The sequence below is a fragment of the Pseudomonas sp. SBT1-2 genome (assembly GCF_028640875.1).
Taxonomy (GTDB): Bacteria; Pseudomonadota; Gammaproteobacteria; order Pseudomonadales; family Pseudomonadaceae; genus Aquipseudomonas; species Aquipseudomonas chlororaphis_I.
In genome coordinates this window covers 49,176-90,004 of record NZ_JAQZAA010000057.1, presented here as the reverse complement: position 1 = coordinate 90,004, position 40,829 = coordinate 49,176, and the positions used below count along the sequence as shown (strand labels likewise).

Here is a 40,829-nt window from a genome sequence, read left to right as displayed (position 1 = left end):
GGGTAACCCGGCAGGGATGCCGGGTTAGCCGCCCCAGGCCATGGATGGCCTGTGGCGGCGGCCCACGGATCAATGCCGGAGTGAGGGTATGCCGAGCCTTGGCGAGGCACCGAGTGGTGGGGCAAGAGCGTTTTGCTTACTTTTGCGCTTTTCAAAAGTAAGCCGCCGTAAGGGCGGAACCCTAAGCCGCCGTTACCGCAGCAACGGATATGCACCCCATCCAAAAAATGCAGCGCCAGCACGGACGCCATCGCGGGCAAGCCTCGCTCCTACAGAAGATGCGCGACCTACTGCCTCACAGTACACGCCCCCCCCCTGTAGCCGCTGCCGCAGGCTGCGATAAGGCCGCAGGCCTTCAGCGATCTCAAGATCCTGCGCCCCCTTCGGGGTCGATCGCAGCCTCGCAGGCTCGGCAGCGGCTACAGGGAGCGACTCAGCCCCAGGCCGGTCGGTAGGCCGCCGTCTTGCTTTTGATCTGAACGCCCCGTTAACCACGATGGCCGAACGCAGGCATTGAGCCGTGGGTAACCCGGCAGGGATGCCGGGTTAGCCGCCCCAGGCCATGGATGGCCTGTGGCGGCGGCCCACGGATCAATGCCGGAGTGAGGGTATACCGAGCCTAGGCGAGGCACCGAGTGGTGGGGCAAGAGCGTTTTGCTTACTTTTGCGCTTTTCAAAAGTGAGCCGCCGTAAGGGCGGAACCCTAAGCCGCCGTTACCGCAGGAATGGATATGTACACCGTCCAAAAAATGCAGCGCCAGCACGGACGCCATCGCGGGCAAGCCTCGCTCCTACAGAAGCCTGCAAACGTGCCTGCCATGACATGTACGCCATCAAAACGGCAGCGCCAAAACAGACATCATCGTGGACAATCGAGCGTCGACCGGCCGCGCCTACCCGCGACGGAGCTGGAAGGTTCAGAACGACAACGGATAGCTGACAATCACCCGAGTCTGATCAAAGTCGCTGTTAAAGCTGCGCCGATTGGTAGCGTTATTCACCCGCACACTGAGATTCTTCAGACTCCCACTCTGAAAGGTATACCCCACCTCCGTATCCCGCTCCCACTCCTTGCCATTGCTCCCGGCCTTGGTCGTGGCATTCTCGCCATGCCCATAGCGCACCATGGCCAACAACCCCGGCACGCCCAGGGCGGCAAAGTTGTAGTCATAACGCACCTGCCAGGAACGCTCGTCGGCATTGCTGAAGTTGCCGTTGAACATGTCGTTGCCCAGGGTCCGGCCGCTGCTGCCATACACCGACATCCACGGACTGTCGCCACTGACCTTCTGCAAGCCCAGGTACAGGGTATGCCCGGCGGTTGAAGCCGAGAGCAAGGCATAGGCAGTGCGGCTCCGGATCTCGCCGATGCGCGCCTGGCCGTCATCCTTGTCGATGAAATAACCAAGGTTCGCCCCCAGCACCCAGTCGCCCACCGGCTGCTTGTGCAGCAAGTTGAAGTAGCTTTGCTGATAGATGTCTTCCAGCTGCGCATGCCAGGCACCGACCAGCGTGCGCTGCTGGTTGAAGCGGTACTCGGCGCCGGCATAGGTGAAGCCGTCGGAGGTCACCCCGGGCGCGGCCCAGGCCGAGAGGTCCTGCATGTCCGAGGAGTTGCGCAGGCTCACCGAACGGTACTGCCCGGCCTGCAACCCCAGCCCGGCGATTTCCCGCGAATCGAGCATCGCCCCGCGGAAGGTCTGCGGCAGCAGCCGGCCGTCGTCGTAGCGCAGCAGCGGAATGTCCGGCAGCAACTCGCCAACCTTCAATTCAGTGGCGGAAATACGCATTTTCGCCGCCACGCCGGCGCGGCCGTAGTTGTCCGCCGCGCGCCCGTCGTCGTGCACTGGCAACAGCTCCGAACCACTGGTGCCGCGCCCGCTGTCGAGCTTGACGCCGAACATGGCGATGCCGTCCAGGCCGAACCCGACGACGCCCGGGGTGTAGCCGGAATTGAACTTGAGGATAAAACCCTGGGCCCATTCCTCGACCTTGCTCTTGGCCGCCCCCGGGTCGCGAAAGTCCCGATTGAAGTAATAGTTGCGCAGCACCAGGTCAGTCTTGGCGTCGTCGAAAAAGCCGCCTTCTTCGGCCCAGGCCGGCAGGCCCGTGCCCAGTGCCAATGAAGCCGCGGCCAGCGAGCGCGCGAGGATGCAGTGAGGGGTGTTCATTATTATTGTTCTCCGCTTTGCATAGGCGCAGCCGTTCCCCGACAGGCCGCTCCAGGCCCGCCTCCTATCGGCTGCAAGAATGCCCGGCCTTGTTCAGGGGCCGGGCGAAATCGTCAGCTCAACGCATCAGAAGGGATAACGACGCGCCGAGTGCTGCACGCTGATCCAGTGATCGCGGGTGAATTCATCGATCGCCCAGTCGCCGTTGAAGCGCCCGAGCCCCGAGTTCTTTTCCCCACCGAAGGGCGCGTTGGCCTCGTCGTTCACCGGGATATCGTTGATATGGGTCATGCCCGCGCGAATCTGCCGGGCGAAGTTCACCCCACGCTCCAGGTTGCGGCTGAACACCGCGCTGGACAGGCCGAATTCGCTGGCGTTGGCCAGCTCCAGGGCGTGGGCCTCGTCCCGCGCGCGCAGCAGGCCCACCAGCGGGCCGAAGATTTCATTGCGCGCCAGGTCCATGTCGACTGTGACCTCGCCGTAGACATGGGGCGCCAGCAGATTGCCCTGGGCCCCGCCCTCGTAGAGCGGCTCGGCGCCTTCGCGGCGGGCCAGTTCGATCTTCTCGCGCAGGCCTTGCAACTGCCGCTCGTTGATCACCGGGCCGATGACCGTCTCGATCGATTGCGGATCGCCGACCTTGAGGCCCTTGACCCGTTCGACGAAACGCTCGGCAAAGGCGTCGTAGAGGCTGTCGTCGACAATGATCCGGTTGACCGCCATGCAGATCTGCCCCTGGTGCAGGAACTTGCCGAACACTGCCGCGTTCACCGCCTGTTCGAGATCGGCGTCGGCCAGGACCACGAACGGGCTGTTGCCGCCCAGCTCCAGGGCCACATGCTTGAGGTGTGCGCCGCCGCTGGCGATACGGCCGATGCCGCGACCCACCGGGGTCGAACCGGTGAAGGTGATCAGCGAGGGAATCGGATGCTCGACAAAGGCATCGCCGATCTCGCTGCCCGCCCCCACCACCACGCTGAGCACGCCCGCCGGCAGGCCGGCCTCCTCGAAAATCTTCGCCAGCAGCAGGCCGCCGCAGACCGGCGTATCGCTGGCCGGCTTGACCACCACCGCGTTGCCCAGGGCCAGCGCCGGGGCGATGGAGCGCTGGGTCAGGTGCAGGGGGAAGTTCCACGGGCTGATGACCCCGACCACCCCCAGGGCACTGCGATAGACCCGGCTCTCCTTGCCCGGCACATCGGACTCGAGAATGCGCCCGTGAACCCGCGCCGGAAACGACGCCGACTCCAGGGCGATGGCCCGCGCCGCGCCCCACTCCAGCTGCGCCTTGAGCCGGGTGCTGCCGGACTCGCGAATGATCCAGTCGACGATTTCCTCGCGGCGCCGGTCGAACACCGCCACCACCTGATGCAATACCGCCGCTCGCGCCGACGGCCCGAGCGCCGCCCATTGCGGCTGCACCGCGGCGGCCTTGGCATAGGCGGCATCCAGGTCCGCGCGGTTGGCCTGGGCCACTTCCAGCAACAGCGCACCATCGAACGGGTTGCTCACCGCCAGTGTTTTGCCGGCGGCGCCGGCGCGCCATTCCCCGGCGATGGGTTGCAGGTGCAGATCGCTGTAGACAGCTGGGGACTCATTCATGACAAAGCTCCTCGAAGGCAGGACTCACAGGAAAGGGGGGCTCGCGACTCAGGGCGTCGAACCGGGTTTGCAGGGTTATTCATGACCGCCTCCGGTGGCCGCCCGCGCCTCGATCAGGCGCAGCAGCCCCAGCAGGGTTTCGGTGTACGGCACGGCGATGCCGGCCTGGAGCGCCCTGGCCAGGACCTCGCCATTGATCGCGCCGATTTCCGTGGGCCGTCCGGCCAGCACGTCTTGCAGCATCGACGGCTTGTGCGTCCGGTGGTGGGCGATGGCATAGGCCACCGTCTCCAGGCAGCGCTGCGCATCCGTTGCCACCCCCACCGACTGCGCGACGCTGAGCACCTCCAGCACGATGGCCCGGGCCAGCGCCACGCCTTCCGGCGCGGCATCCAGTTGCCCCACCGTGCAGCCGGTGACGGCGCACAGGCTGTTCAAGGCCGCGTTGAACGCCACCTTCTCCCAGATCGAAGTCCAGACCTGCGGGTCCACCGCGCATTGCAGCCCCGCCGCCTCCAGCACCGCAGCCACCTGGTTGCTGGCCTGGCGTTCGACACCCTCCAGCGACATCAGCCGGACCACGCCCTGGCCATGGGAGCGAACATGGGCCGGCCCGGCCATGTCGGCGGGCCAGGTGGTCATGCCGATCATCACCCGCTGCGGGGCGACATGGCGGCACAGCGCTTCGGCGTTGCCCAGGCCGTTCTGCAAAGTCAGCACCCGCGTGTGCTCGCCGATATGGCCGGCAATGCTGCGCAGCGCACTGTCGGTGTGCTGGGCCTTGGTGAAGACCAGCAGCAGGTCAGGCTGGCCCGCCACCTGCTCTGGCCGGCAGGCGCTCAGGCCGCCGATGCGCCGGTCGCCGCTGTCGGTCTCCAGGCGCAATCCCTGGCGGCGGATCGCCTCCAGGTGCGCGTCGTTGATGTCCAGCAGCGTGACCTGCTGCCCGCTTTCCGCCAGCAGGCCGCCAAACAGCGAGCCCATGGCGCCTGCTCCGAGAATGCTGATGTTCATCGAACCTCCTTATGGCTGTGAGGGTTGATCGGCAAGGTGCTGCTTGTCGGCCCGGGCTGATCCAGGCACCCGCCGGGGAATATGGCGGCGCACCAGCACCAGGGCGATCAGCGCCAAGGCCATCACCGTTCCGAGCAACGTCAGGTAAGCGTGGGCGCCGCCCTGGGTGATCACCGTGGCGCCGACGAAGGCGCTGAGGATCGCGCCCATGCGCCCGAAGGCCAGGGCCGATGCGGTGCCGGTGGCACGCACCGCGGTGGGATAGATAAAGGCGCACAGCGCATAGAGGGTGGACTGCACCGCGTTGACGAACAGCCCATGCACGCCAAAGCCGAAGATCAGCAGGCTGGTGTTCTGGTCGACGTCCACCGCCTGCATGGCGAAGGCGCTGGCCGCGCCGCCGGCGCAGCAGATCAGCAGCGGCCAGAACGAACCCCAGCGGGTCATGGCCACCGCGCAGACCAGCGCGCCGATCACCCCGCCCAGGTTGTAGGCGGTAAGGCCCGAACTGGCCAGCGCCAGCGGCAAGCCTTCGGCCAGGAGCATGGTCGGCAGCCAGCTGAAGGCGCTGTAGACAGCGGTCAGGCACATGAAGAACGCCACCCAGACCGCCACGGTATCGCGCCCGTAGCCGGGGGCGAACAAGGCACGGAAGCCGCCCTGCTGCTCGCTCTTCTGCTCCAGCGCATCGGTGTAGCGCACGCCCTCGGGCATGGGTCGGCCCATGCGTCCCAGCAGCGCGGTCAACTCGCCCCAACGCTGCGGCCGGCGCGCCAGGAAACGCGGCGACTCCGGCAAGGTCGCCAGCAGCAACAGGCCCAGCACGATGGGCAGGCTACCGCCGATAAAGAACAGCGTGCGCCAGCCATACAGCGGCAGTACGTGGGAGGCGAACAGCCCCGCCAGCATCCCGCCCAGGGGCACACAGACGATGGTCGCCGTGACCGCCAGGGTGCGGCGGCGCGCCGGGGTGAATTCGGCGGTCATGGTGGTGGCGCTGGGCAAGGCACCACCGATGCCCAGCCCGGCGATAAAGCGCAGCGCCGCCACGGTCAACGCATCCGGCGAGAGGCCGATGGCGCAGGTCGCGGTACCGAACAGGATCACGCTGGCGATGACCGCCATGCGCCGGCCGAAACGGTCGGCGAACAGCCCGGCGCAGGCACTGCCGATGCCCATGCCGATCAGCCCGGCGGCCACCGCGGGGGCGAAGGCCTCGCGGGTGATCCCCCATTCCTTGATCATCAGCGGTATGGCGAAACCGATGAGCTGACCGTCGAAACCGTCCATCACGATCGACAGCGCGGCCAGCAACACCACGATCTTCTGCATCCCGGTGTAGGGCCCGTCATCGAGCAAGGTGCCGATATCGGCACTGCCGGCAACAGGCCGCGATTGCCGGGGCGTCCCCTCCATCACTTCACTGACCGAAGTCGTGTTCATAGCCACCTCTTTTTATTGTTGTGGTGAGTGTGCGCAAGGCGCGGTTGGCATTGCCGGGCCTGCAGCCCGGCGCAAGCTCAGTCCTTGAGAATCAGGGTTCGATGGTCAGGGTCGGCACCTCGATCAGTACCGGGCGATCGCCGGCCAGGGCCGCGCTGAAGGCGGCGGCGAACTCGGCGCCGGTGGCGGCATGCACCGCCTGCACGCCGTAGCCCTGGGCGATGGCGCAGAAATCCAGGCCCGGTACGTCCAGCCCCGGCGCATCGCTGACCTGCAGCACATCGGCGAACCAGCGCAGCGCGCCGTAGGTGCCGTTCTTGAGGATGATGAACACCACCGGGATGCCGTACTGCGCGGCGGTCCACAGCGCGGTGATGCCGTAGTTGGCCGAGCCGTCGCCGATGATCGCCACCACCCGCCGCCCGGGCGTCGCCAGTTGCACGCCGACCGCGGCCGGCAAGCCGAAGCCGAGACCGCCGGCGGCGGGAAAGAAGTAACTGCCGGGCTCGCTCATCTCCACCCGCTGCCAGAACGCGCTGACGGTGGAGGTGGACTCCTTGACGTAGATCGCGTCCCGCGGCGCCAGCTGGTCGATCAGGTCGAACACCGTTTCCGGGCGCAGCAGGCCGCCCTCCTCGCGCACCGGCGCCGGCAGCGGCAAGGCGCTCGGCAGCGGCCGTTCGCTCTGTGGCAGCACCTCGACCAGGGCTTCGAGGGTCAGGGCGATATCGCCCACCAGCGCATCGCCCATGGGCGCCCGCGCCGCCTCGCCCGGGTCGCAGGTCAGGTGCACCAGCTCACAGTCCGCCGGCAGGTAATCGCCCGGGGCGTATTGGTGGTAGCGGAACACCGGGGCGCCCACCACCAGGATCAGATCGTGCTCGGCCAGGCAGCGGCTGATCCCGGCGATGGCCGCCGGCAGCACGCCACGGAAACACGGATGACGGGTGGGGAACGGGCAACGCGAAGCGGAAGGCGCGACCCAGGCCGGCATCCGCAGTTTTTCCGCCAGCTGCACCGCCAGGCCGTTGCTGCCACTGCCGTCGACATCCGGGCCGAGCACCAGCACCGGGCTACGTGCCGCCGCCAGGCGCTCGGCCAGCGCTTGCAGTTGCGCCGCCGAAGGCAGGCCGGCGTTGGCCACCTGGCGCCGCGCCAGATGCTCGACCCCGGCCGGCGCCGCGCAGGCCCAGTCGTCATAGGGAATCGACACATACACCGGCCCGCGTGGCGCCAGGCTGGCCATATGGATCGCCTGGCTCAGGGTGCGCGGCACGTCCTGGGCCGAGGCCGGCTCGTGGCTCCACTTGACCAGGGGCTTGGGCAGTTGCGCCGCATCGACGTTGGCCAGCATCGCTTCCACGCCGACCATCGAGCGCACCTGCTGCCCGGCGGTGATCACCAGCGGGCTGTGGGAGTACCAGGCATTGGTCAGCGCGCCCATGCCGTTGCCGGTACCGGCGGCGGCATGCAGGTTGACGAAGGTCGGCTTGCCAGTGGCCAGGGCATAACCGTCGGCCATGCCGACCACCGCGCCTTCGTGCAGGCCGAGGATGTAGCGGAAGTCCTCGGGAAACCCCTTGAGAAACGGCAGCTCGTTGGAGCCAGGATTGCCGAAGATGGTGGTCAGGCCTTGCTCGCGAAGAATCTCGTAGGACGCAGAGTGAACGGTTTTCATAAGGACCCTTGTTATTGGATTTCGGGTTACTCTTGCAGCCGCTACAAAATTGATCAAATCGATACTATCTCTATCAAAAATAAGACCTGTCTATATCCCAGGGGCACCATGAGCCACATCGATCTGAACCTGATCCGCACCTTCGTCACCCTCTACGAAGCCCGCAGCGTGACCCTGGCCGCCGAGCGCCTGTTCGTCACCCAGCCCTCGGTCAGCTATGGCCTGGCGCGCCTGCGCGAGCTGTTCGACGACGCCCTGTTCAGCCGCACCCGCGACGGCATCCAGCCAACCTTTGTCGCCGAGCAGTTGTACGGCCCCTTGCGCGAATCCCTGACCCGCATCGAAAGCACCGTGCAGGGCTGTCGCCACTTCGCCCCGGCGAGCACCGAGCGGCGCTTTCGCATCGCCCTCTCCGACCTCGGCGAAATCGGCTTTCTGCCGCTGATCCTCGCGCGCCTGAACCAGGACGCGCCGCTGGCCGAAGTCGAGGTCCTGCCGCTGCAGGTGGACCAGGTCGGCGAGTGGCTGACCAGCGGCAAGGTCGATGCCGCGATCTGCCGCCAGCCGGTCCCCGGCGTCCGCAGCCGGGTGCTGATGCACGAGCGTTATGTGTGCCTGCTCAGCACCGGCCACCCGCGCATCGACCAGCAGTTGAGCCTGGAACAGTTCCTCGCCGAACGGCACGTCGCCGTGACCCGCACCACCGGCCACGGCAATGTCGAAGACGTGCTGAAAAACATGAACGTGGAACGGCGCATCAGCCTGCATGTGCCGCACTTCTCGGTGCTGCCGAAAATCATTCCCGGCACCGACCTGCTGGCGGTGCTGCCGGCACAGATCGCCCGGCTGTTCATCCACGAAGGCGAGCTGAAGCTGCTCGAACTGCCGTTCCCGGTGGCCGAGTTCGCCGTGTCCCTGAACTGGCATCCCAACAGCGACAGCTCCGCCGCCTTGCGCTGGTTCTGCGACACCATCGCCGACGCCATCATCAGCGGCCAGGGCCAGAACTAGACGCCGGCCATCGCCGGCTGCGCCCGGGCCCGGGCCGGCTTGAGCAGCAACAGGCAGCCGGCGGCGATCACGAACACGCTGGCAAACACCCCGTACAGATGCAGCGGCTGCCAGCCGCCATCCAGCAGGAAGCCGGCCACGGTCGGCGAAAGGATCGCGCCGATGCGGCCGATACCGATGCCCCAACCAACGCCCGTGGCGCGCACCGAGGCGTCATAGACCACTGGCGACAGCGCATAGAGACCGGCCACGCAGCCATTGGAAAACAGCCCGATCAGCAACCCCAGGCCGAGCGCCGCGGCAATCGACGAGGCCGAGCCGACGAACAGCACCAGCAGGCCGGCGGTGATCAGCATGAACAGCGCCAGCACCCGGGCCAGCGGCCAGCGCGAGGCCAGGCCGCCGATCAGCGCCGCGCCGAAGATCCCGCCGACGCTGAGCAGCACCCCGCCGGTGATCCCCTGCTGCGCCGAGAGCCCAGCGGCCACCAGCAGTTTCGGGGTCCAGCTCATGACGAAGTAGAAACCGAACATCACCAGGAAAAACAGCAGCCAGATCAGCAAGGTGGTGCGGCGCATGGCCGGCGCCAGCAATTGGCCGAAACCGCTGGGCGCGCCGGGTTGCCTGGGCAGCTCTGGCGGCAACTGTTCAAGCTCGGGCTGCTCCAGGCGCCGGGCCAGGAGATTGACCCGAACCAGGGCATTGGCCGGGCGGCGGGCAAGCAGGAAGTCCAGGGATTCGGGCAGCCACAGCAGCACCAGGGGAATCACCAGCCAGGTCACCGCACCGCCGAACAGGAACACCGAGCGCCAGCCCCAATGGCCCAGCAACCACACCGCCAACAGCCCGCCCAGGGTGGCGCCCAGGGCATAACCGGTGGATTGCAGGCTGACCGCCAGGCCGCGCCAGCGCTTGCTGGAATACTCGCTGGCGATCACGTTGCTGCTGGCCAGGATGCCGCCGATGCCCAGCCCGGTCAGGCCGCGCAACAGCGCCAGTTGCAAGGGAGTCTGGCTCAGGGCCGAGAGCAGCATGCCGAGCCCGGACAGCGCCAGGCAGAACAGGATCAGCGGACGCCGGCCGAACCGGTCGGCCCAGGGCGCGATAAACAGCGAACCCGCCGCCATGCCGAACAATCCGGCGCTGAGCAGCAGGCCGACCTGCGCCCCGTTCAGCCCCCACTCGGCCGAGACCGAGGCCGCGGTGAAGGCCATCACCAGCACGTCGAAACCGTCGATCATGTTCAAGACAATGCAGATGCCGATGGCCAGGCACTGGAAGGCGCTCATCGGGCCGCTGTCCACGCGGCTCTTCAGGTCGAGCGTCATGACCGCACCTCCCCAGCGCATAGCGGCGACAGCGAGAGGGAAAACAGCAGCGTGCACACAGACAGACGGCGGACGGAACCCAGGCAGTTCCGCGCCCTTGATAAGCCATTCATGACGAGACCCTTCTTGTAGTTTTTATCGGGGGACGGTCGGGAGGGACCCGCCATCGCCAGGTGGCTAATCAACCATCCAATGGATCCATTAACAAGAGCTGAGATTGAACCAATCCCTGGAAAGACGACTGAAATCCATGGAGAAATACTGAGATGCTTTTATTTACTCAATAGAAATCAATCGTTTATTAAAACAATCATCTATCGATTTTTTCGGGCGATTATCGACCAGACTCAGCCGGCACAGACTGTTGATGATCTTGTAGCTGTGTGCGGCTAAAGAATCCCGATTTAGTGGATCCAATAACCTCAACGTTATGTAGGCAACCCGCACAATCCGTCATCTACCGAATGACAGTCCGCCCGAGGTGCGCGACCATGCCCATCGCTGCTCCCAGACGCATCATCCACTGAAAGGAATCTCCCGCCCCATGACTAGCCGTCCGCTGTTCGCCCTGCTGCTTGCCCTGCCCATGTTGCTGCTTGGCGGTTGCGACCGCCCCATCCGCTGGATGCACCCCGATCCGTCCAAGGAACTGCTGATCCGGGCCATGACCGAGCTCAACGGCTTTCACGCTTACAACAGTAGCGGTCATGAAGACAACAGCCTGATCACGGGTGTCGAAGCCATGCGATTGCTGGAAGACAGCACGAAAATCACTGAGAAGACCCCGGACTTCATGTTTGTCGAGATCAAGGGCCGGACCCTGACCATCATCGGCTACTCGCAGACCTACCGCCCCCAGGGCCAGGACCACCAGACCCCGATGATCTACAGCTATGTCGGCGAGCTGAAGCGGGCACGTTATGCTCTGCCCCATATGGCACCGAACATTGACGACCTGAAGTTCACCTCCAGCCCGCAAGAGAAACTCAAGGTGGCGCTGCTGCCGCTGTCCAGCGGGCGAGTGATCTATCCCGATTTCAATGGCGACCTGAACATCGGCTCCGAAGGTGGCCGCTACAGCCAGATCAGCGCCTTTACCCGCAAGGACTGGGACGTGATCTTCTGACATCCTCGGCCGGGATTGGCGAGTCGCCGCCGCAGTACCAGCCCGGGTGCCGACCAGCTGAACCCCGAACCAGCACCGTTGCCGTTACGCCCTCCTGCATCAGCAGGATGACCTCGTCCTTAGACAACCTGTAACAACTCCGGCTGGCCCCGGCACCACTTAAATGAGATGGTCCGCTGTTGATTGTTTTGGAGGCATGTCATGACTACATTTCAATTCATCGCAGGCATGGTCTTTTGTCTGGCGGGACTGGGCGTGAGGGCCTACCTGACCGTGCAGCATCCAGGGGAAGAAAAGGCCTGGCGTTCGTCCAGCGTGCGAAAGTCCGCCAAGTAAGCCTTGCCCCCTTCTTTGAATACCGCTGATGGCCTCGCCTGGACCAGGTGGAGGTTCATGGAAAATGCCCGTATCGCGCGATACGGGCATTTTTTTCGGCTCAAGAAATCAGTCATCCCGCCCGATGCTGGCCGGCAACAATGGCAAAATAGCCGCCGTCCATGCCCGAGATCGTCCCTATGCAAAGCACCCCCACCCTCACCGCCCGGGAAATCTGTCAGGTACTCAGGGAACTGGCGCTCGGCACCCGCACCCTGGGTCCATCGAGCCACCGCGTTTTGCTGGCGGACGATAGCTGGCAGGTGCGGCTCGATATCGAAGGCTGGACCCTGACCCTGGTCAACCATGGCCAGACCCTGAGCCATTGCGAGCAATGCCATTCGCCGGATGGCCGGGTCGAGACGCTCGACGCCTGGCAGCGCTACGGCACCGACCCGGTCAAGCTGCTGAGCATCTGGGAACACCAGCAGTTGCAGCGCCTGCTGCAGGCGTTGTGAACAAAGGTTCCTTCCATTACACCCAGGCCAATCCCCCGCCCGTCTGCTTAAGGAGCCAAAACCCGTGTCGTTCATCGGGATAACGGGAATCGGCCATGGCGTTTTTGCCGGGCTTCTATACTCATTTTCGCAGAGGCGCGCACCAGCACAGCGGGCCTCATGAGCGCAGTTCCGCCGTGAACATGAAGTCGCCAGCGGCAAAGGATTGCGAGGGGTGTGGCGCCACACGCGCCACCTGGCCTGATGCTGCAAGGAAGGTGCATTCATGAACACGATTCGACAGGATGTGGCAACACTCGGCTCCGGATGGGACAACAAGGTCCTGCTCAATTACGCGCTGGCCATGCGCGAACTGGACAAACTACCGATCACCAACCGCAACAGCTGGAAATTCCTCGGCGCCATCCACGGCTTCGATCGGCAGTTGTGGGTCGAGGTCAATGTCCTGGGCGATTCCGATCCGGTTCCCAAGGACCTGACCAACTTCACCTACGGCAGCCAGTGCCAGCACGGTAGCTGGTACTTCCTGTCCTGGCACCGCGGTTACCTGGCGGCCTTCGAGGCGATCGTCGCGGCCAAGGTCAAGGAACTGACGGGCGACGACTGGGCGCTTCCGTACTGGAACTACCTCAATAGCAAAAACCCGGATGCGCGGCGGGCCCCGGAGGCGTTCCTGGCGGACACCCTGCCGGACGGCAGCCCCAACCCGCTGAAGAAATACCCTCGCCGGCAGGGCTTTACCACGCTGCGGCCGAACTCCCTCGATGCCTTCAGCCTGGCGGCGATGCAGGAGAACGATTTCCAGGTCGGCAATGACGGCAGCATCGGCTTCGGTGGCGGGGTCACCGGCAATTTCGCCCAGTTCGCCCGCTGGACCGGCGACCTGGAGAACAACCCGCACAACACCGTGCATCGCCTGATCGGCGGTGGCGAAGGCTTCATGGCCGACCCGTACCTCGCCGCCCTGGACCCGATCTTCTGGTTGCACCACTGCAACGTCGACCGGCTCTGGGAAGCCTGGATGAACACTCCGGGCAAGACCATGGTCCGTGATCCGCGCTGGCTCGACGGTCCGGCCGACCGCCGTTTCATCATGCCGGCGGTCGGTGGCGGTGACCCTGGCATGAAATTCACCGGCCGCGACACGTTGAAGGATGGCAAATTGCATCCGCGTTATGCCGACTTGAGCATCGGCACGGGCGTGAAACCAGGAGTAGAGGCTGTGACACGGGTCAAGATGGGTGCGCCGGAACAACAGAACATCGAACCGATCGGCGCCAACCGATCGGTGGTCACGGTCGGCGGCTCGCCAGTACGCACCCAGGTCGACCTCGACCGCCAGGCCACCAGCACCGGCATCGCCGCGATGGGCGCGACGGACCTGGGCCAGCCGGTGACCCGGCTCTACCTGGCGCTGGAATCGGTGCGCGGCTCCGCGCCCTCGCCGCAGCTTGCGGTCTACATCAACCTGCCGAAAGACAGCGATCCGCAGCAGCATCCCGAGTGCCATGCCGGCAGCCTGACGCTGTTCGGGCTGAACGTCGCCTCGCGCCCGGACGGTGGGCACGGCGGCCACGGCCTCGGCTATACCATCGACATCACCGACCTGGCCCAGCGCCTGACCGATGCCGGCGACTTCAACCCGGACTATCTGCGGGTGACCCTGGTCCCGGGCGAGCAGGTCTCGGCGGATAAACCGGTGACCGTGGAGCGGATCAGCGTGCTCAAGCGCAGTGGTATCGTCAGCTGAGTAACGCCTCATGCAACCCGGACCGGTCTTGCTCAGCTTCACCCGGGCGCCCTGGCCGTTGCTGTTCGCGACGGCCGGGCTGGGCCTGGCCCTGTGCCTCTACACCGCCGGGCACCGCAGCCTTCCCGCCTTCTGCAGTGCTGTGGGTGGGCTGTCCATCGTCACCAGCTGGCCCACCGCGCTGAAAGCGGAACTGGCGCTGAACCCGGCGCAGCAGATGCTGGCGGACTGGGCCCTGATGCTGCTGGCGATGATGCCGCCCCTGCTGGCGATGCCGCTCCTGCATGTCTGGCACTCCAGCCTGCCGCGCCGGCGCATCCGTGCGGCGCTCGGCTTCCTGCTCGGTTACACGATCTTATGGATGGCCGCCGGGCCGCTGCTGATGGGGCTCGCCTTGCTGCTGCAACTGAGCGTCGCCGGCGCGGCACTGGCCACGGCCCTGCTGGCTGCCCTGCTGTGGAGTGCCAGCCCGTGGCAACGCACGGCGCTCAACCGTGGCCACCGCCTGCGCCGGATCGGCCTGTTCGGCTGGGCCGCCGACCGCGATTGCCTGGTGTTCGGCGCAACCCACGGGGCCTTGTGTATCGCCTCGTGCTGGGCCTGGATGCTGGTGCCGCTGCTGGGCGGGGCCTGGCACATTCCACTGATGCTGGTGGCCGGGGCCATCATGCTGGTCGAGCGCCTGGCACCGGGCGATCGGCCGCGCTGGCACTGGCCAGCGATTCTCCCTCGACTCGATCTCTGGCTCCTTATGACGCGCAAGGTGGCGCACGCCCATGACTAGACGGACCTGCCTGACGATCGGCGTGAGCACGCTGACACCGCTACCCAACCAGACACTGCGTTTCGCCTACCTGGACGGCGCCGTGCTCGCCGCCCGTTCGATCGGCGACTGGGCGTTGCGCTCGGGCTTCGGCGCCGACAACGTCAGGATCGTCGACGACGGCCCCATAGACGGCCAGGGCAATCCGGTCACCCGCGAGCGGGTGCAGCAAGCGGTGGACGAGCTGTTCCCCGCGGGCGCCGAAGTGGTCGAGCAATTGATCCTGGCGTTTTGCGGCCATGGCCTGACCGACGCGAATATCGGCTCGATCTCCTGGCTGTTCAGCGACTCACTGCGCCAGAAATACCGGGTCCTGGCCGACTCGTTCTACACCGAGTTGCTGCTGCACGGCGTGCAGCGCATCACCCTGATCACCGATGCCTGCCGCGAAGCGCCGAAGAACCTCGACCTGACGCGACTGGATGCGGTGCGCGGGATCGTCGTGCAAGGCACGCAAGTGGAAAACCCCAGGTTCGATCGCCTCGCTGCCTGCCAGGACGGGCAGCTGGGTTACATGGTGTCCGAGCCGATGTCCGGCGCTCCGGGCAAATGCGTGTTCTCCGGGGTGATCGCCGATGCGCTGTGGGGCATCGAGCCGACCGCCATCAGCAATGGCCTGATCACCACCGCGACCCTCGGCATGTGCGTGCGCTCGCGCACCACCGAGCGGGCGAAAGAATATCGCCTCAAGCTCAACCCGCAGTGCCTGGTCGATCCGGAACCGGCCGTGCTCTACAACACCGCCCAGCCGTTGCCGGGCCCCGCCGGGTTGCAGCCCTGGCCAGCCGCGGGCAACGCCGCCACCATGGGGCCGTCCCCGGCGGCCGGCCCGGTGGATTCCGCCGAGCATAACCTTGAGCGGGTCCACAGCGACGCGGCCTTTCGCGAGCGCATGCTCGGCGCCGATTTCGGGCTCAAGCAGCACGACCTGACAGTTCCCGCCGACCAGATAATCAGCATTCCCGACTCCAGCAAGGAGCTGCTGCAGGACCTGGTGGTGCTCCGCCAGCAGAGCCCGCGCTTTCCCGAGAAGAGACAGAAGGTCAAGGCGCTGGTCCAGCGCCTGGAAGCGGATGCCGCCGCCGAGATGCGCCAGTCCGCGGCCACCGAGGTTCGCCGCAGGATGAAACAGATCGGCGACCCCGGCGAGGCCAACCTGATCATCTACGGCGAGGGCGCGAAGCTCTTGTCCCGCAACCCGATCGAGCGACTGGACAGCACTTCGCTGTTCGAGACGTTCCACGCCCCCAGCGATCCCCAGGGGATGCCGGTCCTGGTGGCGCTGGCCGACGGCACCTTCACGCCGGTGGTGCCTTATGCGGGTCAGTACGCCGTGGTGATGCCCAGCCCCCTCGGCGATATTTTCCAGGCCTACGGAATGCCCAAGGCCCCCGACAGATACCTGGCGATGCTCGGCGCGATCGACGATTTCGCCGCTGGCCGGCTACAGGCCGAAGACATCGACCAGTTCGCCGCCGGCGTGTGCCATAAAAAGCATGCCGACCCCATGCTGGGGGTGATCTGCGCCTACCTGTACCGCGCCGTTGCCGACTACGACAGCATCCGGCGCCTGGCGTATTTCTATACCGCCCAGGGCCAGCCGGTGCCTTTCGACATCGCCTTGCTCGGGGCCATGCGGGTGACCCGGGAGCCAGACCGCACCCCACAGCTGCAAATACCGGCCGTCAAGGCGCGCGCGCTCCGGCCCAAGGCGGCCAAGGCCCCCGACTATATCCGGCGCGCGACACCCGCGGTGCAGGCCTGGATCGGTGGGCGTTGCCCCTGGCTGGGGCTGGGCTGGGACTATGTCAACGACCCACGGCCGGAATGGGCCGCACTGGTCGAAGGGCTTGCCGAGCATGCCAAGGCGGTGCGGCACAGCGGATCCACGGTGCTGCCAGAAAAGGCTGCCCGCAAGCTGGCAAAAGCCTGGCGCCTGCAGCCATCGGCCCGCGAAGACCTGACGCGACCCGCGGTAGCCCGCCAGGCGCCCGCCAAGGAAACGAACCGCCCCGCGCGGCGGTCTGAACAGTGATGGCATTGAGAATGGGGCAGCGCCACAAAGCCCCGACATTCACAATGGAGGTCTCGTCATGAGCGCCCTGACGATCGAAGGCTGGTGCAAGTCCAGCGATGGGCAAAAATCCATGCCGCTGGGAGAGATCCATTTCTACGTCGATGGCCCCCTGCACCTGCGCCTGGAAGAAGCCGAGGAACGCCTGCAGAAAACCCATGAACAGGAGGCCATGGTCGACGTCGACATGGACACCATGGAGCTGATCATGCCCGAGGGGTACACCCCCCTGTCCGACTGCCGGATGCGCGTCTACCTGCAGCACGGCCGTGGCCAGTTCCATCTGGTGGGGCATCGAGCCAGCGATGGCAGCCTGATCTATAGCAATGCGGTGTTGATCGACCAACTGCTGTAGACCCGACATTGCCCTGGCCTTACCGCGGAGGCGCCATGCCCTGGCGCGTCCTTGCCATTACCAGAGGCCGGGGAACAAGCGCCAGCGCACCCGTTGGCAATAGTCGGCATAACCGGGCAACTCGGCCTGCAACAGCTGGTCCTCCCATGACGTGCGCAGGACCAGCAGCGCCGCCGCCAGCGCGGCGGGAAGCAGTGCCCAGAACGATCCCAGCGCCAATGCCATGCCGAAGAACAGGCACAGCGCGGCGAGATACCCGGGATGCCGCACAAAACGGTAAGGCCCGCTATCGATGACCCGCTGCTGCCGCTCGGACTGGATCCGCACGCCCGGCTCGAAGAACGGATTCACCGCCTGCGCCCAGCCGGTCACTGCGATGCCCGCCAGCACCGCCAGATAACCCGCCAGCACCAGCCAGGCCGGAACAGCCGAGCCCTGCAGCCGCCCGGCATCGAGCGCGGCGACCGGCAGCACGGCTGCCATCGCCGGCAGGATGATCGCCAGCAGTTTTTTGTCCCAGCTTTTGGTGCCCGCCTGGAAGCGGCTGCGCGCGCGGTAGATCACCGGGTTGACCCGGGCGAGCACCAGGGCCGAAACGCCAAAGCCCAGGGTCATGACGGCGAGGAATATCCAGCCGGGCCACCAGGCGAGCGTGCCGGCCGGCAGGAAGATCAATCCCAGCAGCGCCAGCGGCAGGCCGATCGCATAGGCGATGGCTGTGCCGCGCGACATCGGGTCCGGATCCCGAGGTGTGGAAGGGGTTTGCATAGCGTTCACCCATAGGCAGAGAGATGAAGCCTGGCCCGGTAAACCTCATGGACAGGCCTGGCCTCTTCGGCCTGCGCCGAACCTGAAGCATAGACACCGGGTAAATCCCCTGCCCGATCCGGACCGAGACACGCAGCCTGCGTTCGGTCGCCCGGCCCTATCGGCAGCTTGGCAACGCGCCTTCGCATCCGTATATTCGAATAACCATATATTCAAGCCAGTGACGCCTGTTTAACCCCATGGCTCAATCCTTCTACCCGGAAGCCCCGATGAAAATCCTCTTCATGTGCACCGCCAACAGCTGCCGCAGCGTTCTTTCCGAAGCCCTGTTCAACCATCTGGCGCCGGCCGCTCATCAGGCGGTGAGTTCGGGCAGCTTCCCCAGTGGCACGCTCAACGCCCGCGCCCTGGCCACCCTGGAACAGGCCGGCGTCAGCACCAAAGGCCTGTACAGCAAAGGTTCGGAAGCCTTCGCCGACAGCCCGCCCGATATCGTCATCACCGTCTGCGACAAGGCCGGTGGCGAGCCCTGCCCGGTGTATTTCGGCCCGGCGCTGAAAAGCCACTGGGGGCTGGAGGACCCTTCGGAGGTCCAGGGCGATGAGCAGGCGATCCAGGCCGCCTTCGAGCAGACCGTGCAGAAAATCCGCCAGCGCTTGGCCGCCTTCTTCGCCCTGGACCTCGACCACCTTTCGCCCACCGAGCTGAAAAATGCCCTCGACCGCATCGGAGCGCTGTGATGAACGACGACCAGAAGCCCAGCGAAGAACAGCTGTCCGCCCTTGACCTTGAACTGCTGCAAGCCTTGGCGCCGGAGCATCTGGAAACCCCGGCAACCGCCGCGCACAAACCGCGCATCCTGCTGCTCTACGGCTCCACCCGCGAGCGCTCGTTCAGCCGCCTGCTGACCCGGGAAGCGGCGCGCATTCTCGAATTCCTCGGCGCCGAAACCTACATCTTCGACCCCAGCGGCCTGCCGCTGCCGGACGATGCGCCGGTGGATCACCCCAAGGTCCAGGAACTGCGCGAACGGGTGCTGTGGTCCGAAGGCCAGGTCTGGTGTTCGCCGGAACGTCATGGCGCGATGTCGGCGGTGTTCAAGGCGCAGATCGACTGGATCCCCCTGACCCTCGGCGCGGTACGCCCGACCCAGGGCAAGACCCTGGCGGTGATGCAGGTCTGCGGCGGCTCGCAGTCGTTCAACACGGTCAACCAGCTGCGTGTGCTGGGTCGCTGGATGCGCATGTTCACCATCCCCAACCAGTCCTCGGTGCCCAAGGCCTTTCTCGAATTCGATGACCACGACCGCATGAAGGCCTCGCCCTACTACGACCGGGTGGTGGATGTGATGGAAGAACTGATGAAGTTCACCCTGCTCCTGCGCGGCCGCGCCGACCTGTTGGTAGACCGTTATTCGGAACGCAAGGAAAGCGCCGCGGCACTGTCCAGCCGGGTCAATCAGCGTTCGATCTAGCTCAGGCAATTCCAGCGCAAGAGACCGAGTGCAGCGCCGGGCATTGCTGGTTAATCTCTGGCGACGCCCATTGCCCAGGACTTTCCATGCCCGATCCATTGCTTGAGGCCCGCGCCTTTCTGGCCGGGCTCGACCCTGACTGGGCTCGTCATGTCGAGGCGGTCGGCCCGTGCCTGCACCAGGCCAAGCCGGCCCGCGAGCCCTGCGAGGCGCTGGTGCGGGCGATTGCCTATCAGCAACTGCACGCCCGCGCTGGCGATGCGATTCTCGGGCGTTTTCTTGGCCTGTATGGCCCGGCGTCCTTCCCCTCCCCCGAACAGATCCTTGCCACCGATTTCGAGCAGTTGCGTGCCTGCGGTTTTTCCGCCGGCAAGATCGCCACCATTCGTGGTATTGCCGAGGCGACCTTGCGCGGTGTGGTGCCGGATTACGAGACGGCCCGGGCCATGGACGATGAGGCGCTGATCGAGCGCCTGACCAGCCTGCGCGGCATCGGTCGCTGGACCGTGGAGATGCTGCTGATCTACAGCCTGGAACGCCTGGACATCCTGCCCGCCGACGACTTCGGCGTGCGCGAAGGCTACCGCCGCCTGAAGGGCCTGGAGCGGCAGCCGACGCGCAAGCAGATGATCGAGATCGGCCTGTCCTTGCGCCCGCATCGCACGGTGGCGGCCTGGTATCTGTGGCGGGTGCCGGCGCGGTGAACGAGGGTTGATCGCGGCAAGCCTGGCGCCCACAGAAACGTGTCCATCTCGATTCCGCACCACGCCCCCGTAGGAGCGAGGCTTGCCCGCGATGACGATCTCAAGAACAGCATCGCTCCAGAGGCCCTCCTCGCCAGCAAGCTTGGCTCCTACAGAGACCATGTACGCCCAGCGTTTCAGTTCATCCCCAACCAGTTCGGCAGCGCCAGGGAAATGAACGGCACGTAGGTCACCAGGATCAGGAACGCCAGCAGGATCATCAGCCACGGCAGCGCCGCGCGGATGGTCTGGCCCAGGCTCAGGCCGGTCACCGCCGAGGTGACGAACAGGTTCAGGCCCACCGGCGGATGCACCAGGCCGATCTCCATGTTGACCACCATGACGATGCCCAGGTGGATCGGGTCGATGCCCAGCTTCATGGCGATCGGAAAGAAGATCGGCGCCAGGATCAGCACGATGGCCGAGGGCTCCATGAAGCTGCCCGCCACCAGCAGCACCACGTTGACCATCAGCAGGAAGCCGATGGGCGACAGCCCGGCATCCATGACGAAGGTGGTGATCTGCTGCGGGATCTGTTCGGTGGTCAGCACATGGGCGAAGAGCATGGCGTTGGCGATGATGAACATCAGCATGATCGACAGCCGGCCCGACTCCACCAGCACTTTCGGGCAGTCGCGCAGGCGCATGTCCTTGTAGATGAACAGCGCAACGAACGCTGAATACACCGCCGCCACCGCCGCCGCTTCGGTCGGGGTGAACAGGCCGCTGTAGATGCCGCCGAGGATGATCACCAGCAACAGCAGGCCCCAGAAGGCCCGGCGCGCGGTGCTCAGCCATTCGCGGAACGATACCCGCGGTTGCGCCGGCAGTTTCTTGATCCGCGCGACGATGTAGATCACCACCATCAGGATCACGCCCAGCAGCAGCCCCGGAACGACCCCGGCCATGAACAGCTTGCCCACCGAGGTTTCGGTGGCCGCCGAGTACACCACCATCACGATCGACGGCGGAATCAGGATACCCAGGGTCCCGGCGTTGCAAATGATCCCGGCGCCGAACTCCCGCGGGTAACCGGAGCGCACCATGCCCGCCACGGCGATCGAGCCCACCGCCGCCACGGTCGCCGGCGACGACCCCGACAGCGCGGCGAACAGCATGCACGCCAGCACCGCGGCAATCGCCAGGCCGCCGCGGATGTGCCCGACGCAGGCGTTGGCGAAATCGATCAGGCGCTGCGCCACGCCGCCAGTGGTCATGAAGGCCCCGGACAGCAGGAAGAACGGGATCGCCAGCAAGGTGTAGGCCTCGGAGGTTTCGAACAGCTTGATCGCCAGGGAACTCAGGGAGTCCGGGCTGAACAGCAGGATCGAGGTGGCACCGGCCAGCCCCAGGGAAATGGCGATCGGCACGCCGAGGAACATGAAGACGAACAGCATCAGAAACAGGCAGAGAATGGCCATCAGTGCTGATCCTCGTGGTGACTGGCAAGCTTGCTGGCCTCGGCCGCCTCATCGGCCAGGCCCAGGTTGATCTGCCCGCGCATGAGGATGCGCCACATGATTTCCAGGTAGCGGATCAGCACCAGGGCAAAACCGAAGGGCACGATCATCGCGATATGCGACAGGTGAATGCCGAACTGGTCCAGGTCCTCGGCTTCGATGCCGGCCTGGATCAGCGCCATCAGCCACTTGAAGCTGGCGACCATGAACAGCCCGGCGTAGACCATGCAGCACAGGCAGGCGATCACCGCCAGCAGGCGCTGGGCCGGGCGCGAGGCCAGCTTGACCAGCGCGTCCACCCCCAGGTGCCCGGCGGTGCGCACACCGTAGGAAATGCCGAAGAAGATCAGCCAGCCAAACAGCATCTTGGTCAGCGCCACGCTCCAGACCATCTCCTGGGCCAGCTCCATGAGGAAGTCGCCGATCCCCAGGAACAGCGCGCTGCCCCCTTCCCAGGCATCGCCGATGGAGTAGAACAGCGGGTAGAGGTTGTTGAGCACCACGTAGACGAAAGTCACCAGCGTCATGGCCGCCAGCAGGAAGGCGATGAACGCCTCTTCAAAATGTTCCCAGAACCGCCTCAGCCTGTGCATTGAGGTTCTCCGCGAAAGTGCCAGTGGAGTGCAGCCCGGTAGCGGCTGCCGATGGGCCGCTGCGAGCGCAGCGGCCGGGATGCAGGTCGTTATTGCGCCTGGTTGGCGGCTTCGGCGGCCTGGATCAGGTCGGCGCCGATATCGCCCTCGAATTTCTTCCACACCGGGCGCATGGCTTCGCGCCACTCGTTACGCTGCTCGGGGGTCAGGGCGACGATTTCGCTGGTCTTGGCATCGATGATCTTCTGCCGGGAGGTCTGGTTCAGGGCTTCGGCCTGCTTGTTCACCTCCACCGAGACCTCGGCCATGATTTTTTCCAGCTCGCCGCGCACATCCGGCGGCAGGCCGGTCCAGAACTTGACGTTGGTGATCACCATGTAGTCGATCAGGCCGTGGTCGGTCTCGGTGAAGTACTTCTGCACCTCGTGGACCTTCTGGCTTTCATAGTTCGACCAGGTGTTCTCGGTGCCATTGACCACGCCGGTCTGCAGGCCCTGGTAGACCTCGGCGAAGCTCATCTTGCGCGGGTTGGCGCGCACTGCCTTGAACTGCTCCTCCAGCACGCTGGAGGCCTGCACGCGGAACTTCAGGCCGCGGGCGTCCTTGGGTTCCACCAGTTTCTTGTTGGCCGACAGCTGCTTGAGGCCGTTGTGCCAATAGGCCAGGCCGAGGATGCCCTTGTCCTGCATGGCGGTCAGCAGTTGCTTGCCCTCGGCGTGCTGGAAACGGTCGACGGCAGCGAGGTTGTCGAAGAGAAATGGCAGGTCGTAGATCTGGATCTTCTTGGTGTACTGCTCGAACTTGGCCAGGGATGGCGCGAGCAACTGCACGTCGCCCAGCAGCAGCGCCTCCATTTCCTTGCCGTCGCCGAACAGCGAGGAGTTCGGGTACACCTCGACCTTGACCCGGCCCGGCAGGCGCTCCTCGGCCAGCTTCTTGAACAACAGGGCGCCCTGGCCCTTGGGGGTGTTTTCCGCCACCACGTGGGCGAACTTGATCACGATAGGGTCGGCGGCCTGCGCGAGACCGGCGCCCAGCAATGCGGCGGCACAGAACAACGCCCGGGAGAGCTTGAACATGGACTTCACCTTCTTATTGTTGTGGTTGATCGCAGAGTGCCTAAGGGCACGCGTATTGAGAATTTTGAATTTTTGATACCCGCGTTCGCCTCAGCCGAACGCCGCGCGCGCTCGGCAATCCCCCTCTGAAATTCCATTTCCCCTACGACGGAATCAGCCCCTACCCAGCCTCTTGCAGATTCCTCCTAAATCCATCGCCCGCCATTCCCGGTACGGTTTCCAGCGCCCCTTTCGCCTGAACCAGGACCACCCATGGCCAGCAACGGACCCGGGCCAATGCCCAGCCTTCTTCGGCCCGCCAACCCCAACCAGCACTCTGCTGAACGCTCCGCCGAGACCGAACAACCCAGCTACGGCGAACAGCTCTGGGCCCAATACGAGAAATACGCCAAGGAGCCCGCACCACCGCCTGAAAAGGTCCAGGTGGCGCTGCGCATCGGCGTGTTCTTTGACGGTACCGGGAATAACGCCAGCAACTCGGCCATGGGCCAGATTTGCGGGGCGCAGAATCCTATCGAAGCCAGGGATATCGATGGCAGTTGCAAGCCGTATATGAGGGATCCGGAGAGCAGTTACGGGAATGGGGTGAGCAATATAAAGCTGTTGAGAGAGCTGTATTACGCCCCCCAGAAAGCCGAGGGTGAAGGCCTGAAAAGATGCGCCTATCGCGCAATCTATATCGAAGGGATAGGCACCAAAGCAGGTGAAAAAGACAGTCTGATTACCTCTGGTACGGGCCGTGGCGACACAGGAGTCTCAGGATGTGTGCAAAGGGCATTCCGGGAGATTGAGGAACATATAAACGATGTTCAAAAAGAGAATCCCGAGAGTGAAATCACTTCACTGACCTTCGATGCTTTCGGCTTTAGCCGAGGGGCGGCGGCAGCCCGGCACTTTGCCAATGAAGTTGTACGCTGGCTCGGGCCGCTTGAGCTGATTCTGCACGACCACTCCAAGGCCTTCAGTCCCCGCTTCAACCGGCAATACGGCAACGACGTAGACATGGGCTTTATCGGTCTGTTCGACACCGTGCCGTCAGTTGCCGGGCTGAGCAATCTGGGCAACGTGCGTAGCGCCATTGCCCCTGGTATCAAGCTGCACCTCGACCGTCGCTACTTTCGCTCAGTCGTCCAACTGGTCGCTCGCGACGAGTACCGGGCTAACTTCGCCCTGAGCCGGGTCAAGCCCGACCACCTCGAGATTGCCCTGCCCGGCGCGCACTCGGATATCGGCGGCGGCTATTTGGATGAGGTACAGGAATGTGTACTGGTCAGCCCGATGCAGGCACTGGAGGTGCCAATCAATACCGAGGTAAGCCAGACCTCGATTTACCGGAATGCAGTGCAAACAAAAAAGCGCTGGATGGCCAAAGGCTGGCCCGCACAATGGCTGGAGATCGTCACGCCAGAACCGCTGTTGCTGCCGCAGGACTCACAGGACCGCCTTGGCCTGCGAAAAAAACGGGTGTATGCCGGCCTACAGCTCAAGAGACCAATGAGTAATAAGTTGGCGGGAGTGTATCTACGTGTCATGTATGAGCTAGCCAAGCAGAACGGAGTGCAGCTCGAGGAAATCCCAGAGACACCGGAGTACGCGATTCCATCGGAACTCCAAGCACTGTGTGACAGGTTTGTCACCGGTGACTACAGTACGACGCCTGAGGAGGAGACCATGCTCAAGTTGCGTTATATCCATCTCTCGGCCCACTGGAATCACCCACTAGGTAAACGGGACGGCGGCAGTCTAAAAGTCGTCTATATCAATGCCCCCACGGTGGATGCCGTGCGTGTGCAACACCCTCACGTACCTGACTGGACGCTTTGGTAATGAGAGTATTCATCACCCTTCTGGGCGTACTGCTGTTAAGCGGTTGTCACGCTGACCCGCTATCCGGAAAAAACGACCCCAAAGATCCCTGGTGGCAGCTTGGCTTTATCGAACCTTTCTATATGAAGGTCTGGGTTGAAGACAGCGCCGTTGAGGACATCAATGGCCAGCTATTCCCCCACACTGGCGGCGGCTCCACTGCGGGTGGCGACCTCGGTTACGACAAAGAGTGGGCCAGAGGCTGGGGGGATACAGTTGGAGGTAGTGGATGGTCAGTGGTAGGAGCCAACCTGCCTAAGCGCATTTACGTACGTTGGCAATCCATCGTAGAGCAGCAAACTTATCGGGCGTGGGTGAGTATTCCCGAAGAAGCCCGAAAAATCATGGTTACCTCAACGAACCGTCGTTGCCCGGAAACGCCACACCAAACTGCCCGTTTTATGGCATCGGTCTATATAGGTTTGGCTCCAGGCGGCATTGTTCAGGTGTGGGTAAGAGATGAATGCCGTAACACAATCAAAGTCACCCGCGCCCAAGCAGAAGTTGAACCATTAGGACCGAGCCAAGGCAAAACCAATAGCCGTTACGCCTACCAGATCAGTGAAGGGTCCAAACGCTACATAGAGAAATATGGCATTCCCTATGGCAGTTGGTAGACAGAGCCCTTCTGGTATCGAAGTGCGCTGCTCAACAATCACGTCCCCTCACGTACCTGACTGGACGCTTTGGTAATGAGAGTATTCATCGCCCTGCTGGGCGCACTGCTGTTGACTGGCTGTCAGGCCAGCGACCCACTTTCAGGAAAAAACGACCCCAAAAACCCTTGGTGGGAACTTGGATTTACCGAACCCTATTACATGAAAGTCTGGGTTGAAGACAGCACGGTAGAGGACATCAACGGAAAACAGTTTCACCGCACTGGTGGGACTGCTGCGGGTGGCCGCCCTGGTTACGAAAAGGAATGGGCCAGAGGCTGGGACGGAGTTGGTATTGATGGCAAATCCGTGGTGGGCGCCGACCTGCCCAAACGCATTTTCGTTCGCTGGCAATCGGTGGTTGAACCGCAAACCTATCGGGTATGGATCGACATCCCGGAAGAGGCCCGACAGATGATGCGCAAGACCACCGCCCGCCGTTGCCCAGAAACGCCGAAACAAACCGCCAGCTATATGGCCTCGGTCAATCTAGGGCTGGCACCGGGAGGCATTGTTCAGGTCTGGGTAAGAGATGAATGTCATCACCCAATCAAAGTCACCCGCGTCCAAGCCGAAGTTGAGCCTTTAGGGCCGAGCCAAGGCAAAACCAATGGCCGTTACGCCTACCAGATCAGTGAAGGGTCCAAACGCTACATAGAGAAGTACGGCATTCCCTACGGCAGTTGGTAACGCGCCGACCAGGTTGCGGCTGTCACGGGTTCAGCGCCAGCAGTCGCTGCGCTCGCAGCAATACCGGCGCATCGACCATCTGGCCGTCGATCTGGTAGGCGCCGGCGCCGTGGCTGCCGGCGTCCACCACTCGTTGCGCCCAGGCCAGGTCTTCGGCGCTGGGGGCCAGGGCCTGGTGGATCACCGGCACCTGTTTCGGGTGGATGCACAAGGCGCCGCCGAAGCCCATTTCGTAGGCGTGGCGGATGGAGTGGCGCAAACCTTCAGGATCGTCGATGGCCGGGTGCACACCATCCAGCGGTGCGACCAACCCGGCGGCGCGCGAATGCAGGATCAGCGCCAGCCGCGCCTGGTCCAGGGCGAACTGCGCCGCCGCCGAGCCGCTGCTGAGGTTGAGGTCCAGCGCCAGGTCCAGGCCGCCGAAAGACAGGCGCTGCACCGCCGCGGCCCGGGCGATTTCCGCCAGGGCCAGTAGCCCGCGAGCGCTTTCGATGATCGGCCAGATCTGCTTGCCGGTGGCCGCCACGGTCGCCACCTGGGCGGCACTTTCGACCTTGGGCAGCAGGATGCCGACGACCCCGGCGTGACGCTTGCAGAACGCCAGGTCGGCGGCATGCTCGGCATGTTCCGGGGCATTGACCCGTACCCACAGCCTGACCTGGGGCTGGCTGTTGAGGAACTGGCCGAGGTTGTCCCGGGCCTGGCGCTTGAGCGGCTCTTCCACGGCGTCCTCGAAATCGACGATCACCGCATCGGCGCCGCTGGCCAGGGCCTTGCCGAAACGCTCGGGACGACTTCCCGGCACGAACAAGGCAGAACGGACAATAAGGTTGGGCATGTTGAATTCCTTGTAATGAACACCAGGTCCACAGACCGTGTTATCGCGCCCCGGACACCAGGCCACGACAGATTCCCTTGTAGGAGCGAGCGGGCGGCGATCCGACTGGCCCGCGATGAGGCCCGCAAGATCGATGCAACCCCCAAGGGCCCCATCGCCAGCAATCGAGCGTCGACCGGCTGCTCCTACAGAAGCGATGCAAGCCTGCAGATCTCAGATCACGCCATTGGCCTGCAGCTGTTCGATGGCCTCGGTGGACAGGCCCAGTTCGGCGAGGATCGCGCCGCTGTGCTGGCCCAGCCCCGGGACGCCGTCCATGCGCGGTTCGAACGCGGCGTTGCGCGCCGGCGGCAGCAGCGACGGCAGCTTGCCGGCCGGGCTGTCCACCTCGCGCCAGCCGTCGCGGGCCTTGAGTTGCGGGTGCTGCCACACGCCCTGCATGTCGTTGACCCGGGCACTGGCGATCTGCGCCTGCTCCAGCCGCTCGATCACCGCCTCCACCGTCAGCCGGGCGAAGCTGTCGACAATGATCTGGCGCAGCGCCTCGCGATTGGCCGAGCGCTTGAAGTTGGCCGAGAAGCGCTCGTCGCCGGCCAGTTCCGGCAGCAACAGCACCTTGTCGCAGAACGCCGCCCATTCGCGCTCGTTCTGCAAGCCGAGCATCACGGTGCCGCCGTCCCCCGCCGGAAATGGCCCGTAGGGATAGATGGTCGAGTGCGCCGCGCCGGCCCGGGGCGGTGGCGGCGCGCCGTCGAAGGCGTAGTACATCGGGTAGCCCATCCACTCCACCAGGCTTTCCAGCATGCTCACGTCGATGCGGCTGCCCTGCCCGGTCCTGCCGCGCAGCAACAGCGCCGAGAGGATGCCGCTGTAGGCGTACATGCCGGCGGCGATATCGGCGATCGAGCAGCCGGCCTTGGCCAGTTGCTCCTCGCCCGGGCCGCCGGTCACCGACAGGAACCCGCCCTCGCTCTGGATCAGCAGGTCATAGGCCTTTTTCTTTTCATAGGGGCCGCCCTCGCCATAACCGGAAATGTCGCAGACGATCAGCCGCGGAAAACGTTCGTGCAGCGCCTCGAACGACAGGCCCATGCGCGCCGCCGCGCCTGGCGCGAGGTTCTGCACCAGCACGTCGGCCTGGGCCAGCAGGCTTTGCAGAATGTCGCCGGCGGCGTCCTGCTTGAGGTCCAGGGTCAGGCTTTCCTTGGAGCGGTTGGTCCAGACGAAATGCGAGGCCAGGCCGCGCACGCGCTCGTCGTAGCCGCGGGCAAAATCGCCGCTGCCGGGGCGCTCGACCTTGATCACCCGGGCGCCCAGGTCGGCCAGTTGGCGGGTGCAGAACGGCGCGGCAATGGCGTGTTCCAGGCTGACCACGGTGATGCCGTCCAGCGGCCGGGGTTGTGTTGTATTGAGTGTCATAAAGCGTCCTCGAGGCGGGCTCAGAGCAATTCATTCAGTTGCGCGGTGTCGCGCAGGTGCCACACCTGGCGGATCAGGGCCGCGCCCTGCTCCGCCGTGCGTGCGCCGGAGAAGCGCAGCAGGCGCTGGAACTTGTCTTCCAGCTCCGCCCGCGACAGGCCATTGCCCGGATCGCCCTTGGGCTCGTCGATGGCGCCATGCAGGGTGCGGCCGTCGTCGGTGCTGACCACTACCCGGCCAAGCCAGCGCTGCGGATAGGCCCGGTCGACCTCGGGGTCGAGGACCATCGACACCTTGTCGCGAAACACCGCCACCGCCGGATCGTTCAGCGCCAGCTCGTGGAACTCCGGCAGCCCGGCCTTGCCATGCACGGCGATCAGGCCGAGCACGGTGCCCATGGAAAACTTGGCCTGGTGCACGGTCTGCGGCACCGTCACCCGCCCCAGCACATCGATGGCGCCCTGGTGCACGCGGGTTTCCACCCGGGCGATCTGCCCATGGCTCAGGCCTTCGCGCTGCATCAGCGCCAGCAAGGCATCGGCGGCCGGATGGGTATGGCGGCAGGAGGCGTGGAACTTGAACGAGGTCTCCAGCAAGGCCCAACGCGAACCGAGCCGATCGGACAGCCTGCTCGGCTCGGCATCCCAGGACATGCCCGCGGCCAGGCCCTGCTCGCCTTCGAGAATATTGCGCGCGCCGGTCAGCCCGTCGCGGGTCAGGTAGGCGGCGAGCAGTCCGTCGGCCGCGGCCTTGGCCGTGTGCAGCTGCTTGGAGTCCGCGGCGTCGCGCAAAAACTCCCAGAGCCCGGCGGCCTGGGTCCCGGCGCTGCCCAGCAGGTTGATGAACTGCGCCTGGTCGAAGTCCATCAGCTTGCCCACCGCCACCGCCGCGGCGAGGGTGCCGACGGTGGCCGTGGTGTGGAAGATCCGGTAATGGGAACGGCCCATGAACTCGCCGATGCGGATCCCCGCCTCGTAGCCGGCCACTGCGGCCAGCAGCAGCTCCTGGCCGGACTTGCCCAGGTCCTGGGCCGCCGCCAGGGCCGCCGGGAACACCACGGTGGCCGGGTGCAACACCGAGCTGTTGTGCAGGTCGTCCTGCTCCACCAGATGGGAGGACGCGGCGTTCACCAGGGCGGCGAAATAGGCCGAGCTGCCGCGGCCGTTGACCAGGATCCGCGCCGGGCCATCGGCCGGGCCCATATGCCGGGCGTAACGCTCGAACAACGGAATCGGATGCGCGCCCTGGCTGGCCAGGGCGGAACCGAGCCAGTCGAGGAACAGCTCTTCGGTACGCGCCAGCACGCTGTCGGGCAGCTGCGGGTAACTCAGGCCGGCAAGGAACCCGGCCAAGGCTTGGGTATGGCTCATGCTCGGTTCCTCAGAAGCTGCGTGGCAGTTCGAGCAGGTGCTCGGCGACGTAGGACAGGATCAGGTTGGTGGAGATCGGCGCCACCTGGTACAGGCGGGTCTCGCGGAACTTGCGCTCGACGTCGTACTCATTGGCGAAACCGAAACCACCGTGGGTCTGCAGGCAGGCATTGGCCGCCTCCCACGAGGCCTTGGCCGCCAGGTACTTGGCCATGTTGGCGCTGGCCCCGGCGTTCAGGCCGCTGTCGTATTCCTCGCAAGCGCGCCAGCGCATCAGGTCGGCGGCCTCGATCTCGATATGGGCTTCGGCGATGGGGAACTGCACGCCCTGGTTCTGCCCGATCGGCCGACCGAACACCACACGGTCGCGGGCGTACTGGCTGGCCTTCTCGATAAACCAGCGACCGTCGCCGATGCACTCGGCGGCGATCAGGGTGCGTTCGGCGTTGAGGCCGTCGAGGATGTACTTGAAGCCCTTGCCTTCCTCACCGATCAGGCTGTCGGCGGGGATTTCCAGGTTGTCGAAGAACAGCTCGTTGGTCTCGTGGTTGACCATGTTGGCGATCGGCTGCACGGTCAGGCCGTGGCCGATGGCCTCGCGCAGGTCGACCAGGAAGATCGACATGCCTTCGGACTTCCTCTTGACCTCGGCCAACGGCGTGGTGCGCGCCAGCAGGATCATCAGGTCGGAATGCTGGATCCTCGAGATCCACACCTTCTGGCCGTTGATCAGGTACTTGTCGCCGCGCTTGATGGCGGTGGTCTTGATCTTGGTGGTGTCGGTGCCGGTGGTGGGCTCGGTGACGCCCATCGATTGCAGGCGCAGTTCGCCGCTGGCGAGCTTGGGCAGGTAGTAGCTTTTTTGCGCCTCGCTGCCGTGCCGCAGCAGGGTGAACATGTTGTACATCTGCCCGTGCACGGTGCCGGAGTTGCCGCCGTAGCGGTTCACTTCTTCCAGGATCACCGAGGCTTCGGCCAGGCCCAGGCCCGAGCCGCCGTACTGCTCGGGGATCATCGCCGAGAGCCAGCCGGCGTCTGTCATGGCTTTGACAAAGGCTTGCGGGAAGCCCTTTTTCTCGTCGATCCGGCGCCAGTATTCGGCGGGAAAGTCCGCGCACAGGGCCCGCACGCCTTCACGGATGGCATTCAATTGTTCATTGCTGTTGGGGTTCATCGAACGGCTCTCCGCCTGTGGTTATTGTTGTGGGATCGGGTCGAACAGCACTTCGCCGCGCTGGGCCAGGCCGGCGTCGTTGCCGGCCCAGAGTTCGGCGACGCCGGGGCGGACGATGCACCCGCCGACCTCGAACGGCTGCGGCGCGATCAACGGCCGCAGGCCGCGATAGGCGAAGCGCCGCAACCGGGCCCCGGGATGGGCGCGGCAGAACGCCCGCAGGCTGAGGGTGGCGATCAGCGGGCCGTGCACCACCAGCCCCGGATACCCTTCGGTCTCGGTGACGTAGGGAAAGTCGTAGTGGATGCGATGGCCGTTGAAGGTCACGGCGCTGTAGCGGAACAGCAGGGTCGGGCTGGGTTCGACGGGTTCACGCCAATCGCCCTGGATCAGTGGCTCGCCGCTGGCTTGCTTGGGCGGGGTCGGCTCGCGGTAGACGATGTCCTGCTCTTCGCGAATCGCCAGGCGACCGTCCTGGGAATACTCATGGCGCACCGTGACGAACAGCAGCGCGCCGGTGCGCCCGGTCTTTTCCTCGACCTGGCTGATGGTCGACAAACAGTCCGCGGCGAAACCGGCGCGCAACGGCTCGAAGAACTCCAGGCGGCCACCGGCCCACATGCGGTTGCGATTGGCCGCCGGCGGCAGGAAGCCGCCACGGGCCGGATGGCCGTCGCCACCCAGGGCGCTTTCGGTCAGCGGCTCCTGGAAAAAGCACCATTGCCACAGCGGCGGCAAGGCCTCGCCATGGGCCGGCGCGGGTTCGCCGAAGGTCGCGGCGATGCGCTTGAGCAGGTTGTCGCTGAGCAGGTCTCGGGCTTGCTGGCTTCGGCCTATCCAGGCACTGGGGTCGGTCACGCTCATCGGGTCGGGTCCTGTTGCAGTGGTGGTGCGCCCGATCATGCAAGCCGCTGTGCGTTCTGAGAATTTGCATTTCAATAAACCGGCGTTCGGTTATGCTGAACGCTGCTTTGCCCCTCTTCCCTCCCAGGAGCCGCCCATGCATTTCGATCTGGCCGACCTGCGCCTGTTTATCCATATCGCCGAATCGCCGAGCCTGACCCAGGGCGCCAAGCGCGCCTTTCTCTCGCCGGCGGCGGCCAGCGCGCGGATCAAGGCCCTGGAAGGCCAACTCGAAACCCGCCTGCTGTACCGCGACAGCCGCGGCGTCGAAGTCACCCCGGCGGGCGAGCGCCTGTTACAGCATGCGCGGCTGATCATGCGCCAGGTGGATTACCTGAAAAGCGAGTTCACCCAATACGGCGGCGACTCCACCGGGCATATGCGCATCTTCGCCAACACCACGGCGGTCACCGAATTCCTCCCGGAGATCCTCGCCGGCTTTCTGTCGAAACGCCCGGGGGTCACGGTGGACCTGCAGGAACGCCTGTCCCGGGACATCGTGCGTGGCGTGCTCGACGGCACCGCCGACATGGGCATCATCGCCGGCCCGGTGGAAGCCAGCGGCCTGCAGGTCCTGCATTTCAGCACCGACCACCTGGTGCTGATCCTGCCGGTCGACCACCCGCTGGCGACACAGCCGGCGGTAACCCTGGAGCAGACCCTGGCCTACCAGCACATCGGCCTGCACGAAGGCAGCACCTTGCTGAGTTTTTTGCGCGAACACGTGGAGCGCACCGGCAAGCAGTTGTCGCTGCGGATCCAGGTGTCGAGCTTCGAAGCGGTGTGCCGCATGGTCGAGGCCGGCGTCGGTATCGGCATCATTCCCGAGTCGGCCGCCATCCGGCACAGCCACACCATGCAACTGGTGACGGTGAAACTCGACGAGGCCTGGGCGGTGCGCGAGCGCAGCATCATCGTCCGTGAACTGGAGGCCCTGCCCGGCACGGTGCGGGCGCTGATCGCCACCTTGATGCCCGAGGCCTGATGGTCGTGGCCAACCTGCCTCCTGGCGCAAAACCCTCCACGACACCGCCGCCCGTTGACCTGAATCAAGGGCCCGGCGCCTGACAGATGTGAATGTTCAGGCAATCCTCTGCACCTTCACGGAGACTTGCCCATGACCAGTACCGCCATCCACACGCCAGCCCTGGCCGCCTTCGCCCAGCAGAAGGGCGAACACTGGATAGACGCCCTCAACGACGGCAGCCCGGTGCTGATCCGCCCGTTGCGCGCCGAAGACCGCGACCGCGAAAAGGCCTTTATCGAGAACCTCTCGCCGACCACCCGGCACCACCGCTTCCTCGGGGAAGTGAAGGAAGTCGGCGAGGCCCTGCTCAGCCAGCTGATGGACGTCGACGGCAGCGAGCGCGCGGCTTACGTGGCCCTGGTCCACGACAACGGCTCGCTGCGGGAAATCGGCATCAGCCGCTACGCCACCATCGGCACGGACGCGGACACCTGTGAATTTGCCGTCACTGTGGCTGACGAGTGGCAGCACCAGGGCCTGGACGCCTTGCTCATGCGCCACCTGATCGCCCGGGCCAAGGACCAGGGCTTCAAGCAGATGTACTCCCTGGATTGCCCGGCCAACCACCGCATGCGCGAACTGTCGGCGACCCTGGGTTTCAGTCGCGCCATCGACCCGGACGATGCGACCCAGGTCCGCTACCACCTGGCGCTATAAGCCAGCCTCAGCCCGCCGCCCCGCCACACTGCGCACAAAACCGCGCGCCGGCGGCCAGGGTGCTGTCGCACTGGCGGCACGCGGCGGGCTGCAGCGAAGTCCCGCATTGCTGGCAAAACCGCGCCTTGGCCGCATTGTTCGCCCCGCAGTCTGGACACAGCGGGCCGCCCGCAGGCGGCGCTGCGCCACCTGCGCGCTGGCCATGCCCGCTGCCATGTCTATCACCGTGATGCCCACCCTGATAACCGCCATGCCCACGGCCCCGATGACCGCCCAGCAAACGCTCAAGAAAGCTCATGTCGATCACTCCTGATAAAGGGAGTCGACAGTAAAAAGCCTGAAGTAGCTACAGGGTCAACCCGGCGCCGACCAGCGCCCATGGCGAACGCTCCAGCCGACAGCGGCTAGGCTGACGGTCATAGCCCATGGATCGTCGGAGGTCGTCATGCAACTCGAAGGCTCCTGCCATTGCGGCGCTGTCCACTTCAGCCTGAACAGCGCCCACCCCTACCCTTATCAACGCTGCTACTGCTCGATCTGCCGCAAGACCCAGGGCGGCGGTGGGTATGCGATCAACCTCGGTGGCGATGCCGCCAGCTTGAAAGTCCGCGGCCGCCAGCACATCTCGATCTACCACGCGCTGCTCAGGGAACCCGGCAAACGCGCCCGGCGCAGCAGCGCCGAACGGCATTTCTGCAGCCGCTGCGGCTCCGGGTTGTGGCTGTTCAGCCCGGAGTGGCCGGAGCTGATCCATCCCTTTGCCTCGGCCATCGACACGCCGTTGCCGATACCGCCGGAACACACCCACCTGATGCTCGACTCCAGGGCGCCCTGGGTGGAAATCGACTGGCATCCCCACGACCTGCAATTCGCCCACTACCCCGAGGAGTCCATCGCTCAGTGGCATGAGCGCCTGGACCTGCAACGCTAAGCGCCGGGCATTCACAGTCTTTGACAGTTTTCCGACAAAGCTGCCAAAGATTGCCCGCGCCCGCGTCCCTAGCATGAGCGCATCCATTTCCCCACGGGTGCGTCATGTACGGTCGGTTCTTCACGCTCTTCATCGGTGTGCTGCTCGGTGGCCTCAGCTGCCAGGGCACGCCGCCCACGGCCCCGACGCCCAGCGTCGAACCGCCACCTGAGATCGCCACGCCACCTAAGACCGCCCTGCGCGCCGAACCAGCCCCTGTCGCCCAGCGACCGCGCGATGGCCTGGGCAGCTCCTATTCCACTCCCAACGACCATTCCCACACCCTGCTGAGTTTCTAGCCGCCGATGAAGACCTCGATCCGTCCGAAAACCTTGTGCCTGTCCCTTGCTGCGCTGCCTCTGGCTTCGCTGTGCCTGCTGACGTCCAGCGGCCCGCTCTACGCCGCGGACTGGCAATACCAACTGCAAGCCGGCGTCGCCAGCCTGCCGCGCTACAGCGGCAGCGACGAACGCAGCGTCGCGCCGATCCTGGGCGGCGCAATCGTCAGCCCCTACGGGGTGTTTCTCAACACCGAACAGGGCCTTGGCTGGGGCAATGAATGGGGCGACCTGGCGTTCAGTACCTGGGTCGGCCCCAGCGAGGCACGCAAGGACCGCAAGAGCGGCTACAAGGGTTCGGACCATCTGGCCGGCATGGGCTCGATCAAGTCCCGCGCGCAATTCGGCGCCCACCTGGGCTACACCCTGGGCGCCGTGGAGCTCGGGGCCACGTTGCAGCACGCGCTGAAGAAGAACGACGACCCGGACACCGGCTCGGCCTACAACCACCTGCAACTGAGCATTGGCAGCACGCTGTTTGAAGGCCGCTACGGCCGCCTCGAAGGCAGCCTCAACAGCCAGTTCGGCGACGGCGACTACCTGCGCACCTGGTATGGCGTCAGCGCGGCCCAGGCTGGCAGGACCCGTTTCGCAACCTATCGGCCCAAGGGCGGTTTTCTCAGCCGTGGCGGCGACCTGACCTGGACAGTGCCGGTCAGTGAACAGATGAACGTGTCGACGGTGCTGGCGCTGCAGTACCTGGGCCGGGAAGCGGCGGACAGCCCGATTGTCGAGCGGCGGCTGCAGACGTCGTTGGCGACGACCCTGGAGTACAGCTTCTAAGCGGCGTTGGTCGTTCTGACGCTATCGCGGGCAAGTCGGATCGCCGCCCGCTCGCTCCTACAGAACCGCGTGCTTCTGTAGGAGCGAGGCTTGCCCGCGATGACCACGACGCGGACCGCCTGATCCACCGCGTTATCGTTCATCGCGCGCAAGCTGCGCTCCTACAGAAGCATGCGCAATTCCGCGGGTATGTGCCTATGGGCCGGGGTTATTCGACCTGCGCCCAGGTCATGCGAAACGACGCGCCGCCCCACTGCGAATCCGTCACCTCGACCTGGCCGCCGTGGGACTGCGACACCCGCCGCACCAGCGCCAGGCCGAGGCCGAAGCCGCCGGTGCGGCGGTCGCGGCTGGCGTCGAGGCGGGAGAACGGCTCGAAGATTTTCTTGCGCCCTTCCACCGGCACGCCTGGGCCGTCGTCGTTGACCTGGACTTCATAACCCTGCCCGACCCGCACCAGGGACACCTCGACGCGCCGCTCGGCGTAGCGAATGGCGTTGCGCAGCAGGTTGATCACCGCCCGCGCCATGAACCGCGGCTCGATGCTGATGCACTCGACCTCACAGGCGCGGATCAGGATCTGTACCCCCGCCGCTTCCGCCTCCAGGGCGACACTGCCGACCACGCTGTCGAGCCAGCTGTGGGCCTGGATAGTCTCGCGGTTGATCACCGTGGCGCCGTGTTCCAGGCTGGCATAGGTCAGCAGCTCGGAGACCATTTCCTCCAGCTCGCCGAGGTCGGCGTACATGTCGGCGATCAGCTCGCGGTTGTGTTTCGGATCGGACTGCTTGAGCTGGTCGAGTTCGAACGACAGGCGGGCGATGGGCGTGCGCAGCTCATGGGACACCGCGTTGGTCAGCTCGCGCTGATTGGCGATCAGGCCTTCGATGCGGCTGGCCATGCGGTTGAAGTGCTCGGCCAGCTCGCGAATGTTCGAGCGCCGCGACAGGTGCAGGCGCGTACTCAGGTCATTGTCGCCGAACCGTTCGGCCGCCAGCCGCAGTTGCTCCAGATCGCGCCAGTGCGGGCGCACCCAGAAATACAGGACGATGCCCACCAGCGTAGCGAGGAGAAAATAGGCCGCGGTGGTGTAGAAGCGGGTCAGCGAGGGCTCTTCCGGCAACTTGATGCTGAGCAATTGCGGGCCCTGGTCGATGCTGGCGATAAACTCGGTGAACGCTTGCCGCACCACCAACTGGTTGGAGGCCAGCAAGGCCTGTTCGCGGGCGCTCAGGCCCAGCGCGTCGGCGTTCACCAGGCGCAACTGCAAGCCGTAGTGCGGCTGCAACGCCTGCAATTGCCGTTCGCGCTCGGCGCTGTCGAACGGCCGCAACTGTTCCACCAGGCTATAGGCCGGCCCACGCACCGCATCGCGGTTGTAGGCCTCCAGCGGGTCTTCGAGGATGGCCGTGAAGATGTGATCGACCGCGGTGATCGCCCCGGCAAAACCTATGGCCAGGACAATGTACAAACCCAGAAACAGCCGCAGCATCTAGAGCTCCCACGCGAACGGATTGAACAGATAGCCCTTGCCCCAGATGGTCTTGATGCACACCGGCTCGCGAGGGTTGTCCTGGAGTTTGCCGCGCAGCTTGCTGATGTAGACATCGACGCTGCGGTTGAGGCCGTCGAAGGCGATGCCGCGCATGCGGTTGAGGATGTCGTCGCGGGAGAGGATCTTGCCCGCCGAACTGGCCAGCAGCCACAGCAGCTCGAACTCCATGGTGGTCAGCTCGATCGGCTCGCCGGCCAGGCGCACTTCACGGCAACTGCGGTCGAGGGTCAGGCGGCCGAATTCCAGCGCGCCGCGCACCGTCGGCTCCGGCAGCTGGCGCCGTTGCAGGGCGCGCAGGCGGGCCAGCAGCACCGGCGGCTTGATCGGCTTGATCACATAGTCGTCGGCGCCGGACTCCAGGCCCAGGATATGGTCCAGGTCGTCTTCCTTGGCGGTGAGAATGACGATGGGCGTGTCCGCCACGTTGCGGATCTCCCGGCACACGTGCAGGCCGCTCTGGCCCGGCAGCATCAGGTCGAGGACGACGATTTTCGGCTTGAACTCGAGAAAGGCCGCCAGCGCCACATCGCCACGATGTACCGTCAGGACCTCGAAACCGTGTTGGGACAGGAAGTGCGCGATCAGCCCGGCGAGCTTCTCGTCATCTTCCACCAGCAATACTTTGCCAAGACCCGGGTTATCCATAAATACCAGTCTGAGTGCGCACAATTGGGGCGCGCATTATAGGCGGCATCGGATAAATCTGAGACCAGGGCAGACAGCAAAAACCGGCCCAGATGGCCGGTTTTCAATGATGTTTCATGCTTTTAAGAGTTTTTTACAATTTCCCCGTAGTTTCCAACACCTAGGATTTTCATCCTTTACAGAGCAGGCACACCGCTGTGGAAACGGAACTCGACGTCCGGCGACTCGATCAGCTCACGCTCGGCGGCGCGCACCTTCTCGATCACCTGGGCGATGTCCTTGGCGTCGCCGTACTGATAGGCCAGCTTCAGGTAACCCTGGAAGTGCCGGGCCTCGCTTTTCAGCAGGCCGAAGTAGAACTTGCCCAGCTCTTCGTCCAGGTGCGGCACCAGCGCCTCGAAACGCTCGCAACTGCGGGCCTCGATAAAGGCGCCGACCACCAGGGTGTCCACCAGCTTCACCGGCTCGTGGCTGCGCACCACCTTGCGCAGGCCCGAGGCATAACGCCCGGCCGACAGCTGGCGCAGTTCGATCTTGCGCCGCTTCATCAGGCGCATGACCTGTTCGTGGTGCACCAGCTCTTCCCGGGCCAGGCGCGACATCATGTTGATCAGGTCGACATGGGAGTGGTACTTGGCGATCAGGCTCAGGGCCGTACTGGCTGCCTTGAATTCGCAGTTCTTGTGGTCGATCAGCAGGGTTTCCTGATCCGCCAGGGCCGCCCGGACCCAGGCATCCGGCGTGCGGCAGCCGAGGAACTCATGGATTTCCGGCAGGTTCATGGCTGCCCCCCTGTTACGGCAGCGGGCGCGCAAGACAGGACGGTGGCGACTTCAGGGATAGATAACATGGGGCTCACGGCATAAGGGTTCACGGCGAAGGGCGCCGATTATACCGGCCGCGCCGCAGACCACCAGCCGCGGCGCTTGATGTGCGTCAACAGCCACGGCGACGCGCAGCAACTATAGTTGTGCAACGTAGCCTTCATCCCTCTCTGGAGATCCCGACCATGCAAGCCATCCGCAGCATCCTGGTGGTCATCGAGCCCGAGCATTCCGAAAGCCTCGCGCTCAAGCGCGCCAAGCTGATCGCCGGGGTGACCCAGGCCCATCTGCACCTGCTGGTGTGCGACAAGAAGCACGAGCATTCGGCGCTGTTGAGCGTGCTCAAGAGCAGCCTGCTGAGCGAGGGCTACAGCGTGACCACCGAGCAGGCCTGGAACGACAGCCTGCACAGCACCATCATCGACGTGCAGCAGGCCGAAGGCTGTGGCCTGGTGATCAAGCAGCACTTTGCCGACAACCCGCTGAAAAAGGCCCTGCTCACCCCCGCCGACTGGAAGCTGCTGCGCTACTGCCCAAGCCCGGTGCTGCTGGTAAAAACCGCCAAGCCCTGGACCGGCGGCGTGATCCTGGCGGCCATCGACGTCGGCAACACCGACGGCGAGCACCGTACCCTGCATGCCACCATCGTCGACCATGGTTTCGACATCGCCAGCCTGGCCAAGGCGCAGTTGCATGTGATCAGCGCCCATCCGTCGCCGATGCTGTCGGCGTCCGACCCGGTGTTCCAGCTCAAGGAAACCATCGAGGCGCGCTATCGCGAGCAGTGCAAGGCGTTCCAGGCCGAATTCGACATCGACGATACCCACCTGCATATAGAGGAAGGCCCGGCGGACGTGCTGATCCCGCACACTGCCCATGAATTGCAGGCGGCGCTGACCATCATCGGCACCGTGGCGCGCACCGGGATTTCCGGGGCGCTGATCGGCAACACCGCGGAAGTGGTGCTCGATGCCCTGGAAAGCGACGTGCTGGTGCTCAAGCCGGAGGTGATCATGGACCACCTGGAAGAGGTGGCCAGCAAACATTGACCCCTGTCGTAGGAGCCGGCTTGCCGGCGAAGAGTCCCTCAAGCCCTGCATGGTCCTTGCCACCGCCTTCGCTGGCAAGCCAGCTCCTACAACAAGCCAGCTCCAGCCGATACAGGTTCAGGACCCCATCGCGTCCTTGAGAAACCCCGGGGCGATATAACGCTGGTAATGGGCTTCCGACAGGAGGAAAAACTCCCGATCGATGGCATCGCGCAATTCCGGCAACTCCCAGTCGCGAAACTCCGGCAGCAACACCATCCCATAGGCTTCCAGCTGGTTGATCACTCGCGCCCCGCGGGCGATCAGCTGATAGGCCCAGCAATATTCCGACTGGTGCGGCACGAAGCGGATCTTGCGCTGCTCCAGCTGCTCGCGCAGCCGCTGGGGATCGAAGACCTCCAGCTTGGCCGCCATCACCTGCACCAGCAATTGCTCGAGACGCAGCCACACCGCGTGCTTTTCTTCCTCGTTGTAGCCGTTCCAGTGGATCACTTCATGGTGGAAACGCTTGCAGCCACGGCACACCAGGTCACCGTAGACAGTGGAGCAGAGGCCGACGCAGGGGGTCTTGATCGTCTGATTGGGCATAAGTAGGCAATTGGCGGAAAAAAGCGAAACAGGCCCGCATGTTAGCCCTTTGTCTAACATTGATCACCCCTCAAACTTCAGGGGCTGAGGGTCTATTGGACTTTGGTGGCGGCCGCGACGGCGGCCCGCTTGGTGCAGGGCAAGGCGCGAGG

General features: G+C 64.8%; 40 protein-coding genes. 20 read left to right on the top strand and 20 right to left on the bottom strand.

What is annotated here, in order from left to right:
* Positions 1–917: 917 nt before the first annotated feature.
* The 5 genes from PVZ78_RS07715 to mdlC form a co-directional block, all read right to left on the bottom strand.
* On the bottom strand, positions 918–2,171 hold the full coding sequence (locus PVZ78_RS07715) for an OprD family porin (RefSeq protein WP_273828533.1): 1,254 nt from the start codon (positions 2,169–2,171) through the stop codon (positions 918–920).
* 126 nt (positions 2,172–2,297) lie between these two features.
* Positions 2,298–3,773, bottom strand: coding sequence for an aldehyde dehydrogenase family protein (locus PVZ78_RS07710; RefSeq protein WP_273828532.1), 1,476 nt, complete (start codon positions 3,771–3,773; stop codon positions 2,298–2,300).
* Between the two features lie 75 nt (positions 3,774–3,848).
* Positions 3,849–4,787 carry a ketopantoate reductase family protein gene (locus tag PVZ78_RS07705; RefSeq protein ID WP_273828531.1) on the bottom strand — a complete coding sequence of 313 codons (939 nt, stop codon included), beginning with the start codon at positions 4,785–4,787 and terminating at the stop codon, positions 3,849–3,851.
* Between the two features lie 9 nt (positions 4,788–4,796).
* Positions 4,797–6,230: an MFS transporter gene (locus tag PVZ78_RS07700; RefSeq protein ID WP_273828530.1), complete on the bottom strand. Its 1,434-nt coding sequence runs from the start codon at positions 6,228–6,230 to the stop codon at positions 4,797–4,799.
* 91 nt (positions 6,231–6,321) lie between these two features.
* Positions 6,322–7,908, bottom strand: coding sequence for a benzoylformate decarboxylase (mdlC, locus tag PVZ78_RS07695; protein WP_273828529.1), 1,587 nt, complete (start codon positions 7,906–7,908; stop codon positions 6,322–6,324).
* A gap of 108 nt (positions 7,909–8,016) precedes the next feature.
* On the opposite strand from mdlC, the gene PVZ78_RS07690 reads away from it, so the two are divergent.
* Complete coding sequence (locus tag PVZ78_RS07690; protein ID WP_198918715.1) at positions 8,017–8,919, top strand: LysR family transcriptional regulator; 903 nt, start codon at positions 8,017–8,019, stop codon at positions 8,917–8,919.
* Here PVZ78_RS07690 and PVZ78_RS07685 read toward each other — a convergent pair.
* Entirely contained in the window at positions 8,916–10,247 is a 1,332-nt protein-coding gene (locus tag PVZ78_RS07685; RefSeq protein ID WP_273828528.1) for an MFS transporter, read from the bottom strand. The two genes, PVZ78_RS07690 and PVZ78_RS07685, sit on opposite strands and share 4 nt — an antisense overlap.
* Before the next feature lie 544 nt (positions 10,248–10,791).
* Between PVZ78_RS07685 and PVZ78_RS07680 the strand changes: the two genes are divergently transcribed.
* The 7 genes from PVZ78_RS07680 to PVZ78_RS07650 all read left to right on the top strand — a co-directional run bounded on the left by PVZ78_RS07680 (position 10,792) and on the right by PVZ78_RS07650 (position 17,208).
* On the top strand, positions 10,792–11,373 hold the full coding sequence (locus PVZ78_RS07680; RefSeq protein ID WP_016702626.1) for a hypothetical protein: 582 nt from the start codon (positions 10,792–10,794) through the stop codon (positions 11,371–11,373).
* Positions 11,374–11,574: 201 nt separating this feature from the next.
* Positions 11,575–11,709 carry a hypothetical protein gene (locus tag PVZ78_RS07675; protein ID WP_016702627.1) on the top strand — a complete coding sequence of 45 codons (135 nt, stop codon included), beginning with the start codon at positions 11,575–11,577 and terminating at the stop codon, positions 11,707–11,709.
* Positions 11,710–11,888: 179 nt separating this feature from the next.
* Positions 11,889–12,206, top strand: a complete 318-nt coding sequence (locus tag PVZ78_RS07670; protein ID WP_016702628.1) for a DUF7693 family protein — start codon at positions 11,889–11,891, stop codon at positions 12,204–12,206.
* Between the two features lie 265 nt (positions 12,207–12,471).
* Entirely contained in the window at positions 12,472–13,956 is a 1,485-nt protein-coding gene (locus PVZ78_RS07665) for a tyrosinase family protein (protein WP_016702629.1), read from the top strand.
* A 10-nt stretch (positions 13,957–13,966) separates the two neighbouring features.
* Entirely contained in the window at positions 13,967–14,740 is a 774-nt protein-coding gene (locus PVZ78_RS07660; RefSeq protein ID WP_273828527.1) for a copper chaperone, read from the top strand.
* Positions 14,733–16,814 (top strand): hypothetical protein, encoded by a 2,082-nt coding sequence (locus tag PVZ78_RS07655; protein ID WP_273828526.1) that lies wholly within the window; start codon positions 14,733–14,735, stop codon positions 16,812–16,814. Before PVZ78_RS07660 ends, PVZ78_RS07655 begins: the two co-directional genes overlap by 8 nt.
* Before the next feature lie 58 nt (positions 16,815–16,872).
* Positions 16,873–17,208 (top strand): hypothetical protein, encoded by a 336-nt coding sequence (locus tag PVZ78_RS07650; protein WP_009048545.1) that lies wholly within the window; start codon positions 16,873–16,875, stop codon positions 17,206–17,208.
* Positions 17,209–17,265: 57 nt separating this feature from the next.
* Here the strand turns inward: PVZ78_RS07650 and PVZ78_RS07645 are convergent, their stop codons facing one another.
* Positions 17,266–17,976, bottom strand: a complete 711-nt coding sequence (locus tag PVZ78_RS07645) for an isoprenylcysteine carboxylmethyltransferase family protein (RefSeq protein ID WP_273828525.1) — start codon at positions 17,974–17,976, stop codon at positions 17,266–17,268.
* Between the two features lie 269 nt (positions 17,977–18,245).
* Between PVZ78_RS07645 and PVZ78_RS07640 the strand changes: the two genes are divergently transcribed.
* The 3 genes from PVZ78_RS07640 to PVZ78_RS07630 all read left to right on the top strand — a co-directional run bounded on the left by PVZ78_RS07640 (position 18,246) and on the right by PVZ78_RS07630 (position 20,154).
* Positions 18,246–18,716, top strand: a complete 471-nt coding sequence (locus PVZ78_RS07640) for an arsenate reductase ArsC (RefSeq protein ID WP_016702633.1) — start codon at positions 18,246–18,248, stop codon at positions 18,714–18,716.
* The gene (arsH, locus tag PVZ78_RS07635) at positions 18,716–19,450 is read left to right on the top strand and encodes an arsenical resistance protein ArsH (protein ID WP_009048542.1); all 735 of its coding nucleotides are present in this window, start codon (positions 18,716–18,718) and stop codon (positions 19,448–19,450) included. Before PVZ78_RS07640 ends, arsH begins: the two co-directional genes overlap by 1 nt.
* Before the next feature lie 86 nt (positions 19,451–19,536).
* Complete coding sequence (locus PVZ78_RS07630) at positions 19,537–20,154, top strand: DNA-3-methyladenine glycosylase family protein (RefSeq protein WP_038579711.1); 618 nt, start codon at positions 19,537–19,539, stop codon at positions 20,152–20,154.
* Positions 20,155–20,330: 176 nt separating this feature from the next.
* Here PVZ78_RS07630 and dctM read toward each other — a convergent pair whose 3' ends face one another.
* The 3 genes from dctM to dctP form a co-directional block, all read right to left on the bottom strand.
* Positions 20,331–21,614 (bottom strand): C4-dicarboxylate TRAP transporter large permease protein DctM, encoded by a 1,284-nt coding sequence (gene dctM, locus PVZ78_RS07625; protein WP_016702635.1) that lies wholly within the window; start codon positions 21,612–21,614, stop codon positions 20,331–20,333.
* Positions 21,614–22,246 (bottom strand): TRAP transporter small permease, encoded by a 633-nt coding sequence (locus tag PVZ78_RS07620; protein ID WP_257374039.1) that lies wholly within the window; start codon positions 22,244–22,246, stop codon positions 21,614–21,616. Before PVZ78_RS07620 ends, dctM begins: the two co-directional genes overlap by 1 nt.
* Positions 22,247–22,335: 89 nt before the next feature.
* The gene (gene dctP / locus PVZ78_RS07615) at positions 22,336–23,325 is read right to left on the bottom strand and encodes a C4-dicarboxylate TRAP substrate-binding protein DctP (RefSeq protein ID WP_257374040.1); all 990 of its coding nucleotides are present in this window, start codon (positions 23,323–23,325) and stop codon (positions 22,336–22,338) included.
* Between the two features lie 252 nt (positions 23,326–23,577).
* Between dctP and PVZ78_RS07610 the strand changes: the two genes are divergently transcribed.
* From PVZ78_RS07610 to PVZ78_RS07600, 3 genes are all read left to right on the top strand, one after another.
* Positions 23,578–25,152, top strand: coding sequence for a phospholipase effector Tle1 domain-containing protein (locus PVZ78_RS07610; protein WP_053268817.1), 1,575 nt, complete (start codon positions 23,578–23,580; stop codon positions 25,150–25,152).
* Complete coding sequence (locus tag PVZ78_RS07605; RefSeq protein ID WP_273828524.1) at positions 25,152–25,808, top strand: DUF2931 family protein; 657 nt, start codon at positions 25,152–25,154, stop codon at positions 25,806–25,808. The genes PVZ78_RS07610 and PVZ78_RS07605 overlap by 1 nt, the downstream gene beginning before the upstream one ends.
* A gap of 75 nt (positions 25,809–25,883) precedes the next feature.
* A complete protein-coding gene (locus PVZ78_RS07600; protein ID WP_273828523.1) occupies positions 25,884–26,537 on the top strand; it encodes a DUF2931 family protein in 654 nt (217 codons plus the stop codon).
* A gap of 22 nt (positions 26,538–26,559) precedes the next feature.
* Here the strand turns inward: PVZ78_RS07600 and PVZ78_RS07595 are convergent, their stop codons facing one another.
* From PVZ78_RS07595 to PVZ78_RS07575, 5 genes are all read right to left on the bottom strand, one after another.
* Positions 26,560–27,375: an HpcH/HpaI aldolase/citrate lyase family protein gene (locus PVZ78_RS07595; protein WP_273828522.1), complete on the bottom strand. Its 816-nt coding sequence runs from the start codon at positions 27,373–27,375 to the stop codon at positions 26,560–26,562.
* Positions 27,376–27,588: 213 nt separating this feature from the next.
* Positions 27,589–28,794, bottom strand: a complete 1,206-nt coding sequence (locus PVZ78_RS07590) for a CaiB/BaiF CoA transferase family protein (protein ID WP_273828521.1) — start codon at positions 28,792–28,794, stop codon at positions 27,589–27,591.
* 20 nt (positions 28,795–28,814) lie between these two features.
* Complete coding sequence (locus tag PVZ78_RS07585; RefSeq protein ID WP_273828520.1) at positions 28,815–30,164, bottom strand: MmgE/PrpD family protein; 1,350 nt, start codon at positions 30,162–30,164, stop codon at positions 28,815–28,817.
* 10 nt (positions 30,165–30,174) lie between these two features.
* Positions 30,175–31,338 (bottom strand): acyl-CoA dehydrogenase family protein, encoded by a 1,164-nt coding sequence (locus PVZ78_RS07580; protein ID WP_273828519.1) that lies wholly within the window; start codon positions 31,336–31,338, stop codon positions 30,175–30,177.
* Between the two features lie 21 nt (positions 31,339–31,359).
* Positions 31,360–32,202, bottom strand: coding sequence for an FAS1-like dehydratase domain-containing protein (locus PVZ78_RS07575; RefSeq protein WP_273828518.1), 843 nt, complete (start codon positions 32,200–32,202; stop codon positions 31,360–31,362).
* 136 nt (positions 32,203–32,338) lie between these two features.
* On the opposite strand from PVZ78_RS07575, the gene PVZ78_RS07570 reads away from it, so the two are divergent.
* Both PVZ78_RS07570 and PVZ78_RS07565 read left to right on the top strand, forming a co-directional pair.
* Positions 32,339–33,226 (top strand): LysR family transcriptional regulator, encoded by an 888-nt coding sequence (locus PVZ78_RS07570; RefSeq protein WP_124350666.1) that lies wholly within the window; start codon positions 32,339–32,341, stop codon positions 33,224–33,226.
* Positions 33,227–33,358: 132 nt separating this feature from the next.
* Complete coding sequence (locus PVZ78_RS07565; protein ID WP_273828517.1) at positions 33,359–33,925, top strand: GNAT family N-acetyltransferase; 567 nt, start codon at positions 33,359–33,361, stop codon at positions 33,923–33,925.
* A 7-nt stretch (positions 33,926–33,932) separates the two neighbouring features.
* Here the strand turns inward: PVZ78_RS07565 and PVZ78_RS07560 are convergent, their stop codons facing one another.
* Positions 33,933–34,223: a double zinc ribbon domain-containing protein gene (locus PVZ78_RS07560; RefSeq protein WP_273828516.1), complete on the bottom strand. Its 291-nt coding sequence runs from the start codon at positions 34,221–34,223 to the stop codon at positions 33,933–33,935.
* 147 nt (positions 34,224–34,370) lie between these two features.
* On the opposite strand from PVZ78_RS07560, the gene PVZ78_RS07555 reads away from it, so the two are divergent.
* The 3 genes from PVZ78_RS07555 to PVZ78_RS07545 all read left to right on the top strand — a co-directional run bounded on the left by PVZ78_RS07555 (position 34,371) and on the right by PVZ78_RS07545 (position 36,016).
* Entirely contained in the window at positions 34,371–34,856 is a 486-nt protein-coding gene (locus tag PVZ78_RS07555; protein ID WP_009043442.1) for a GFA family protein, read from the top strand.
* 104 nt (positions 34,857–34,960) lie between these two features.
* On the top strand, positions 34,961–35,194 hold the full coding sequence (locus PVZ78_RS07550) for a hypothetical protein (RefSeq protein ID WP_273828515.1): 234 nt from the start codon (positions 34,961–34,963) through the stop codon (positions 35,192–35,194).
* Positions 35,195–35,200: 6 nt separating this feature from the next.
* Positions 35,201–36,016, top strand: a complete 816-nt coding sequence (locus PVZ78_RS07545) for a MipA/OmpV family protein (RefSeq protein WP_273828514.1) — start codon at positions 35,201–35,203, stop codon at positions 36,014–36,016.
* A gap of 208 nt (positions 36,017–36,224) precedes the next feature.
* Here the strand turns inward: PVZ78_RS07545 and PVZ78_RS07540 are convergent, their stop codons facing one another.
* The 3 genes from PVZ78_RS07540 to PVZ78_RS07530 form a co-directional block, all read right to left on the bottom strand.
* A complete protein-coding gene (locus PVZ78_RS07540; protein WP_028682701.1) occupies positions 36,225–37,508 on the bottom strand; it encodes an ATP-binding protein in 1,284 nt (427 codons plus the stop codon).
* Complete coding sequence (locus PVZ78_RS07535; RefSeq protein ID WP_023969008.1) at positions 37,509–38,216, bottom strand: winged helix-turn-helix domain-containing protein; 708 nt, start codon at positions 38,214–38,216, stop codon at positions 37,509–37,511.
* Between the two features lie 176 nt (positions 38,217–38,392).
* Positions 38,393–38,998, bottom strand: coding sequence for a tRNA-(ms[2]io[6]A)-hydroxylase (locus tag PVZ78_RS07530; RefSeq protein ID WP_110175138.1), 606 nt, complete (start codon positions 38,996–38,998; stop codon positions 38,393–38,395).
* 227 nt (positions 38,999–39,225) lie between these two features.
* Between PVZ78_RS07530 and PVZ78_RS07525 the strand changes: the two genes are divergently transcribed.
* On the top strand, positions 39,226–40,089 hold the full coding sequence (locus PVZ78_RS07525; RefSeq protein WP_038579739.1) for a universal stress protein: 864 nt from the start codon (positions 39,226–39,228) through the stop codon (positions 40,087–40,089).
* A 117-nt stretch (positions 40,090–40,206) separates the two neighbouring features.
* Here the strand turns inward: PVZ78_RS07525 and PVZ78_RS07520 are convergent, their stop codons facing one another.
* Entirely contained in the window at positions 40,207–40,677 is a 471-nt protein-coding gene (locus tag PVZ78_RS07520) for a DUF1289 domain-containing protein (RefSeq protein WP_038579742.1), read from the bottom strand.
* Positions 40,678–40,829: the final 152 nt, after the last annotated feature.

Bases quoted from the DNA above. Each gene is read 5' to 3' on its own strand.
- PVZ78_RS07565 (WP_273828517.1), top strand. From the start codon at position 33,359: ATGACCAGTACCGCCATCCACACGCCAGCCCTGGCCGCCTTCGCCCAG.
- arsH (WP_009048542.1), top strand. From the start codon at position 18,716: ATGAACGACGACCAGAAGCCCAGCGAAGAACAGCTGTCCGCCCTTGAC.
- PVZ78_RS07545 (WP_273828514.1), top strand. From the start codon at position 35,201: ATGAAGACCTCGATCCGTCCGAAAACCTTGTGCCTGTCCCTTGCTGCG.
- PVZ78_RS07560 (WP_273828516.1), bottom strand. From the start codon at position 34,223: ATGAGCTTTCTTGAGCGTTTGCTGGGCGGTCATCGGGGCCGTGGGCAT.
- PVZ78_RS07575 (WP_273828518.1), bottom strand. From the start codon at position 32,202: ATGAGCGTGACCGACCCCAGTGCCTGGATAGGCCGAAGCCAGCAAGCC.
- PVZ78_RS07620 (WP_257374039.1), bottom strand. From the start codon at position 22,246: ATGCACAGGCTGAGGCGGTTCTGGGAACATTTTGAAGAGGCGTTCATC.
- PVZ78_RS07580 (WP_273828519.1), bottom strand. From the start codon at position 31,338: ATGAACCCCAACAGCAATGAACAATTGAATGCCATCCGTGAAGGCGTG.
- dctP (WP_257374040.1), bottom strand. From the start codon at position 23,325: ATGTTCAAGCTCTCCCGGGCGTTGTTCTGTGCCGCCGCATTGCTGGGC.
- PVZ78_RS07605 (WP_273828524.1), top strand. From the start codon at position 25,152: ATGAGAGTATTCATCACCCTTCTGGGCGTACTGCTGTTAAGCGGTTGT.
- PVZ78_RS07570 (WP_124350666.1), top strand. From the start codon at position 32,339: ATGCATTTCGATCTGGCCGACCTGCGCCTGTTTATCCATATCGCCGAA.
- PVZ78_RS07715 (WP_273828533.1), bottom strand. From the start codon at position 2,171: ATGAACACCCCTCACTGCATCCTCGCGCGCTCGCTGGCCGCGGCTTCA.
- PVZ78_RS07595 (WP_273828522.1), bottom strand. From the start codon at position 27,375: ATGCCCAACCTTATTGTCCGTTCTGCCTTGTTCGTGCCGGGAAGTCGT.
- PVZ78_RS07655 (WP_273828526.1), top strand. From the start codon at position 14,733: ATGACTAGACGGACCTGCCTGACGATCGGCGTGAGCACGCTGACACCG.
- PVZ78_RS07555 (WP_009043442.1), top strand. From the start codon at position 34,371: ATGCAACTCGAAGGCTCCTGCCATTGCGGCGCTGTCCACTTCAGCCTG.
- PVZ78_RS07650 (WP_009048545.1), top strand. From the start codon at position 16,873: ATGAGCGCCCTGACGATCGAAGGCTGGTGCAAGTCCAGCGATGGGCAA.
- PVZ78_RS07590 (WP_273828521.1), bottom strand. From the start codon at position 28,794: ATGACACTCAATACAACACAACCCCGGCCGCTGGACGGCATCACCGTG.
- PVZ78_RS07520 (WP_038579742.1), bottom strand. From the start codon at position 40,677: ATGCCCAATCAGACGATCAAGACCCCCTGCGTCGGCCTCTGCTCCACT.
- PVZ78_RS07675 (WP_016702627.1), top strand. From the start codon at position 11,575: ATGACTACATTTCAATTCATCGCAGGCATGGTCTTTTGTCTGGCGGGA.
- dctM (WP_016702635.1), bottom strand. From the start codon at position 21,614: ATGGCCATTCTCTGCCTGTTTCTGATGCTGTTCGTCTTCATGTTCCTC.
- PVZ78_RS07630 (WP_038579711.1), top strand. From the start codon at position 19,537: ATGCCCGATCCATTGCTTGAGGCCCGCGCCTTTCTGGCCGGGCTCGAC.
- PVZ78_RS07540 (WP_028682701.1), bottom strand. From the start codon at position 37,508: ATGCTGCGGCTGTTTCTGGGTTTGTACATTGTCCTGGCCATAGGTTTT.
- PVZ78_RS07705 (WP_273828531.1), bottom strand. From the start codon at position 4,787: ATGAACATCAGCATTCTCGGAGCAGGCGCCATGGGCTCGCTGTTTGGC.
- PVZ78_RS07550 (WP_273828515.1), top strand. From the start codon at position 34,961: ATGTACGGTCGGTTCTTCACGCTCTTCATCGGTGTGCTGCTCGGTGGC.
- PVZ78_RS07690 (WP_198918715.1), top strand. From the start codon at position 8,017: ATGAGCCACATCGATCTGAACCTGATCCGCACCTTCGTCACCCTCTAC.
- PVZ78_RS07610 (WP_053268817.1), top strand. From the start codon at position 23,578: ATGGCCAGCAACGGACCCGGGCCAATGCCCAGCCTTCTTCGGCCCGCC.
- PVZ78_RS07665 (WP_016702629.1), top strand. From the start codon at position 12,472: ATGAACACGATTCGACAGGATGTGGCAACACTCGGCTCCGGATGGGAC.
- PVZ78_RS07535 (WP_023969008.1), bottom strand. From the start codon at position 38,216: ATGGATAACCCGGGTCTTGGCAAAGTATTGCTGGTGGAAGATGACGAG.
- PVZ78_RS07585 (WP_273828520.1), bottom strand. From the start codon at position 30,164: ATGAGCCATACCCAAGCCTTGGCCGGGTTCCTTGCCGGCCTGAGTTAC.
- PVZ78_RS07680 (WP_016702626.1), top strand. From the start codon at position 10,792: ATGACTAGCCGTCCGCTGTTCGCCCTGCTGCTTGCCCTGCCCATGTTG.
- PVZ78_RS07685 (WP_273828528.1), bottom strand. From the start codon at position 10,247: ATGACGCTCGACCTGAAGAGCCGCGTGGACAGCGGCCCGATGAGCGCC.
- mdlC (WP_273828529.1), bottom strand. From the start codon at position 7,908: ATGAAAACCGTTCACTCTGCGTCCTACGAGATTCTTCGCGAGCAAGGC.
- PVZ78_RS07660 (WP_273828527.1), top strand. From the start codon at position 13,967: ATGCAACCCGGACCGGTCTTGCTCAGCTTCACCCGGGCGCCCTGGCCG.
- PVZ78_RS07640 (WP_016702633.1), top strand. From the start codon at position 18,246: ATGAAAATCCTCTTCATGTGCACCGCCAACAGCTGCCGCAGCGTTCTT.
- PVZ78_RS07670 (WP_016702628.1), top strand. From the start codon at position 11,889: ATGCAAAGCACCCCCACCCTCACCGCCCGGGAAATCTGTCAGGTACTC.
- PVZ78_RS07525 (WP_038579739.1), top strand. From the start codon at position 39,226: ATGCAAGCCATCCGCAGCATCCTGGTGGTCATCGAGCCCGAGCATTCC.
- PVZ78_RS07530 (WP_110175138.1), bottom strand. From the start codon at position 38,998: ATGAACCTGCCGGAAATCCATGAGTTCCTCGGCTGCCGCACGCCGGAT.
- PVZ78_RS07645 (WP_273828525.1), bottom strand. From the start codon at position 17,976: ATGCAAACCCCTTCCACACCTCGGGATCCGGACCCGATGTCGCGCGGC.
- PVZ78_RS07600 (WP_273828523.1), top strand. From the start codon at position 25,884: ATGAGAGTATTCATCGCCCTGCTGGGCGCACTGCTGTTGACTGGCTGT.
- PVZ78_RS07710 (WP_273828532.1), bottom strand. From the start codon at position 3,773: ATGAATGAGTCCCCAGCTGTCTACAGCGATCTGCACCTGCAACCCATC.
- PVZ78_RS07700 (WP_273828530.1), bottom strand. From the start codon at position 6,230: ATGAACACGACTTCGGTCAGTGAAGTGATGGAGGGGACGCCCCGGCAA.